Annotated in this window: 45 protein-coding genes (2 of these 45 running past the window's edge); 31 read left to right on the forward strand and 14 right to left on the reverse strand. The window is 64.9% G+C overall.

The window, feature by feature from the left end:
* Positions 1 to 460 carry the 5' portion of a beta-N-acetylhexosaminidase gene (gene nagZ, locus HNQ40_RS11375; protein WP_184677954.1) on the reverse strand. It extends 695 nt beyond the left edge of the window, so only the first 460 of its 1,155 coding nucleotides appear in the window; its start codon is at positions 458 to 460; its stop codon lies beyond the left edge, outside the window.
* 389 nt (positions 461 to 849) lie between these two features.
* Between nagZ and HNQ40_RS11380 the strand changes: the two genes are divergently transcribed.
* From HNQ40_RS11380 to HNQ40_RS11510, 27 genes are all read left to right on the forward strand, one after another.
* Positions 850 to 4,092, forward strand: a complete 3,243-nt coding sequence (locus HNQ40_RS11380) for a right-handed parallel beta-helix repeat-containing protein (RefSeq protein ID WP_221435497.1) — start codon at positions 850 to 852, stop codon at positions 4,090 to 4,092.
* 516 nt (positions 4,093 to 4,608) lie between these two features.
* A complete protein-coding gene (locus HNQ40_RS11385) occupies positions 4,609 to 5,934 on the forward strand; it encodes a glycosyltransferase family 4 protein (RefSeq protein WP_184677955.1) in 1,326 nt (441 codons plus the stop codon).
* Positions 5,927 to 7,315 (forward strand): glycosyltransferase family 4 protein, encoded by a 1,389-nt coding sequence (locus HNQ40_RS11390; RefSeq protein ID WP_184677956.1) that lies wholly within the window; start codon positions 5,927 to 5,929, stop codon positions 7,313 to 7,315. The genes HNQ40_RS11385 and HNQ40_RS11390 overlap by 8 nt, the downstream gene beginning before the upstream one ends.
* On the forward strand, positions 7,312 to 8,844 hold the full coding sequence (locus HNQ40_RS11395) for an oligosaccharide flippase family protein (RefSeq protein ID WP_184677957.1): 1,533 nt from the start codon (positions 7,312 to 7,314) through the stop codon (positions 8,842 to 8,844). Before HNQ40_RS11390 ends, HNQ40_RS11395 begins: the two co-directional genes overlap by 4 nt.
* Positions 8,841 to 9,815, forward strand: a complete 975-nt coding sequence (locus HNQ40_RS11400) for a glycosyltransferase family 2 protein (RefSeq protein WP_184677958.1) — start codon at positions 8,841 to 8,843, stop codon at positions 9,813 to 9,815. Before HNQ40_RS11395 ends, HNQ40_RS11400 begins: the two co-directional genes overlap by 4 nt.
* Entirely contained in the window at positions 9,812 to 11,143 is a 1,332-nt protein-coding gene (locus HNQ40_RS11405) for a glycosyltransferase family 4 protein (protein ID WP_184677959.1), read from the forward strand. The genes HNQ40_RS11400 and HNQ40_RS11405 overlap by 4 nt, the downstream gene beginning before the upstream one ends.
* Complete coding sequence (locus tag HNQ40_RS11410; RefSeq protein WP_221435498.1) at positions 11,143 to 12,267, forward strand: glycosyltransferase family 4 protein; 1,125 nt, start codon at positions 11,143 to 11,145, stop codon at positions 12,265 to 12,267. The genes HNQ40_RS11405 and HNQ40_RS11410 overlap by 1 nt, the downstream gene beginning before the upstream one ends.
* Entirely contained in the window at positions 12,255 to 13,733 is a 1,479-nt protein-coding gene (locus HNQ40_RS11415; RefSeq protein ID WP_184677961.1) for an O-antigen ligase family protein, read from the forward strand. The genes HNQ40_RS11410 and HNQ40_RS11415 overlap by 13 nt, the downstream gene beginning before the upstream one ends.
* Positions 13,730 to 14,788 (forward strand): glycosyltransferase family 2 protein, encoded by a 1,059-nt coding sequence (locus HNQ40_RS11420; RefSeq protein ID WP_221435499.1) that lies wholly within the window; start codon positions 13,730 to 13,732, stop codon positions 14,786 to 14,788. Before HNQ40_RS11415 ends, HNQ40_RS11420 begins: the two co-directional genes overlap by 4 nt.
* Positions 14,789 to 14,821: 33 nt before the next feature.
* The gene (locus HNQ40_RS11425) at positions 14,822 to 15,397 is read left to right on the forward strand and encodes a serine O-acetyltransferase (RefSeq protein ID WP_184677962.1); all 576 of its coding nucleotides are present in this window, start codon (positions 14,822 to 14,824) and stop codon (positions 15,395 to 15,397) included.
* The gene (locus HNQ40_RS11430) at positions 15,394 to 16,524 is read left to right on the forward strand and encodes a glycosyltransferase (RefSeq protein WP_246402838.1); all 1,131 of its coding nucleotides are present in this window, start codon (positions 15,394 to 15,396) and stop codon (positions 16,522 to 16,524) included. Before HNQ40_RS11425 ends, HNQ40_RS11430 begins: the two co-directional genes overlap by 4 nt.
* Positions 16,521 to 17,858: a glycosyltransferase family 4 protein gene (locus HNQ40_RS11435; protein WP_184677963.1), complete on the forward strand. Its 1,338-nt coding sequence runs from the start codon at positions 16,521 to 16,523 to the stop codon at positions 17,856 to 17,858. Before HNQ40_RS11430 ends, HNQ40_RS11435 begins: the two co-directional genes overlap by 4 nt.
* The gene (locus HNQ40_RS11440) at positions 17,851 to 18,885 is read left to right on the forward strand and encodes a glycosyltransferase (protein ID WP_184677964.1); all 1,035 of its coding nucleotides are present in this window, start codon (positions 17,851 to 17,853) and stop codon (positions 18,883 to 18,885) included. The genes HNQ40_RS11435 and HNQ40_RS11440 overlap by 8 nt, the downstream gene beginning before the upstream one ends.
* A complete protein-coding gene (locus tag HNQ40_RS11445) occupies positions 18,878 to 19,975 on the forward strand; it encodes a glycosyltransferase family 2 protein (RefSeq protein ID WP_184677965.1) in 1,098 nt (365 codons plus the stop codon). Before HNQ40_RS11440 ends, HNQ40_RS11445 begins: the two co-directional genes overlap by 8 nt.
* Before the next feature lie 5 nt (positions 19,976 to 19,980).
* A complete protein-coding gene (locus HNQ40_RS11450; RefSeq protein WP_184677966.1) occupies positions 19,981 to 21,792 on the forward strand; it encodes a glycerol-3-phosphate dehydrogenase/oxidase in 1,812 nt (603 codons plus the stop codon).
* Entirely contained in the window at positions 21,789 to 23,078 is a 1,290-nt protein-coding gene (locus HNQ40_RS11455; RefSeq protein WP_184677967.1) for a glycosyltransferase family 4 protein, read from the forward strand. The genes HNQ40_RS11450 and HNQ40_RS11455 overlap by 4 nt, the downstream gene beginning before the upstream one ends.
* 102 nt (positions 23,079 to 23,180) lie before the next feature.
* Positions 23,181 to 23,993, forward strand: coding sequence for a hypothetical protein (locus HNQ40_RS11460; protein WP_184677968.1), 813 nt, complete (start codon positions 23,181 to 23,183; stop codon positions 23,991 to 23,993).
* 112 nt (positions 23,994 to 24,105) lie between these two features.
* Positions 24,106 to 25,332, forward strand: coding sequence for a glycosyltransferase family 4 protein (locus HNQ40_RS11465; protein ID WP_184677969.1), 1,227 nt, complete (start codon positions 24,106 to 24,108; stop codon positions 25,330 to 25,332).
* A gap of 206 nt (positions 25,333 to 25,538) precedes the next feature.
* Positions 25,539 to 26,642 (forward strand): NAD-dependent epimerase/dehydratase family protein, encoded by a 1,104-nt coding sequence (locus tag HNQ40_RS11470; RefSeq protein ID WP_184677970.1) that lies wholly within the window; start codon positions 25,539 to 25,541, stop codon positions 26,640 to 26,642.
* Entirely contained in the window at positions 26,642 to 27,718 is a 1,077-nt protein-coding gene (locus HNQ40_RS11475; RefSeq protein ID WP_184677971.1) for a lysylphosphatidylglycerol synthase transmembrane domain-containing protein, read from the forward strand. The genes HNQ40_RS11470 and HNQ40_RS11475 overlap by 1 nt, the downstream gene beginning before the upstream one ends.
* 99 nt (positions 27,719 to 27,817) lie before the next feature.
* Entirely contained in the window at positions 27,818 to 30,064 is a 2,247-nt protein-coding gene (locus tag HNQ40_RS11480; RefSeq protein ID WP_184677972.1) for an ArnT family glycosyltransferase, read from the forward strand.
* A 22-nt stretch (positions 30,065 to 30,086) separates the two neighbouring features.
* Entirely contained in the window at positions 30,087 to 30,950 is an 864-nt protein-coding gene (locus HNQ40_RS11485; protein ID WP_184677973.1) for a WecB/TagA/CpsF family glycosyltransferase, read from the forward strand.
* A 178-nt stretch (positions 30,951 to 31,128) separates the two neighbouring features.
* Positions 31,129 to 32,106 (forward strand): hypothetical protein, encoded by a 978-nt coding sequence (locus HNQ40_RS11490; RefSeq protein WP_184677974.1) that lies wholly within the window; start codon positions 31,129 to 31,131, stop codon positions 32,104 to 32,106.
* A gap of 212 nt (positions 32,107 to 32,318) precedes the next feature.
* Complete coding sequence (locus HNQ40_RS11495) at positions 32,319 to 33,152, forward strand: exosortase/archaeosortase family protein (protein ID WP_221435500.1); 834 nt, start codon at positions 32,319 to 32,321, stop codon at positions 33,150 to 33,152.
* 512 nt (positions 33,153 to 33,664) lie between these two features.
* Positions 33,665 to 36,073 carry an exopolysaccharide transport family protein gene (locus tag HNQ40_RS11500; protein WP_184677976.1) on the forward strand — a complete coding sequence of 803 codons (2,409 nt, stop codon included), beginning with the start codon at positions 33,665 to 33,667 and terminating at the stop codon, positions 36,071 to 36,073.
* 206 nt (positions 36,074 to 36,279) lie between these two features.
* Entirely contained in the window at positions 36,280 to 37,710 is a 1,431-nt protein-coding gene (locus HNQ40_RS11505) for a sugar transferase (protein ID WP_184677977.1), read from the forward strand.
* 81 nt (positions 37,711 to 37,791) lie between these two features.
* Entirely contained in the window at positions 37,792 to 38,235 is a 444-nt protein-coding gene (locus tag HNQ40_RS11510; protein WP_184677978.1) for a YbaN family protein, read from the forward strand.
* A 24-nt stretch (positions 38,236 to 38,259) separates the two neighbouring features.
* Here the strand turns inward: HNQ40_RS11510 and HNQ40_RS11515 are convergent, their stop codons facing one another.
* The gene (locus tag HNQ40_RS11515; RefSeq protein ID WP_184677979.1) at positions 38,260 to 38,691 is read right to left on the reverse strand and encodes a T6SS immunity protein Tdi1 domain-containing protein; all 432 of its coding nucleotides are present in this window, start codon (positions 38,689 to 38,691) and stop codon (positions 38,260 to 38,262) included.
* Between the two features lie 5 nt (positions 38,692 to 38,696).
* The gene (locus tag HNQ40_RS11520) at positions 38,697 to 39,308 is read right to left on the reverse strand and encodes a hypothetical protein (RefSeq protein WP_184677980.1); all 612 of its coding nucleotides are present in this window, start codon (positions 39,306 to 39,308) and stop codon (positions 38,697 to 38,699) included.
* Between the two features lie 237 nt (positions 39,309 to 39,545).
* On the opposite strand from HNQ40_RS11520, the gene HNQ40_RS11525 reads away from it, so the two are divergent.
* Complete coding sequence (locus tag HNQ40_RS11525; protein WP_184677981.1) at positions 39,546 to 39,725, forward strand: hypothetical protein; 180 nt, start codon at positions 39,546 to 39,548, stop codon at positions 39,723 to 39,725.
* A gap of 16 nt (positions 39,726 to 39,741) precedes the next feature.
* Here HNQ40_RS11525 and HNQ40_RS11530 read toward each other — a convergent pair whose 3' ends face one another.
* Positions 39,742 to 40,689: an alpha/beta hydrolase gene (locus tag HNQ40_RS11530; protein ID WP_184677982.1), complete on the reverse strand. Its 948-nt coding sequence runs from the start codon at positions 40,687 to 40,689 to the stop codon at positions 39,742 to 39,744.
* Positions 40,690 to 41,390: 701 nt separating this feature from the next.
* Here HNQ40_RS11530 and rho point away from each other — a divergent pair.
* Positions 41,391 to 42,611 carry a transcription termination factor Rho gene (gene rho, locus HNQ40_RS11535; protein ID WP_184677983.1) on the forward strand — a complete coding sequence of 407 codons (1,221 nt, stop codon included), beginning with the start codon at positions 41,391 to 41,393 and terminating at the stop codon, positions 42,609 to 42,611.
* A gap of 21 nt (positions 42,612 to 42,632) precedes the next feature.
* Here rho and HNQ40_RS11540 read toward each other — a convergent pair whose 3' ends face one another.
* The 8 genes from HNQ40_RS11540 to scpB all read right to left on the reverse strand — a co-directional run bounded on the left by HNQ40_RS11540 (position 42,633) and on the right by scpB (position 50,956).
* A complete protein-coding gene (locus tag HNQ40_RS11540; RefSeq protein WP_184677984.1) occupies positions 42,633 to 43,115 on the reverse strand; it encodes a TFIIB-type zinc ribbon-containing protein in 483 nt (160 codons plus the stop codon).
* A 161-nt stretch (positions 43,116 to 43,276) separates the two neighbouring features.
* A complete protein-coding gene (gene thiE / locus HNQ40_RS11545) occupies positions 43,277 to 44,314 on the reverse strand; it encodes a thiamine phosphate synthase (protein ID WP_184677985.1) in 1,038 nt (345 codons plus the stop codon).
* A 114-nt stretch (positions 44,315 to 44,428) separates the two neighbouring features.
* Complete coding sequence (locus HNQ40_RS18110) at positions 44,429 to 45,034, reverse strand: lipid-A-disaccharide synthase N-terminal domain-containing protein (RefSeq protein ID WP_221435501.1); 606 nt, start codon at positions 45,032 to 45,034, stop codon at positions 44,429 to 44,431.
* Between the two features lie 19 nt (positions 45,035 to 45,053).
* Complete coding sequence (locus tag HNQ40_RS11555; protein ID WP_184677986.1) at positions 45,054 to 45,836, reverse strand: glycosyltransferase family 2 protein; 783 nt, start codon at positions 45,834 to 45,836, stop codon at positions 45,054 to 45,056.
* 38 nt (positions 45,837 to 45,874) lie between these two features.
* A complete protein-coding gene (locus HNQ40_RS11560; protein WP_184677987.1) occupies positions 45,875 to 48,313 on the reverse strand; it encodes a transglutaminase TgpA family protein in 2,439 nt (812 codons plus the stop codon).
* A complete protein-coding gene (locus HNQ40_RS11565; RefSeq protein ID WP_184677988.1) occupies positions 48,313 to 49,632 on the reverse strand; it encodes a DUF58 domain-containing protein in 1,320 nt (439 codons plus the stop codon). The genes HNQ40_RS11560 and HNQ40_RS11565 overlap by 1 nt, the downstream gene beginning before the upstream one ends.
* A 122-nt stretch (positions 49,633 to 49,754) precedes the next feature.
* On the reverse strand, positions 49,755 to 50,228 hold the full coding sequence (locus HNQ40_RS11570; protein WP_221435502.1) for a hypothetical protein: 474 nt from the start codon (positions 50,226 to 50,228) through the stop codon (positions 49,755 to 49,757).
* A 29-nt stretch (positions 50,229 to 50,257) separates the two neighbouring features.
* Complete coding sequence (scpB, locus tag HNQ40_RS11575; RefSeq protein WP_184677990.1) at positions 50,258 to 50,956, reverse strand: SMC-Scp complex subunit ScpB; 699 nt, start codon at positions 50,954 to 50,956, stop codon at positions 50,258 to 50,260.
* Between the two features lie 102 nt (positions 50,957 to 51,058).
* Here scpB and HNQ40_RS11580 point away from each other — a divergent pair, with 102 nt between their 5' ends.
* A complete protein-coding gene (locus tag HNQ40_RS11580; protein WP_184677991.1) occupies positions 51,059 to 53,167 on the forward strand; it encodes a beta-agarase in 2,109 nt (702 codons plus the stop codon).
* Between the two features lie 667 nt (positions 53,168 to 53,834).
* Positions 53,835 to 55,313: a sulfatase-like hydrolase/transferase gene (locus HNQ40_RS11585; RefSeq protein ID WP_184677992.1), complete on the forward strand. Its 1,479-nt coding sequence runs from the start codon at positions 53,835 to 53,837 to the stop codon at positions 55,311 to 55,313.
* Positions 55,314 to 55,448: 135 nt separating this feature from the next.
* On the opposite strand, the gene HNQ40_RS11590 is transcribed toward HNQ40_RS11585, so the two are convergent.
* Together HNQ40_RS11590 and HNQ40_RS11595 are read right to left on the reverse strand one after the other, a co-directional pair.
* Positions 55,449 to 56,171: a peptidoglycan recognition protein family protein gene (locus tag HNQ40_RS11590; RefSeq protein ID WP_184677993.1), complete on the reverse strand. Its 723-nt coding sequence runs from the start codon at positions 56,169 to 56,171 to the stop codon at positions 55,449 to 55,451.
* 133 nt (positions 56,172 to 56,304) lie between these two features.
* A protein-coding gene (locus HNQ40_RS11595; RefSeq protein WP_184677994.1) for a glycosyltransferase crosses the window boundary here: on the reverse strand, positions 56,305 to 57,671 show its 3' portion. Its footprint extends 130 nt past the window's final position; 1,367 of the gene's 1,497 nt are visible here — the last part of the coding sequence; its start codon lies off the right edge, out of view; its stop codon occupies positions 56,305 to 56,307.

Consider the following 57,671-nt stretch of genomic DNA (forward strand, 5'->3'; position numbering starts at 1 on the left):
CGGCGCTGAACGCGCGGTCACCGATGACGGGGTTGTCGGGGTTGGTGTCGACGTCGAGGACGGGTGCGAAGTTGAGGTGGATGCCCAGCGCCTTGAGTTGCAGCCCGAGGAGTCGGCCCAAGTCGTGGAGCTGTTCGGGGGTGGCGGTGCGGCCGAGGGTCGCCATGGGGGGCGAGACGAAGAACCCGTCGCGGAGTCGGGCGACGCGTCCGCCTTCCTGATCGATGGCGATGAGGGCGTGGGGGCCGTGGGCGTCGTGGATCGCGGAGCAGAGCTCGGCGGTTTGATCCGGGGTCTGGATGTTTTTGGCGAATAGCACGACCCCGCGTAGGCCGGCTTCGAGCATCTGACGCACCTGCGGCGAGAGCGTGTGGCCGTCCCAACCCGCCAGAAACAGCCCGCGCACCACGCGCTCCAGCGACGGCGGGTCGGGTGTATGGGGCGGGGCTGGCGTGTTCATGGAATGGCCGGTTCGGGGTTTGAAGGGATGCAGCGAGCAGAGATTAACACCCGTCCCAAATCATAAGTTGAACACCGGTGTTCCAACGCAAAGGTCCGCAGGGGTTATCAATCAAATCGGTCGAGAACGGACGTAAACCGCTTGGATATAGGGGATTACCGGATATTTATCCCGTGTGCCGAGCTTTGCCCATCCCTTGGAGGGCGTGTAACCCGCATATTTCGAACGGTTTAGCTAATGCACCCGTTTCGCCTCAAACCCGTGGTCTTTCCAGCATTCCCATTAAGCACGACCGTTGCATGCCCGATCCACTTGCATGAGAGAGGGGGCAGTTCAGCCGACCCAGTTGTTATTCCAAGGACCTGCTCATGCATAGTTGCATTAAGAAGTTGCCCCAACGCTCAAGCGGTGCCGTGATGTGCCTGCTTGCCGCCCTGTTGATGGTGTTCGCCACACCGGCGGCCGGTAATGTCACCATCGAAGGCGTGACCAAAGGCCAAGTCGTCACCGGCGAGATCGAGGTCTCCGCCACAAGCTCGGCCAGTCGCCTGGTCGATCTGATCCTGATCCTCACCGGCCCCGAGGGCACGGAGTTGATCAGCCGCAGCACCACCCCCCGAGTCCACCTCGTGGCCGACCCCGCCAACCCCATGAAGGGCATGGCGTGGGACTCGACCCAAGCCGCTTCCGGCAAGTACACCCTGGTGGCCTACAGCACCTCCCGCCAACGCACCGGCCGCAAGGTCGAGTCGACGTTTGTGAACTTCACCGTCGACAACCCCGCGCCGCAGCCCGTGGCGACGCCCGCGGTTGACGAGCCCGTTGTCGAAGAACCCGTCGTTGAGACCCCCGTGGTCGAAGAGCGGCAAGCACCTGTCGCGCAGCTGCCCACGGGTGACGAAGCCGCCGGGAACGGCCAGGCTGATGAACCCGAAGTGACCGAGACCGAAACGCCGGAGCTCGTTGAAGCGGTCAAGCCGGTGGTGCCTCAGGTGCTGCCTTCGCCCACCGTGCCTCAAGACGAGGTCGTGGAAGACGCGACCGTGGCGTTTGCCGCCGACACGCCCGCCGAGCGGGTGATCGGTGATACGGCTTCGGTGAAGATCGAAGTGGCCAACGCCGGCGCTAACGCCGACGTGCTGTTCCTGGTCTGGGACCTGGGCAAGCAAGAAGTGGTCCCCGGGATCTCGGCGACGATGGACGTAGCCAACCCCGTGGTGCCCGCGAGCCTGCTGGACCGTCTGCCGGTTGGCAACATGGAGCTCCAGGCCCACTACCGCGAAGGCGGCAAGATCGTGATGTCCGCCAAGCAGGCGATGCTGAACACCGAGCCGGTGAAAGTGGACATCCCCTCCGGCCCCAGCGCGATGCCGACGGTCCGCTTCTCCGACAACCTGCCTACGACTTACACCCGTGGCTCGGGCCAGGGCCTGAGCTTCGAGGTCGCCAGCGCGATGCCCGCCAAGGGTGACGTGCTGGCCATCGCCTGGTCGATCGACGAGGGCCGTCTGGTCCCCGGCTTCGCCCAGGTGTACACCCAGGGCCCGTGGACGATCACCTCGGACCTGCTCGACCTGCTGCCCGATGGCGTGGTCGAGGTTCAGCTGCGTCCGCGTTACGACGGCAAGATCATCGGCAAGGTGGTCCATTCGATCACCGTGAAGAACACCGTCGTGGCCGAGATCCCCAAGCAAGACGACCCCACCGACAACGGTGGTGAAACCGGCGCAGAAACGCCCGGCGACGAAACCCAGGCCGACACCGGCGAGGAAATCACCGCCGAGGTCCCGGTTATCGATGCGACCCCCGAACCCGAAGCGCCCAGCGTCCCCAGCGACGCCGGCCCGGTGGAAGTGGCCTTCTCGGCCGACACCCCGTCGCGCTACACCCAGGGCTCGGGCGATTCGATCGCACTGGACCTGCAGGGCAGCCTGCCCGCCGGCGGCGACGTGCTCATGCTCATGTGGCACAAAGACCGCAGCGAGATGGTCACCGACTTCGCCCACGAACTGAGCGGCAGCAGCCTCCAGGTCAGCAACTCCAAGCTCGACGCGGCCCCCGCGGGCAACGTGGAACTGCAGGCGCTTCTGCGTGTGCCCGGCGAAGCGCTGGTCATCAGGAAGCGCTCGATCTATCTGGTCGACCCCAACGCCCCCGAAGAGGAGCAGGTGCCCGAAGACACCGGCAACGACTACGGTGACCTCAACCTCACCTCCGCCGGCTTCACCCAGTTCACCAAGAGCGCCGACACCCGCGTGATCTACGTCGCGGCCAACGGCAACGACAACAACGACGGCCTCTCGCCCGCCACCCCGATGCGGACCGGACGCGAGGCGTACAAGAAGCTGCGTCACGGCAAGCCCGACTGGCTGCTGTTCAAGGCCGGCGACACCTTCCGCGGCAACCTCGGCACGATCTCCAAGTCGGGCCGCAGCGCCAACGAACCCATGCTCATCGGTGCCTACGGCGACGGGCCCCGCCCCGTGATGCTCTCGCCCAACGGCACCTGGGCCGAGAAGTTCTTCCAGACCAACGGCGACTACGTCTCGTTCGTCGGCCTGCACATCATCGCGGAGAACCGGGACTACACCCGCTCGGGCTTCAACGCCAGCGCGATGACCCAGCAAATCTGGAACGCTCAGGCGATCACCTTCCTGGGCGACTCCAAGGGTCTTCTGATCGAAGACTGCATCATGGAGTACTTCAAGTTCGCCATCGTCGTGCAGTCCAACAAGGACAACGGCTACGCCCGTGACGCGAAGATCCGCCGCAACGCGATCCTCAACAGCTACGGCCACTGGAACAAGGCCGTTGCCGGTCACAGCTCGGGCATCTTCGGTGCCTACCTCGACGGTTTGCTGATCGAAGAAAACGTGCTGGACCACAACGGCTGGACCACCCGCGTCAGCGGTGCCGGCAAGACCAAGTTCAACCACAACATCTACGTGCAGGACAACTGCACCGGCAACTCGCTGGTCCGCGGCAACATCATCACCAACGGCTCGGCCCACGGCATGCAGCTCCGCTCCGGCGGCGACGTGATCGACAACCTGTTCGTCGGCAACCCGCTGGCGTTCTTCGTCGGCCGCTACGAGTCGGACGTGCTCAGCAACGTCGTGCTCAAGTCCCAGGACCTGGGCCCCGGCGAAGACGTGCGTGGCCACGGCATCGAGATCCTGCCCTGCCTCAACGCACGGGTCCAGGGCAACATCGTCAGCCAGAAGCAGGGCTCGGCCGACTTCGCCTACGCCATCGGCTTCAACTACGAGCCGAAGTACGTGGACTTCCTCAACGGCCGCCCGTTCAAGGCGTCGCTGACCGACAACAAGATCTACAAGTGGCCCCGCAGCCAGGGCCGGGATTCGGCGATCAAGTTCGGCACCCAGCCGCAGATGACCGCCAACGCCCGCAACGCGCTGGACAAGGCCTCGGGTGGCGCAAGCGACCCGCCGTGGATCGACCCCGAGCGTGATGTCGAGTCGTACATGAAGTCGATCGGCAAGAGCGCCTCGCTCGACGCCCTGGTGCAGGCCGCGGCCTTCCGCCCCCGTGGCCAGTGGGCCAAGGAGTTCTCCGCCAACGCCGTGAACACCTACATCCGCCGCGGCTTCGACGTCCAGCCGTTCGACTAAACCAAGTCGGCCGGTCCACCCAGAAGTGAACCTCGTTCCCCGTAAATCAGTATGAACCCCACCGGGCCGGCCTCGTGTCGGCCCGGTTTTTGCTTTGACTGGGGAGAGTCGGCTACGGCGTGTTCTGTAGGTCAGGCATGCCTGCCTGACGCGGGGTGAGCATCTGGGTGTCAGGCAAGCATGCCTGACCTACGCGAAACCCCTCGATCTGGCACGAGATCACCTGACCAAAACGCTGGGTTTTCGTGCGACACCCGCTCGGATTGGCCGATAATAGCCGTGAGCAAAAAAGGGGTTTGATTCGGTCGATACACTAGGAGATTGCGGCTTAATCCCCGCCCGCCGCCACAGGGGCCACTCCCGCCCCGGCTGTGCCCCGACCGTGGGAGGAAAAGACGACATGAAACCGCTCCGCCGGTGCGCACAACTCGATCAGGGAAAAGCCATTACGGTTCTTCATCGCCCGGGTCGCGTCAAGCGGTCGGCGGCCGTGCAGCCGTGTCCAGGAGCCGCGTTTTGACGTCTGATAACGCCCCGAAATCCGCCGATGCGCCCCTGCGTGTGGGCTACATCATCCCCGAGTTCCCGGGGCAGACCCACGTGTGGATGTGGCGCGAGATCGTGCACATGCGCGAGGCCGGGGCCGACCTGCACCTGTTCTCCACCCGCCGCCCCCCCGAGCGGGACAAGGCCCGGCACGACTTCGCCGAGTCCGCCGCCGCCGAGACGACCTACCTCTGGCCGATGTCGGCCGGGTCGATGGTCTCGTCACTGGCCTGGGCGCTGTTCACCAAGCCGCTGGGCCTGCTCAAGGCCGTGCGCTGGGCGATGACCCTGCCGGTGGAGAAGAAGCCCAACCTCAAGACCATCCTGCCGCTGGTGATCCCCGCCTGCGGCCTGGCCCGCGAGATCAAAAAGCGCGGCCTGACGCACTTCCACTCGCACACCTGCTCGAACAGCGCGATCCTGGCCATGCTGGTCAACGCGCTGCAGGGCACGCCGTATTCGTTGACGCTCAACGCCAACATCGAGTGGTGGGGCGGCGCGATGGCCGAGAAGTTCGGCCGGGCCGACTTCACCATCGCGATCACCCAGTGGCTCGAAGCCCAGGTCCGCCGCGACTACCCCGAGCTCCGCGACGACCAGGTCGTGCTCGGTCGCATCGGCGTGGACACCAAAAAATGGACCCCGTCGCCCGAAGCCAAAAACACCGGCGACGCGCTGAAGATCATCACCGTCGGCCGGCTCCACACCAGCAAGGGCTACGACGTCTTGCTCGATGCGCTGGGCAAGCTAAACACCGATGGCGTTGCTTTCGACCTGAAAATGATCGGCGACGGCCCGGATCGGCAAGACCTCGTTGATCAGACCGAGCGTTTGGGTCTCAACGACCGCGTGACCTTCACGGGTTCGCTGGGCGAGGGCGAAATTATCGAGGCGATGCGCACGAGCGATGTGTTCGTGCTCTCGTCGCACGCCGAGCCTTTGGGCGTCGTGTCGATGGAAGCCATGTCGATGGAAGTCGCCACGATCGCGACGGATGCGGGCGGTGTGGGTGAGATCATCACCGATGGTGAAGATGGCAAGCTCGTGCCCCCCGGCAACGCCGAGGCGCTCGCCGCGGCGATCCGTGAACTCGCCGAGAACGATGAGCTGCGTGAACGCCTGGCCAAGGCGGGGCGTGCCTCGATCATCCGCAACTTCGACTCGCGTCGCGGCGCCGCGACGCTGTTCGAGCGTCTGACCGGGAAGCGCCCCGATGCGCTTCTGGCAGTGCTTGACGAGCCCGATCATGCTGCGGCTCAACCCTCATCCACCGCGGAGGCTGTCTCGCATGGCTAAGCCGCGCGTGCTGCTCATCGCCGAGCAGGCCAACCCGGAATTCGTCAGCGTGCCCCTCGAGGGCTGGTCGCACAGCCAGGCCCTGGCCCAGGTGGCGGATACTCACTTGGTGACGCAGGTGCGCAACCGCGAAGCGATCCTCAAGGCCGGCCTGGTCGAGGGCGACGACTTCACCGCGATCGACTCGGAAAAAGTCGCCGCACGCATGCACAAGCTCTCGGGCATCCTGCGCGGCGGCAAGGGCAAGGGCTGGACCACCGTCATGGCGCTCAACGCGGTGAGCTACGCCTACTTCGAAAAGCTCGTCTGGAAGCAGTTTGGCGAGGCGATTAAGAACGGCGAGTACGACATCGTCCACCGCCTCACGCCGCTGAGCCCGACGCTGCCCAGCAAGCTCGCCAAGAAGTGCAAGAAGGCGGGCGTGCCGTTTGTCTGGGGGCCGATCAACGGCGGGGTCGCGTGGCCCAAAGAATTCAACGCCGCCCGGCGGGCCGAGCGCGAATGGCTCAGCTACGTGCGCGACGCCTACAAGCTCCTGCCCGGCTACCGCGCGACCCGCCAAAAAGCCCACACGATCATCGTCGGCTCCACCGCGACCTACGAACAGGTACCAGCGATCTATCACGACAAGTGCGTCTACGTCCCGGAGAACGCGATCGACCCCGGCCGATTCGTGGCGCGTCGGTCGCGCACCGTGCAGCCCGGCGAGCCGATCAAGCTGGCGTTTGTCGGACGCCTCGTGCCGTACAAGGGTGCGGACATGCTGCTCGACGCGGTCGCGCAACTGGTGCGCGAGAAACGCGTCACCGTCACGATCATCGGCGACGGCCCCGAACGCGGGAAACTCGAAGGCATCATCGAACGCGAAAACCTGGCCGAGGGCGTGAACCTCGCGGGCTGGGTCGAACACAGTCAGCTGCAGCACACGCTCGCCGAGCACGATGTGTTTTCGTTCCCCAGCATCCGCGAGTTCGGCGGGGCGGTGGTGCTCGAAGCCATGGCGGTTGGTTTGGTCCCCGTGGTCGTGGAATACGGCGGGCCGGGCGAACTCGTCACCGAGCGCACCGGCTACCGCGTGCCCATCGGCAGCCGTGAGAAGATCGTTGAGGACGTCCGCGCCGCGATCACGCAGATCGCCGACGCTCCCGAACAACTCGAGCCGATGTCGGCCGCGGCGATCCGGCGCGTCGAACAACTATTCACCTGGCCCGCCAAGGCGAGTCAGGTCGCGCAGGTGTACGCCCACGCTGCGGGTCAAACGAATGAACGTCCGGACTTCGGCATGCCCTTGCCGGATGTCGAAGCGCAGCCTTCGAGTTCGTCGTCGGTTGAAGCCGGGTCGCCTTCTGAGCCCGTCGGGGCGTCGGGGGGTGGCGCGTGAGTGCAGGCGCAAACAACCCGTTGGCGAACGCGATGTCGGTCGATACCGGGTCGGGCTTGGCCGAGGTCGAGTTCCCCGATGTGATGGACCCGCCGGTGTCGCCGATCGAGCCGGAGCCCGAGCCCCGGCAAGAGAAGCGCGGGCTCAAGCAGCGCGCGATCAGCGGCGGCCTGTGGACCGGCGTGAGCTTCGGCGGCAGCCAGGCGCTGGCGCTCTTGAGCAACATCATCCTCAGCCGGCTGCTGGTGCCCGAGCACTTCGGCCTCATGACGCTGGTCACCGTGATCGTCACCGGCCTGAACATGTTCTCCGATGTCGGGATCGGCCCGAGCCTCATCCAGAACAAGCGCGAAGACGCGGGGTTCTACAACACCGCGTGGACCATGCAGGTCTTCCGCGGCTTTGTGCTGTGGCTGGTGGCCTGCGGGTTGGCCTGGCCGTTGTCGCTGATCAAAGAAGACTGGGCCCCGCTGGCGTGGCTGCTGCCCGTGGCGGCGATCACGTGCATCTTCAACGGGCTGCGCTCAACGGCGTGGTTCACCGTCAGCCGGCGTTTAGACATCCGTTTGATCGCGGTCGTCGAGCTCACCACCGCGGTGGTCCGCATCGTGACGATGGTGCTCGTGGCGTTCTACATCTCCCGCTCGGCGTGGGCGCTGGTTGCGGGCCTGCTCATCGGCAGCCTGCTCACCTGCGTGCTCAGCCACCGCATGATCCCGGAGATCAAGAACCGCATCCACTTCGAGCGTGACGCGTTCAAAGAACTGATCCACTTCGGCAAGTGGCTGTTCCTCAGCACGCTCATCACGTTCCTCGCGGGGCAGGTCGACAAGTTCCTCATCGGCGGCTTGATCTCGACCTCGATGCTGGGGCTGTATTTCATCGCGTCGCGCTTGGCGGACCTGGGGCCGATGTTCTTCAAGAAGCTCGGGGTGTGGGTCGGCTTCCCGGCGCTCAGCGAGCTGTATCGCAACGAACCGGAACGCTTCGGCTCGCAACTTTTGAAGATGCGGATGGTCATCACGCTGCCGATCAACGCGCTGCTGGTGTGCATGATCCTCACCGGGCCGGCACTGGTCGTGTTGATGTTCAACGACGAATATGTGCAAGCCGGGCTTCTCGTCCAGATCATCGCGATCGGCTCGCTGGCGGGCATGGTGACGACGCCCTACGGCCACGTGTACATGGCCAGCGGGCGAACGAAATACAACATGCTGTCCGTGCTGGCGCAGTTCATCATCATCACCACCGCCACGCTGAGCGGCTACGCCCTGTTCGGCGAGATCGGGTTCTTCTACGGCATCGGCGCGTGCCAATGGCTGAAATACATCGCCGACTCGGTACTCGTCCACCGCTGCGGGCATTGGCAGTGGCGTTTCGACTTCGCGGTGCTGGGCGGCAGCTTGGCGCTGGGCTTGCTCGCGTGGTGGTTGTCGCCCGAGGTGACGGCCTGGGCGCATCAGGTCGATCCCTGGCTGACGGAGCAGTTTGTGTCGTTCAAGCAATGGGTCAAAGGGGGTGAGGGATGAGTGAGCCGAACGCCCCCGAGCTGTCGGTGCTGATGGCGGCCTACAACGCCGAGCGCTACGTCGCCGAGACGCTGCGCAGCGTGTTGTCGCAGACGTACGAAGATTTTGAATTGGTGATCGTTGACGACGGCTCGACCGACGGGACCTCGGAGATCCTCGAAGCCTTCGCCACCAGCGACCCGCGGGTACGCGTGATCACCGGCCCCAATGCGGGCGTGCCCCAGGCGGCGAACGTCGGGCTGGCGGCCTGCCGGGGTGAGTTCGTCGCACGCATCGATGCCGACGACATCGCCAAGCCGCGCCGGTTCGAGGTGCAGCTGCAATACATGAAGGACCACGACCTCGTGGCCTGCGGGACGTGGCACGACTTCATCGATGAGCACGGCCGGCTGCTCAAGATGCTCGAGACGCCCGTCGACGACGCGACGATCCAGGACAAAGCGCTGCGGGGGCACGGCTCGATCTGTAACCCGACCTCGATGTTCCGGCGTCAGGCGCTCGTGGACCTCGGCGGGTACAGCGAAGACATGCCCGTCGCGGAAGACCTGGACTGCTGGCTACGCCTCGGCGAGGTCGGCAAGCTCGGCAACGTCCCCGAATGCCTGGGCCAGTACCGCCTGCACAGCAGCTCGATCAGCGAGGTGCGCTGCGCTTCGCAGCGTGAGCACGCCCGCATCGCCTGCGAGCGTGCGTGGGAACGCCGGGGGATTCAGGGCACGTTCGAAGCGGCGGGCCTCTGGCGGCCCGGTGAAGACCGCGACTCCCGCCACCACTTCGCGATGGAGTACGGCTGGTGGGCGTTCAAGAGCAAGCAGTACCAAACCTCGGCGGCCTACGGCTGGCGCGCGGTGAAACTCAAGCCGTGGCACCCCGGCGGGTACAAGATGATCCTCGCGTCGTTCACCAAGGGCGGGGCGAAGAACGCGCCCACCGACGATTCGTTGCCCGCGGGGCAGGGGGTGCCGGCATGAATGACGCCGTGAACCCACGTCCCAAAGTCTTGTTCATCGGACGCGGTGCGCCATGGTCCGGCGGCGCGGGCTACCTCGTGCGCCAGAAGATGTTCCTCGACGCGTTCACGAGCTTCGCGGACGTAACCGCGGCGATGTTCGAGCTGTGCCCCGACGATGTCGAGGCGGGCGTGTTCGACGGCGGCTGCGAGCGTGTGGTGGCGCTGCCGCGTTGCCCGCTGCGTCGCGAGGGCCGGTGGGAGATGCTGCTCAAAGACTCGATCAGTAAGACGCCGCGCAACATGCGAGGCTTCGACGGCGAGGCCGCGCAGGTCGTCATGCAAACGCTCAAGCCCGATTCGTTCGACGCGGTATTCTGCTACCGCATCGACACCGCGGCGTGGTCGGGTGTGCTGGGCCGATCTGACTTGCTGCTGGACATCGATGACCCCGAACACGCACGCACCGCCCGCCGGGTGGAGCTGTGTGGCGAGACGCCCGATGCGCGGACGCTGCGGGACATGGCCAAGGTCAAACGCTTCGAGCTCGACGCCGCGGCCTCGGCCCGCGTCTCGTTCGTGTGTCAGCCCGTGGACCGCGACCGCTTCAACGATCCCAAACCCGAAGTCGCCCCCAACGCGGTGCAGACACCCGACGAATACCCCGGCTACCAGCCCGACCCCGACACGCTGCTGTTTGTCGGCAACCTCAACGCGGGCATGGAGAACCCCAATGTCCAGGGGCTGATGTGGTTCCTCGATGAGGTTTGGCCGGCGATCAGCGAGAAGCGCCCCGACACGCGGCTGCGCATCGGCGGGAAGACCTCGGCGATGGTCAGCGAACGCTTGGATGAACTGCCCGGGCGGGTGGAGCGTTTGGGTTTCGTACCCGACATGGCCGAGGCGGTGCGGTCGGCGGCGGTGAACCTCGCGCCGATCCAGTTCGGCACGGGCACGCGGATCAAGGTCCTCGATGCGCTGGCCAACGGTGGGGCGGTCGTGGGCACGACGCTGGCCTGCGAGGGCATCGGCGTGGAAGACGGCAAGCACGTGCGGCTGGCGGACACGCCCGAGGCGTTTGCCGACGCGTGCGTCGAACTGTTGAACGACCCCGGGCGGGCGGCGACAATGGGGCGGGAAGGCCACGCGCTGATCCGTGCCGAGTACAGCACCTCGGCCCACGTGCCGCGTTTGGCTCAGCGGTTTGCCGAGCTGATGGGCGTGACGTTGGGGGAGCAGCCGGGCCCGGGAACCCCCGGGAGCGAGACGAAACCAGTGGCGGACGATCAGGACGCGTCGGATCAGGGCGACGCGGTGGAACACGGGGCGGAAGCGATCAGGACGAATTGATGGACGCGATGCGGATCAATTTTGTGTTGCCCGAGGCAACGCGTGCCGGCGGCGTGCGGGTCGTGGCGACGTACGCCCAGCGGCTGGCCGAGCGCGGGCACGAGGTGACCGTGGTGTCGATGCCGCGCCGCCTGCCGTGGAACCTGCGGCTGCGTCGCGGGCTGAAGGGCCAGGGGTTCTCGTCGATCTGGAACCACCCCCAGACCTACTTCGACGACCTGGACAACGTGACCCACCACATCATCGAGCAGCCGCGTCCGATCGTCGATGCCGACCTGCCCGATGCGGACGTGACGATCGCGACATGGTGGAAGACCGCGGACTGGGTCAACGACCTGTCGCCGAGCAAAGGCGCCAAGGTGTACTTCATCCAGCACGATGAGCGTCACGTCCACGGCACGGCCGAGGGTGTGATCCCCACCTGGAAGCTGCCGCTGCACAAGATCCTGGTCGCCCAGTGGCTGGACCCGGTGTTGCGGGCCGAGGGTGTGACGGACGACTTGGAGGTGGTGCCCAACGCGGTGGACGCCGAGAAGTTCCAAGCCCCGTCGCGCGGCAAGCAGGCCAAGCCGACGGTCGGGCTGATGTATTCCGATTCGCATTTCAAGGGCGCCGACGTTTCGCTGGCCGCCTTCGAGAAGGCCCGCCAGCAACTTCCCGGGCTCGAGCTCGTGGCGTTCGGCAAGGACGATCCGTACCGCGACATGCCGCTGCCCCAAGGCGCGCGCTACGAGCAGGACCCGACGCAGGAGACGATCCGCGAGGTCTACGCCAGCTGTGACGCGTGGCTGTTCGCCAGCCGTTGCGAAGGGTTCGGCCTGCCGATCCTCGAAGCGATGGCCTGCCGGACGCCCGTGATCGCGACGCCCGCCGGTGCCGCGCCCGAGCTGGTCGGCCAGGGCGGCGGCGTGATGGTCGGCATGGAAGACGTGGACGCCATGGCGAAGGCCATCCTCGAGGTCGTTCGCCTCGACGACACGGCGTGGCGGGCGATGTCCGACCGGGCCCACGCGACCGCCACGAGTTACACCTGGGACGACGCGACGGACGCGTTTGAGCGGTCGCTGCGCCACGCGGCGGGGCAACCCAACGAGAGCCGAAAGGAGTTGGCATGTACCAGATAGCCCAAGCGGTGCTGTGGGGCTGGGTCCCCTTGGTGCTGGTGATGTTCCTGATCATGCCCGCCCGCCGTGCGGTGGTGGTGGCGTTGATCGGCTCGTGGCTGTTCCTGCCGCAGCTGGCCTACTCCGTGCCGCTGATGCCGGACTTCACGAAGGTCACCGCGACGTCCTACGGCATCATCCTCGGTGCGCTCATCCTCGACCCCAAGAGCCGGGTGCTGAACTTCAAGCCCATGCTCATCGACATCCCGATGGCGGTGTGGGTGATCAGCCCGTTCTTCTCGTCGATCACCAACGACCTGGGCCTCTACGACGGGGCCGCGCAGATCGTGGACAAGTCGATCACGCACGGCCTGCCGTACCTCATCGGCCGGCTGTACTTCCGCACCCCGGACGACGCCAAAGAGTTCGCGATGGGCCTGCTGGTCGGCGGGATGTTGTACGTGCCGCTGTGCCTGTACGAAATCCGCATGAGCCCGCACCTGCACGAGATGATCTACGGCTTCCGCCCGCTCAACGACTGGCAGCAGGTCAAGCGGTGGGGCGGCTGGCGGCCGATGGTCTTCATGAAGCACGGCCTGATGGTCGGCGTGTGGATGACCACCACCGCGGCGATGGCGTTCTGGCTGTGGCGCACCCGGGCGATCAAGGACATCTTCGGCGTGCCCATGGCGATCATCGGCCCGATCATCATCATGACGGCGATCCTCTGTAAGACCACCGGCGCGGTCATGCTCTTCGGCATCGTGCTGGTCGCGATGCTGGCCGTCCGCTACCTGGACATGAAGGCCCTGCTCTACGCGATCATCTGGGGCATCCCGGTCTTCCTGCTCCTGCGCGTCACCGGCCTGTTCACGGGCGAAGGGGTGGCGGAGATGATCGGCTCGGTCTTCCCGCCGCTCGAAGAGCGGGCAAGCTCCTTGCAGTACCGCCTGGACCACGAAAACGCGATCGTCGGCCGAACCTACGAAAAACCGCTGCTCGGCTGGGGCGGCTGGGGCGACGCGTTCCAGGTCTACCTGCCCGAGTACAACTCCCGCGCTGTGCCCGACAGCCTCTGGGTCCGGGCGTTCGGCGAGGGCGGCATCATCGGCCTGACGTCGCTGTTCGCCTACAACCTCATCCCGCCGCTGGTCCTGCTCATGAAGATGAAGCCCAAGGAGTGGTGCAGCCCGCGTTGCGCTCCGATCACCGGCATGGCCATGATCATCCTCATCTACGTGATGGACTGCATGTTCAACACGATGGAAAACCCGGTCTTCATCGTCGCCATCGGCGGCGTCTCGACCATGGCCGCCTGCCTCTCCCGAGACAAGGTCAAGCGCGTTCAGCCCGTCGATGCGGGCCCGCCGCTGGCTTCCTCCGGTACACCCGACGACGGCGGCGACGATGATCTGAGCAGCGACGACCCGCTGATCCTGATTGATCCGCCGATCGATCACGACCGGCCGCTTGGGGGGGCGACGTGATCGAATCCCCGCCGTCCATCCCGACCGAGTCGTCGACGGCGTCGGACGCTGGCAACAGCGAAGCGACCGCGACCAACCCCGCGACCACGGTCCGCATCGTGATCGTCAACTTCCGCACGCCCGGGCTGACCATCGACTGCCTCGCCTCGCTCGAGCCGGAGCTGAAGGCGCTTCCGGGTGCTCACGTGGTCGTCGTCGAAGGCGGCAGCGGTGACGACTCGGCCGAGCAGCTGCAAAAGGCGATCGATCGGCACGGCTGGTCGTCGTGGGTCACGCTGGATGTGCGTGAAGACAACGCCGGTTTCGCCGGGGGCAACAACGCCGCGATCGTGCCCGCCTTGGCCGAGTCGCCCGCGCCCGACTTCATCCTGCTGCTGAATCCCGATACGGTGGTCCGCCCCGGCGCGATCGTCGAGCTGCTGCGGTTCATGGACGAGCACCCCGAGGCGGGCCTGGCGGGCAGCCGACTCGAAGACCCCGACACCACGCCGCAGCAGTCGGCGTTCCGCTTCCCTTCGATCGCCAGCCAACTCGAAAACACGCTGCGCCTCGGCGTGGTGAGCAAGCTGCTCAAGCGCCGCATCGTGGCCATGCCCGTCAGCGACGAACCGCACCGTTGTGATTGGTTGGCCGGCGCGAGCCTGATCGTCCGCCACGCGGTGTTCGAAGCCGTGGGCCCGCTGGACGACGACTATTTCATGTATTTCGAAGAGACCGATTTTTGCCTTGCCGCGCAGCGGGCGGGATTCGAGGCTTGGTATGTCCCCGCCAGCCGGGTGGTTCACCTGGTCGGGCAGGCGTCGGGCGTCACCGCCAAGAACGACACCGCCAAGCCCGCCAAACGCCGCCCCGCGTATTGGTTCGAGTCGCGCAAGCGCTACTTCGTGAAGAACCACGGCAAGCTCGCCGCCACGCTCGCCGACGCCGCGTGGATCCTCGGCTTCTCGCTCTGGCGCACCCGCGTCAAGCTCACCGGCCTGCCCGACCGCGACCCGGAAAAACTCCTGGGCGACTTCGTCCGGCACAGTGTTTTTGTGAGAGGTTTCAAAACCTAAACGCCGCCTGCGGCTCAGCGCTGCATCACTCCCATGAACGATCAGGACCACAACCTCGGCCTTTGGGCCCAGATCCGCGAAGACCACACGGCCCACCGCCGTGACTGGACGCGGCCGGGCTTCCGCGCCGTGGCGGTCCACCGGTTCGGCGTCTGGCGCATGGGGATCAAGAGCAAGCTCCTCCGCGCCCCGTTCAGCGTGCTCTACCGCATGCTCCACCGCCGGGTGCGCAACGTCTACGGCATCGAACTCCCGTACTCCGCAAAGCTCGGGCGGCGCGTCGTCGTCGAGCACCAGTCCGGCATCGTCATCCACGGCAACGCCGTCATCGGCGACGACTGCGTAATCCGCCAGGGCGTCACCCTCGGCATCCGCCGGGAAGACCAACCCGACCAAGCCCCGGTGCTGGGCAAGGGCGTGAGCATCGGCGCGGGTGCGGCCGTGCTCGGCGGGGTTCACCTTGGTGACGGATCGAGTGTGGGTGCTAACGCGGTGGTGTTGAAGGACGTCCCCGCCGGGGCGACGGCCGTGGGCATCCCCGCGAAGATCATTGCCCCACGCGAAGAACCCGTCGAGGAACAAGCGGCCTCCGAGGAGGTGTCGGCATGAGCGACGCCCCGATGCCCCAACCCGAACACTCGGACGACTCGGCGAAAACCACCGCGACCGCGGTGAACCCCATCGGCGTAATCGCGATCGGCCGCAATGAGGGCGAACGCCTACGCCTCTGCCTCGAATCCGTCGTCGGCAAGGTGGCGCAGGTAGTCTACGTCGACTCCGGCTCGACCGACGGCAGTGCCGAGCTCGCCAAGTCGCTGGGCGTCGAAGTCGTGGACCTCGACCTGTCGATCCCCTTTACCGCCGCCCGCGCCCGCAACGAAGGCTTTGCGCGTTTGCAGGAAGTCATGCCGGACGTGAAGTGCGTCCAGATGATCGACGGCGACTGCGAGGTGGTCGACGGTTGGCTCGAAACCGCGGCGGCCTATCTCGACGCCTACCCGAAATTCGCGGTGGCCTGCGGGCGCCGCCGGGAACGCTTCCCCGAGGCGACGATCTACAACCGCCTCACCGACATGGAGTGGGACACGCCTATCGGCATGGCCCGCTCGTGCGGCGGCGATGCGCTGTTCCGTGCCGAGGCGTTGCGAGAAGTCGGCGGGTACAACCCCACGGTCATTGCGGGCGAAGAACCCGAGATGTGCGTGCGTCTGCGCCAGGCGGGCTGGACCATCGAACGTCTGGACGCGGAGATGACCTTGCACGACGCGGCGATGACCAAATTCAGTCAGTGGTGGAAACGCAACGTCCGGGCCGGCCACGCCTACGCCCAGGGCGCCGCGATGCACGGCAAGACCGACGGGCACAATGTGAAACAGGTGCGCAGCATAGTGTTCTGGGGGATGTTGATTCCGCTATTTATTGCGGGTTTGTTTGTGGTTGGTTTCGTGATCGAATTCACAGTGCTTGAAGGCGAGGCGTGGTATCAGTCACCACTGATCTTGGTGGTGGCGATGATTGACTTGCTGCTTCTGGGCTACTTGGTACTAGCGTTCAAGATTTGGCGTTACCGATGTGGCTTGGGAGATCCAGGCAAAACGTCAGCGATCTATGCTTTCTTTACGGTTGTTGGAAAGTTTGCAAACGCCATCGGCGTGGGCACTTTCTGGAAGAACCACAAGCTCGGTAAGCAAGCCAAGATCATCGAATACAAGTCTGCGGAGGGCGCGACGGCATGAGCGTGCCCACCCCGCACATCCTGTACGTCGGCTCGATCCTGCCTAAGCGTAGTGAGACGTTTGTGTACCGCGAGGTGCTGGGGCTGCGCGAGCGCGGCGTTGAGGTGAGCATCGCTTCGGTGAACGCGCCCGAGCGTGACCTGGGGGATGACAAGCTCGACGCCCTCGCCGCCGAGGCGATCCACGTTTACGGCAAAGGGATCGGTGGCAAGGTCGGCGTGATCCGCGACGCGGTCTTGCAACGCGGGGCGTGGTGGCCGCATGGCATCTTCGAGGTGTCGCCGACGTATTGGCCCAAGCACAAGTTGCAGTTCGCGGCCGGCATCGCGCTGGCCCGGCGCGTGAAGGATCGTGGCATCACCCACGTCCACGCCCACATGGCCCACGTGCCGACCACCGTCGCGATGGCGTGTGCCGAGGCGCTGGGCGTTCCCTTCAGCACCACCGGCCACGCGGCGGACCTGTTCCGCGACCGCTCGGCTCTCAAGACCAAGCTCCAACGCGCCGCGTTTGTGTCGTGCATCAGCGAGTGGCACCGCGGGTTTTACCGTGAGATCGTGCCGGGGCTGAGCGATGAGCAGTTGCCTGTGATCCGTTGCGGGGTGGACATGCGGGAGTTCACGGCCGTCACCCCCGGAACCACCGAGGGCGGCATCTCGCTTCTTGGGGTGGGGCGGCTGGTGCCCAAGAAGGGGTTTGATGTCCTGATCCGTGCGATGGCGGCGGCGAGTCCCCCCTTAGCCCCGGGCTCTGCCCGGGGGCAGACCACATACCAAGGCGACGACCCCGGGCAGAGCCCGGGGCTAAGGGTGACGCTCGTTGGTGACGGGCCGGAGATGGTAAATCTCAAAGCATTGGCGGACGAGGTGGGCGTGGCCGACCGGGTCACGTTTGCGGAAGCACAGCCGAATCATGTGGTGCGGGAAATGATGGGCCAGGCGGACGTGTTCGTGTTGCCCTGCCAACAGGCGGCCGACGGCGACCGCGACGGCATCCCGGTGGTGCTCATGGAAGCGATGGCCCGGAACGTGTGCGTGGTCAGCGGGGACCTGGAGACGATCCGCGAACTTGTGGCCGATAATGTCACCGGATTGATGGTGCAGCCCGGGGCGGTCGATGAGTTAGGCGAGGTGTTGGTGCGCTTGTCGCGTGACCCGTCGCTTCGACAACGCTTGGCGGACGCGGGCAGGGCCCGGGTCGCCGAGGAGTTTTCGATGTCGGTGAACCTCGACCGATTGGAAGCCGCGTTTGCGGCGGCGGCGCCGACGCGTGCGTCCGAGAAAAAGACCGATCCTGCTCCCGGAGAAGTGATGGGAGCGACCAACCATGCCTGAACCCAGCCGACGATACTGCCTGATCAGCCCGACGCGTGACGAAGCGGAGTTCGCCCGCCGGACGCTCGAGAGCGTGTGCACTCAGAGTGTGCCGCCCGCGCGGTGGGTCATCGTCGACGACGGCAGCACCGACGACACCCCCGCCATCCTCGCCGAGTACGCCGAAAAGTACGACTTCATCCAGATCGTCACCCGCGAAAACCGCGGCGTCCGCAAGGTCGGCCCCGGCGTGATCGACGCCTTCTACGCGGGATACGACACCATCAACCCCGACGAGTTCGACTACGTCTGCAAGATCGACCTCGACCTCGACCTTCCGCAACGCTACTTCGAGATCCTGATGCAGGGCATGGAGCTCGACGCGCGCCTGGGCACCTGCTCGGGCAAGGCCTACTTCCCCGGCCCGTCCAACACCGACAAGACCTTCGACGGCGAATTGATCTCCGAGGCCTGCGGCGACGAGATGTCCGTGGGCATGATCAAGTTCTACCGCACCGACTGCTTCAAAGACGTCGGCGGGTTTGTGCGTCAGGTGATGTGGGACGGCATCGACTGCCACCGCTGCCGGATGAACGGCTGGGTCGCCTGCTCCTGGGACGACCCGGAGCTGCGCTTCCTGCACCTGCGTCCGATGGGGTCGAGCCACAAGGGCATCTTCACCGGCCGGATGCGCCACGGCTTCGGCCAGTGGTTCATGGGCACGGGTCTGGCGTACATGACCGCCAGCGCGGTGTTCCGCATGAGCCGGCCGCCGGTAATCGTGGGCGGGCTCGCGATGTGGTGGGGCTACGTGAAAGCGATGCTCACCCGCCAGCCGCGCTACGACGACCTGGAATTCCGCAAATACCTTCGGGCGTACCAGTGGGCCTGCCTGCTCAAGGGCAAACACGCCGCTACGGCCGACATCGACGAAGCCAACCGCCAACGATTTAACGACGGGCCCCCCGCCCCGGAACAACCTTCAGAACTTCAATCACCACCGGCCGAACGTGACGGCCCATTGCCTTTGGGGGCAGACCATGGATGAGATGAACCGACGGACGGAAGAACCCCAGTACGACTTCGACGTGTCGATCTGCGTGCCGGTGTTCAACGAAGAAGACAGCGTGCAGAAACTGTACGAAGAGATCGCCGCGGTGATGGACGCCGGCGCCTACCGCTACGAAGTCATCTTCGTCAGCGACGGCTCGTGGGACGAGTCCGTGCCGCGTCTGCTCGAAGCCACCAAGGACGACCCCCGTGCGACGGTGATCGAGCTCATGCGCAACTTCGGCCAGACCGCGGCGATGGCGGCGGGTTTTGACGCGGCCCGCGGCGAGGTCATCGTGCCCATGGACGGCGACCTGCAGAACGACCCGGCCGACATCCCCAAGCTCGTCGCCAAGCTCGACGAGAACGGCGAGGCCCCCGGCAAGTGGGACATCGTCAGCGGCTGGCGCAAGGACCGCAAAGACGGCGCGCTGCTCCGCAAGTTCCCCAGCAAGATCGCCAACCGCATCATCAAGCACCTGACCTGGACCACCGAGATCAACGACTTCGGCTGTTCGCTCAAGGCCTACCGCGCCCAGGTGCTCAAGGACGTGACCCTCTACGGCGAGATGCACCGCTTCCTCCCGGCCATCTGCAAGTGGCGCGGCGCCCGTGTCACCGACCAGGTCGTCAACCACCGCGCCCGCGAGTTCGGCAGCAGCAAGTACGGCCTGAAGCGGACCTTCAAGGTCTTGCTCGACCTGCTCACCGTGAAGTTCCTGGGCGACTACGGCACCAAGCCGATCTACTTCTTCGGCAAGCTCGCGGCGATCACGGTCGCCGTGTCGTTCACCGCGTTTGTCGTGGCCGTGCTGCAGAAGTTCGGCGTGATGTGGACCGAAAACGGCAAGCCGCTGAGCCTGAACCGCAACATCTTTCTGCTGTTTTCGATGATGACCTTCCTCATCAGCGTGATTATCCTGATGATGGGGGTGTTGTCCGAGCTGATGGTGCGGATCTACTACGAAAGCCAATCGCTGCGGCCGTACAAGGTCCGTCGCAAGTTCTTCGGCGGCGAACAACCGGATGACCGTCCCACGCCTCGGCTCCAGGTGCCGGGCGGCGACGAGGTTTCGCAAGCGGGGTGATCGGCATGACACAGGACGCGATCGACAACCCGACGCCCGACCCGGCCACCGCGATGTCGCGTGACCTGTCGCGTCTGGACGGCCAGACGTTCGACGTGCTGGTCGTCGGCGCGGGGGTGTACGGCGCGTGGGTCGCGCTCGATGCGGCCCAACGCGGGCTGACCGTCGCGCTCGTGGACCGGGCCGACTTTGGCGCCGCGACCAGCGCCAACAGCCAACGCATCCTGCACGGCGGCTTCCGCTACCTGCAACACGCCGACTTCAAACGCATGCGTGAATCGATCCGCGAACGCAGCATCGTGATGCGACTGATGCCGCACCTGGTCGAATCGCAGTCTTTCCTTGTGCCCACGACGCCCGGCGGCGTGCAGCGCAAGTCGCTGATGCGCGTTGCGCTGAAGATGAACGACATCGTCAGCTGCGACCGCAACAAGGGCCTGCCTGAGTCGAAGCACCTGGGCCACGGCCAGATCATCTCCAAAGAGGAATGCCTCGCCCAAGCCCCCGGGCTCGATCCCGACGACGTCACCGGCGGCGCGATCTTCCACGACGGCCAGATCGTCAACAGCGAACGCCTGACCCTGGCGGTCGTCCAGACCGCGGCCGCCGAAGGCGCGGTCGTGGCGAACCATGTTGAAGTGAACAAGTTCCTGCGCGACGACTCCACGCGTGTGCTGGGCGTCGAGGCCACCGACAAGCTCACCGGGCAGACCGTGAAGATCCACGCGGACCTGACTATCTCGTGCACCGGCCCCTGGACCGCCAACACGCTCGACGCGGCGGGGATGCGCATCGCGGGCGAGACCTGCGACAAGCCGGTTAAGAAGCCCTACGACATCTTCCGCGCGGTGGTGCTGGTGACCCGCAACGTGCTCAACGGCTCGGCCGTCGCGGTCAAGGGCCGCGCCGCGTATCAGGACAAGCACGAAGTCGTCGGCAAGGGATACCGCAACTTCTTCGTGACGCCCTGGCACGACCTGTCGCTGATCGGGACGTACTACGAGCCGTACAGCGGCGACCCGGCCGACGTGTCGATCTCCGAAGACGAAGTCCGCAAGTACGTCGACGAGTTCAACGCGACCTACCCGACCGCGAAGCTGGGCTACGACGAGGTGAAGTGGTCGTATGTCGGTTGTTTGCCGCTGGCCGAAGGCGCTCCGCCCGACGACCCGCAGTACCAGAAGCACTACTCGATCCTCGAACACGAAAGTCAGAACGGTACGCCGGGGCTGCTGAGTATTCTGGGGGTGAAGTGGACCACGGCACGCGACGTCGCGGAGAAGACCGTGGACCGCGCGGTGGATGTGCTCGCACGTTCGGTGGCGAAAGGCAAGACCGCGGACGCGCCGCTGGCCGGAGGGGCCTACGAAGACTACGACGGCTTCATGGCCGAGGCTTCGGCGTCCCGCCCCGACAACGTGCCGGAAGAAACACTTAAGCATTTTCTTAAACATTACGGCGACGCCTACGCCCAGCTTCTCGCGCTGATCGCAGAGGAGCCCGGGTTGGTCGAACCGCTCGGCCCGACCTCGCCGGTGACCGGAGCCGAGATCGTTTACGCCGCGCAATCGGAGATGGCGGTCACGCTGGCCGACGCGGTGTTCGGCCGCACGACGCTGGGCTTCTTCGGCTGGCCGGGCGACGCGGTGCTGCGTCGCGCTGCAGAGCTGATGGCTCGCTCGACCGGCTGGGACGACGCCCGGCAGAACGAACAGATCGAATCGGTCCGCGCGGTCTACGCGATGCGGGGAGTGGCCTACGACGCCCGACCCGTACAGGCCGAGCCCGCCCCGACCAGTCATGAGGTTCCGGCATGAGTGATACGCAGGACACACCATCGATTGAAAAAGGCTCGGCCGGTCACGTGCTGGTCGTCGCCCCGACGCCGTTCTTTTCCGACCGCGGCTGCCACGTGCGGATCATCGAAGAGATCCGCGCCGCCGAGCGCGAGGGCTACCGCGCGACCGTGATCACCTATCACGTCGGCAAAGATGTCGAAGGCCTGCCGATCTACCGTTCGCTGAACGTGCCCTGGTACAAGAAGCTCGCGGCCGGCCCGAGCATCCACCAGTTCTATCTCGATGCGCTGCTGCTGTGCACCGGCATCCGCGCGTGCTTCCGCGACAAGCCCACCGTGATCCACGGCCACCTGCACGAAGGCGTCGGCATCGGCAAGGTGCTGAGCCTGTTGTTCCGTGTGCCGCTGGTCGGCGACCTGCAGGGCTCGCTCGTCGGCGAACTCGTGCAGCACAACTTCATCCCGAAGCAGGGCTTCGTGCACAACCTCTTCCGTGCCGCCGAGCGTTGGCTGATCCGCTGGCCGAACCACCTGGTGCTCAGCAGCGACCGCGCCACCGAGGGCGTGGCGGAGATCGACGAACTCACCGTGCCCGCGACCGTGCTGGACGACGGCGTCGACGAAAACGCCTTCCTCCCCGAAGCGCCCGGCGAAAACCTGCGTGAAAAACTCGGCCTGCCCACGGATAAAAAGCTCGTCGGCTTCCTCGGCGTGCTCAACGAGTACCAGGGCGTGAGCGTGATGCTCCACGCCGCGAAGCGCGTCGTCGAGAAGCACCCCGATGTGGTGTTTGTCGTGATGGGCTACCCGAACGTCGAGCACTACCAGGGCGTAGCCGACGAGCTCGGCATCAGCGACTCGGTGATGTTCCCGGGCCGGATCCCGTACGACCAGGCGCGCGACTACCTCGCGGCCTGCGACATCGGGTTCAGCGCGAAGGCGGACGTGACCGAGGCCAACGGCAAGCTGCTGAACTACATGGCGGTGGGCCTGCCGATCGTGGCGACCGAGACGCGGGTGAACCGTTCGCTCCTGGACGACACGGCGTTGTACGGCCAGGTCGACGACGGCGAATCGCTCGCCGACGCGGTCTGCCGATACCTCGACGATCCAGCGTTGGCCGAAGAGAAAGCCCAGGCCGGGCGTCGCCGCGTGATCGACAAGCTTTCGTGGGCCGCGGGCGGGCGGAAGCTCGTGGAGGTGTACGCGTCGGTCACGAAGAAAAAGAACAAACCGACCAAACCCCAAGGCACGCCGACGGAGCGGGCCGGGGCCTCCGCACTTCACAGCGAGAAGGTGGCATGACCACAGGGCAAGTCGCCGGCGAACCGTGCTTCGCCGCCCGACGAATGGGTGTCACCGCCTGACGATGGAGAATCTTTGACCGCGACCCCGCAAAATATCGCCGTGCCCGTTCAGCAAGGGGAAACCCTTGCGCCGACCGAGGCTGCGGAGACGGTGCGCCTGTGGATCGACACGCACGTCCACCTGCACGAGCAGCACGACGCCGAGGTGTTCCTCGATACCGCGGCCGCGCATTTCGCCGCGGCGGGTTCGGGGATCGGTGTCTTGTGCCTGACCGACGTGCAAGGCGTTGACGGTTTAGCTCGGCTGGCCGATGCGGGCAGTGTCGGCGGATGGACAATCGAACGCGTGGGCGAATTCGCCTTGCGAGCGCTGCACCACGACGGCATGACCATCGGGTTGATCGCGGGGCGACAGATCAAATGCGACAACGGCCTCGAAGTCGTTTCGATGGGTCGGCCGGTCGATATCGCCGACGGCCGATTGCTGGACGAAGCGGTGGACGCCGCGCGGGCCAGCGGGGGATTGGCCGTGATGGTGTACGGCGTTGGCAAGTGGAGCGGCGCCCGGGGTGGCCTGATCCGCCAGCTCATCGAAGACGGGCCGAGTGATTTGGCCTTCGGTGACAACAGCGGGCGTGTTGGCGTGGGCGAGCAGAAGTTTCTGAAGCTTGCGAGCGAACGGGGGCGGACCGTGTTGGTGGGCTCGGACCCGTTGCGGACCCCGATGGGGCTGAAGCGAGTGGGTTGTTGGGGGGTGGTGCTGGATGTGGTCGGCGGCGACACGTTCGATACGGCCTGGGCCGACCGGGTGGTGGACGCGTTGCGCAAAGCCGGCCCGACGCCGAATACGTTTGGGTCAAGGGTTGGTTTGATGACGGGGATCGCTCAACAGATTGGGGTGCGGTTGTCATGAGAGAACTAGACCGGACGAAGCATACGAATCTTCACCTCGCCGATCTCACGGTCGGCAGACGCGATGGGTGTGGGCCGGAACGACGGATCGCGCAAGCAACAGGATCACGGATATGAAGATTCAATACATGGCCCCCCAAGCGTTTTTCGTCGAGCGCGGCACGCCGATCTCGATCGACTACATGATGCGGTCGCTGAGCGATCTGCGTCACGAGGTCGATCTGTGTGTGTACCGCGAGGGCGAACCGCGCAGCTACGAACGCGTGTCCATCCACCGGGCCAACTACCCGGATTGGCTGGGCACCATCGGTCCGGGCTTCTCGCTGAAGAAGCTGATTGCCGACCTGTGGCTGATCAAGAAGGTTTGGAGCGTCCACCGCAAGGCCAAGCCGGACGTGATCCATGCGGGCGAAGAGATGGTCTTCGTCGCGATGCTGTTCAAGCTTTTCTACGGCACGCCGTATATCTACGACATGGACTCTTCGCTGGCCCAGCAGCTGGTCGAGAAGAAGGGTTTCCTGCGTCCGCTATCGGGCTTCTTTAATTGGTGTGAAGGCCTGGCGATACGCGGCGCGGCGGCGTGTGCCCCGGTCTGTAACGCGTTGGGCGAACTCGCCGAGGAGGCGGGGGCCAAGCGGGTGGTGGTGCTGCACGACATCTCCCAGCTCGCCGACCCCGATCGAGAAGCGACCGGCAGCCTGCGTGAAGAGCTCGATATCCCCGAGGGTCGGCCGATCCTGATGTACGTTGGGAACCTCGAGTTTTACCAAGGGGTCGATTTGCTGCTCCGTGGTTATGCCAAAGCCGTCGAGCAAGGGGTGGAGGTCGATCTGGTGATCGCCGGCGGTGTCGATGCGGACATCGACGACTACCGCGCCCGGGTCGAGACGCGGGGGCTGCGTGGGCGTGCCCACGTGATCGGGCGCTGGCCGGCGGATCGGCTCGATGAACTGCTCGCCGAGGCCGACATCCTGGCGGCGCCGCGGATCGAGGGGATCAATACCCCGCAGAAGATTTTCCCGTACATGCATTCGGGTCGGCCGGTACTAATGACCGATCTGACGACGCACAACCAGGTGGTGGATTCGAGCGTCTGCATGCTCGCCGACCCAACCCCCGAGGCGTTTGCCGAGGCGATCGGCGAGCTGGCCGCCTCCCCGGACCTGCGGGCCAAGCTCGGTGCCGCGGGGCGAGCTTTTGTCGAGGCCGATTTCACCTACAACGCCCACTGCCGTCGGATGGAGGAGCTCTACAACAACCTGGGGCCCAGCAACACCCCCCCGGAATCGGAGCCGGCCATGGACTCGTTTAAAGGGACCGCGTCGACGGATAGCGCCTGAATGGCCCGTTTGATGGAGCGGATTGACGGGTTTTTAACCCGCCGCTCGCGTGACCCGAAGGAAAGTGGTGTGGGGTGTAATTTCTCCGCGGGGGCTGCGTATCGACGGCATAAACCACCGATACAGAGATAGATCAATATGAACCTCACTGGGCAGCGGGCCGTGAAGGTCCGAATAACCCGTGAATCGGAATTGGAGCAGATACGTTGAGTGCGGAATCATCTGGATATGAAATTGACGCCCTGGTCTTTGGGGCCACGGGTTTTGCAGGCGGCGCGTTGGCCGAGGCCTTGGCCAAGTCCGGCAAGCGGGTGCGGATCCTGGCCCGGCCGACGTCGGACACGAAGGCCGCCGAGTCGTGGGGTGTCGAAATCGTGCGCGGCGACCTGAAGTCGGCCGAGGACGTCGACGCGGCGATCCGCGGCGCGAAGGTGGTCTACAACCTCGCCTCGCCGTTCCGTGATGCGAATGCCGGCCTGAAGGGCAACCGCGACGTCCACGTCAACGGCACGAACTACATGCTCGACGCCAGCCGCAAGTACGACGTCGAACGCGTCGTGCACTGCACCACCGCGGGCGTCCACGGCCACAACCTCGAGATCCCCTGCAACGAAGACTCGCCGTTCAACCCCGGCGACGAGTACCAGGTCACCAAGCTCGAAGGCGAAGAGATCTTCCGCGACGCGATGAAGAAGGGCTTCCCCGGCGTCGTCGTGCGGCCCGCGTCGATGTACGGCATCGGTGACCTGCGCATGCTCAAGATGTACAAGCTGATCCAGACCGGCAAGTGGCGGATGGTCGGCAGCGGCAAGGTGTGGAACCACCCGGTTTACGCCGACGACCTGACCCAGGGCTTCCGCCTCTGCGGCGAACACCCCAACGCGGTCGGCGGGACGTACATCATCGGCGGCCCGGACCCGATCTATCTGAATGACTACGCGGACATCGTCGCGGATGCCGTGGGCGTGCCGCGTCCGACCAAGCGTGTGCCGCTGTGGCCCGTGCTGGCGGCGAGCCATCTGTGCCTGGGCATCTGCAAACCGCTGGGCATCGACCCGCCGCTGCACCCGCGCCGCGTGCACTTCTTCACGCACGACCGCAACTTCGACAACGGCCGGGCCGCCCGCGACATCGGCTACAACCCGCAGGTCACCGTGGCCCAGGGCGTGTTTGCCACCGCCGACTGGTACTTCGAGCAGGGCCACCTCGCCGGTGAAAAGCCCGAGCGCACGCCCGAACAGTTGGCGATGCTCGAGCACGTCAAGAAGTCGCATGAAGCGATGATGGCCCCCGATATCGTGCCCGCATAATGAGCGAAGACACCCAACCCATCCAGGAAGCCGCTGAGGAAGCCTCGGCCCCCAAGGCGAAACCGCTGAAGAAGTGGTTGAAGGTGGGGTTGAAGTTCATTGTCACCTCGGTGCTGGTGGGCTGGATCGTCACGCAGGTGGAGTGGGACGGGTTCGTCGAGAACCTGGACCGATACACCTGGGGGGCGATCGCTGTCGTGGTGCTGTTGTGGTGGGCGATGCTGTTTCCCAGCGTGTGGAAGTGGCAGATGTTGCTCCGGGTCCACGGCCTGAAGTACCGCTTCTGGCTGCTGCACAAGTGGTACGTGATCGCGGCGTTCTTCAATCAGTTCCTGCCGTCGATGATCGGCGGCGACGGCTACCGCATCTACCAAACGCTGGGCAACGGCAAGCACCGTGCGTGCGCGGTGTTGCCGGTGTTCGTCGAGCGGGCGACCGGGCTTTCGGCGTTGCTCATCATGGGCACGATCGGCGCGGGCCTGGACTACGCGGCCAGCGGTAACGAGCTTTCGTTCTGGAGCCTGATCGCCGGCGTGTGTTGGGCCGCGGGCATGGCGGTCGCCGGCGTCTGCTGGTTCGCGGGCTGGTTCGGCAAGGTCGCCGAGATGAAATACTGCCCGAGCCCGGTGCGGAGCCTGGTGCTTTACGCCGACGACTACAACCGCCAGTTCTGGACCGTGATCTGGGCGATGTTGCTGTCGTTCTGGTTCCACGCCATGCGGATCATGATCTTCTGGCTGCTGGTGCGGGGCTTGGGTTATGACGTGACGTTCAGCCAGATCGCGGTGGTCGCGGCGGCGACGATGGTGATCGGGATGCTGCCGATCAGCCTCGGCGGCTGGGGGCTGGTCGACGGGGCGTTCATCGTGCTCATGGAGATGTACGACGTGCCGAAGGAAGCGGGTCTGACCGCGCAGCTCATGTCGCGGGTCACCGTGGCGTGGGTCGCGATCTGGGGCGGCGTCTGGCTGGCGGTGGATCGTGGCCAGCCCGAACGCGGCGCGGTGGTCGAACCGTCGGCGGAGGGAGACGACGCCGAGACGCCTTCGGTGGCGAGTCCCGCGACCACTCGATAAAACAAGGCGCTTCAACTAACAACGCGGTACGGCTTGGGTGCGGACGGGGGCCGTGCGAAACAGGCCGTGCGGATGACAAAGGGATCAAGGGGTAACACGATGGCCAGCGACGTACCACCGAGTAAACAGCAGACCGAGCAAACAGCTTCGGCCGAGATGTTGGACCCATCGCGTGGCCTGCCCGGTTGGGTCGCGCCTGTGGCGATGCTGTTGCTGGTTGTGGTGGGGGCGCTGCTGCGCTTTGTGAACCTCGGCGAACTCACGTTCCAGGTCGACGAGGGCTACCAACTGCTCGGGGTGAAAGGCATCCTCGAGCACGGCGTACCCAAGCTCGAGTCCGGCCACGCCTACACGCGTGCGCCGCTGTTTCTCTACCTCGAAGCGGCGTGTGCGCAGATCCTGGGATTGACCCCGTTTTCGATGCGGTTGCCCGCCGCGGTGTTTGGGGTGTTGTGCATCCCGATCGCTTTTTGGTTTGGCCGAACGCTGGTGAACCCGGCGATGAGCTGGGCGCTGGCGGTGCTCATCACGTTCTCGCAGTGGCACGTTGAGTTGTCACGCTACGCCCGTTTCTACACGCTGCTGGTCGGCGTGTTCATGTTGGCGATGATCGCGTTTTATCACGGCTACATGCTGCGGAAGCACTGGCCGAAGGTGGCGTTCTGGGTGCTGGCGCTCGTCGCGATCACCATCCACGACACCGCGGTTTCGATCGGGCTGGTGTTCCTGGTGTTGCTGCCGTACCGCGATCAGACGTGGACGCGTCGGGCGTTGCTGGTGGTGCAGTCGGGCGTACTCGGGGCGTGGTGGGTGTTCTATCGCAAGGCGCTGGGGGCGTGGACCAAGTCGTTGTCGGACGCGAGTCTGAATATCGTGCACACGACCAACACCGAGGCGCAGGACGCCGCGGCGGAGGCGAGCAAGAAGCCGCTGAGTTTCCTGCCGGACGTGAAGCTGCCCTCGATGGAGAACACGGTTGAGGCCTGGCAGTTGAGTCCGTTGTATGTCGCGGTGCCGATCGGTATCGCGGCGGTGGGTTTCCTGGTGATGTTGCTGTCGGCCCGCAAGCTGCCCAAGCCCGATGCGATCGGGCAGTTGCTCGTGGGCGCGGCGATGCTGCTGTTTGCGGGCATCCACCAGGGCGCGATCGTCGTCATGCTTGCGGTAACCGCAGCGGCGTGGTGGGTGCGGACACGACGCGACCTCTGGTCGCCGCTCGGCCTGGCGATGCTCGGCTCGGCGGCGATGCTCGCGGTGCACGCCGCGGTGAACGTGAAGTTTCTTTCCTATGGCTACGCACGCGGCGTGGTTTGGCTGTTCCGTTATCCCGATTGGAGCCGGTACTCGCTGGAGCACCTCTGGCGGGGTTGGTACGGGGTGTTTGGCTTGCTGCCGGTTTTGGCGTTATTGCCCGTGGGTTTGTTGTTACTGGCCAGGCAGTCACGCGACGAAGAAGGACGGCCGGCTGGGCCGTGGCTGATCATCGGCCTGCTGCTGCTGGGCCTGTGCCTGGGCGGCTTGGCGGAGGGGCAGTTCAACGAGACGCGTTACTTCTTCCACCTCTCGCCGATGATCTACGCGGCCTATGCGGCGGTGTTTGTCGGCTTCGGCTTGTGGATTGCGGGGCTGTGGAAGCTCAAGAGCTGGGGCCGAGTGATCGCGGTGGCGCTTCCGATAGCGGTTGGGGTGGGCGCGGTTGAAGACTTCCGGCCCAACACGGCCTGGGGCGTGACCCAACGCGACTACACCGATGTCCGCAACCACGTGCGCGGCGTGTTCAACTGGCGCGCCTTTGCCGACTTCCACGAAGACGTCGAGAGCGTCAGCGTGTACGTCCGCGACAACATGGGGCCCAACGACAAGGTGCTCAGCGTTGGCCCGCCGCACCGCGGGACGCTGGTGCATCACTTCATCGGGCAGATCGATTACATCGTGGCCCGGCCGATGGTGTTCACGCTCAAGCTCGAGGACGAAGAGGGCCGCTGGTACGAGCCGAACAACGGCGCCCAGATCGTGGCGACGCCTGAGCGATTGCTCGAGGTGATTGCCGAGGTGAACGCTCAGGGCGGCAAGCTCTGGGTCGTGAGCAACGACCGGATGACGACGGAGCTGGCGAATCTGGTGGACCTGGACTACGCCGAGGTGCTGGAGTTGATCACGCCGCGGGATGCGCACGCGGTGCGTGGCCGAGACGAGAGTTCGTTCGCCGCGGTGGCGGTGTTGCCCGTGATTGAAAAAACGGGTGAGGATGAAGCCGTCTTGGCCGATGATGCCTTGGAAGACACCGAAGCGCCCGCCGAGCCGGTGGAAGAGGCTCCGAGTCCTTCGCCGCAGCCCGCCCCGTAAGACGACCACGACCACGACCACGATGACGCAATCCGATTCTCAGACCGATTCTCCGTCCCCCGCCAGTTCCGAGCCCCCGCCGCGTCCTGCGGGTATCGACCTGCGTGGCGTGTGGTTCGACCGGGTGACCCAAGCCCAGGCGGTGGACCACATCATGGTCCACCTCGATGCGGGGCAGGGCGGTTGGGTGATTACCTCGAACCTGGACCACCTGCTCCGGTCCGGCCGGGACCCCGAGTTCCGGGCGATGCTGGATGAGTGTGACCTGGTGGTGGCGGACGGGGCCCCGCTGGTCTGGGCGAGCAAGATCCAGGGGACACCCCTGCCCGAGCGTGTGGCGGGCTCGGAGATGGTTTGGTCCATTGCTGAAGCCGCAGCCAATCGGGATAAAAGTGTCTTTTTGTTGGGCGGCGACCCCGGCACCGCAGACGCGTCGGGTGAGGTTTTGGTTAGGAAATACCCTAATCTTCGGATCGCCGGGACGTTCTGTCCGCCGATGGGTTTTGAAAAAGACCCCGAGCAGATGGAAGCGATGACCCGGGCGTTGCGTGAATCGGGGGCCGACCTGGTGTATGTGGCCCTGGGTTCGCCGAAGCAGGAGCGTTTAATCCGTGAAATCCGCGAGGTTTTGCCCGGCGCGTGGTGGCTGGGGGTCGGGATCAGCCTCAGTTTTATCGCTGGCGAGGTGAAGCAGGCTCCGGTCCTGATACGGAAATTCGGCATGGAATGGATGCACCGGATGCTCCAGGAACCCAAGCGATTGGCCCGGCGATACCTGATTGATGGTATCCCGTTTGCATTTGTTCTGATATCCTCAAGTGTCCTGCGACGCGTGGTCAAAAACCGTGCGGAGCTGGAAACACCCGCGGGCAGGAGGTCCGCATGAGAGGGAGACCCCAAACGAACCACCGAAAGGACGCGGTACCCGGCGTTGCCGGGCGATGATCAAGCATGCCACAGCCCGAAGTTGAGTTGAATTAATCCGCGTCAAACGCCGATTTAACTCGCATAGGGCAGGGTCTCATGGGATGCTGATTGTCGCGGAAGAGTAGGGAATCGACGTAATGCTGTTCAGGATTACCGATCAGAGCACGATTCAGACCGGACGCCACCCCGGATTGGGGCGGCTGGGCCACCAATTATCGGACCTCCGGGCCGTGGTGCTGCTCGCCGGTTCCGTGCGCGCCAACCAGCTCCGCAAAGCGACCGGCCGCAGTGCGCTGGAGATGCCCGTGGGCAGCAACCGCTCGGTGCTGGACTGCTGGCGTGAGCAACTGGTCACCATGGCCGAGCAGCTCGGGATCGCCAACCTGCCCGTCCGCGTGATGGTCGACCAGGCCAGCGGCATGACGCCCGGCGTGACTCAGCATGGCCCGGTGCAACTCTCCATCGAAATCGACCCCGGCGAGTTCCGCGGCACCGGCGGGCTGCTGTCGGACATCGCCCGGGAGTACCGCGACGACGACCTGATCCTGGTCACCCACGCTTCGCAGCTGCTGTTCGAGCCGTTGGCTGAGCTGTCGGGCGCGATGGCGGAAGTCCACGCCGACGTGAGCATGATCTGCAGCGCCAACGGCACGCCCAGCGGGCTGATGCTGATGCGTTGCGGGTGCCTGCGTGACATCAACCCGGTAGGGTTTGTCGACCTCAACGAGCAAGCGCTGCCTTCGATCGCTGAGTCCCACGATGTCCGCGTCGTGCGCTACGACCAGCCGACCTCGCGGTCGCTGCGGACGTTGCCGGCGTACCTCGAAACGCTTCGTGAATACCACCGCCGACAGGCCGGCCCCAACGACAACTCGCCTCACCGCGAAGACTGGGAGAAAACCTTCGGCATCGTCGAGCCCGGTGCCCGCGTCCACGAGACCGCGATCATCCACGATTCGGTGATTCTCTCGGGCGCCCGTGTCGAGGCCCACGCCGTCCTGGTCCGCAGCGTCGTCTGCCCGGGCGTGTTGGTCGCTCGCGACCAGTCCGAAGTCGATTGCGTGGTCGGGGCCCGCGTCAACGGCAACCACTTCGTATTGCCCGCCCAATCCTGAACGAGCGGGGCGGTTTCACAGCCAAAGTTCCCGGGGGTGCTGGGGACTTGTGGTAAACTGTGCCAAGTCGCAGACACAAGGATGTTCGGACGACACAGGGATGTTTTGGTTAGGCCGAGTCAAGGCGGCTTTACCCGGTGCACTGGCGCCACGGTGTGTAACCCATGATCTCGCGGCGACTGACAAAAAACGGCTGGACGGTCTGGCACCTCATGTCGGCGATCACGATCGTGATCGCGGCGATGGCGGTGACATGGCGCGGCTGGGCGCAGATCATCGAGTTGGGTGTGACCCGTCCGGTGGCGGGCCACGTGTTCCTGGTGCCGGTGGTGGCGGTGTGGCTGGCGTGGGTGCGTCGCAAGCGGATGCTGCTGTGCCGCCCGTCGGGCTCGTTCCCGGGGATCGTGATCGCGGCGGTGGGCGCGGCGGCGTACGTGTACGGCGACAAGCGGGTGTACCCTTGGCTGTTCCACCTCGGGGCGGTCCTGCTGCCGGCGGGGTGTCTGGCAGCGATCATGGGCCGGCAAGTTCTCAAGTCCTACCTCCCGGCGTTTGTGGTGCTGCTGGGGCTGATCCCACCGCCGATCGCCTGGGCCGAGCAACTCGCCCAGCCGCTGCAGGTGGCCACGGGCAGCCTGACCTGCTGGATGTACTCGCTTTTGGGGTCCACCGCCTCGCTCAACGGCCAACACATCCGTATTGGCGACGCGTCGATGCGGCTCAACGATGTGTGCAGCGGCCTGCCGATGGCGATGTCGCTGTTCCTGGTCAGCTACGGCTTCGTGTTCGGGGTGCCGCTGCGGATGTCGGTCCGGCTGGTGGTGCTGCTGCTGAGCCCGATCTCGGCGATCGTGTGCAGCGCCTTGGCCCTGCTCGGCACTTTCTGGCTGTACGGCGGGATGTCGCAGGAGATGGCGGGGGTGTGGCTGCAGGTCGGGGAGTGGATCATGCTGCTGGTGGCGTTCCTGCTGCTGGTGGGGGCGATCCGCGGGCTGACCTGGGCCTCGGTGCCCATCCGGCGCTACACCCTGTCCTACGACCAATAACGCAATGGCCCCAGGGCCTGCCCGGAAAGGCGTCCGGAGAATCGGGGAGCTGGAAGAAATCGATGAAAAAAGACCCGCCGAATATCATGGCCCACCGCGATCCCGGGCCGATAAATACCGTAGTATCTGTGCCCGGGGTGGGTTTGCAGTGCTTCCGAGGAGTGCGAAGGGTTTTGGATCAAAGCCCAAGCCAGTGGCGGGTATAGTGTTGGCCGGGAAGCCGTAAATCGGTCGCTCGATATGGACGAAATGAACCGTATGAGGTGAGCCGCTTGTCGCGGCATCGATGGATTGAGCGCCGAGGCCGATGCCTCGGCACGCAGCGCTGAAACGGGCCCAGGGCCCGAATCCAAGAACCCCGGGCGTCTGAAGGACGCCCACGATCAGGGACCCACGGGATGATTGCTCGGTACGACGGCCAATCACCCCCTCCGCGTCCCGCGTCGGGAGGTTCGAACAGCCCCCTTTACGATACGGCCGGCCCCCCGGCCTCAGGACGCGGAAAAAGTGCGATGAGTGACGAACTGAACTTCAACGCCCCCAGCGGCACCCCCGTGATGCAAACCACCGGCGACGACGACTCGTCGCAGCGTCGCGAAAAGCTCATGTCTCTTCTGCGCGGCCGGCTCCACTGGGCCGTCCTCCTCTCGCTCATCCTCGGCGGCGGCCTGGGCTACCTCGGCTACTCCAGCGTCGTCCCCATGTACCGCAGCACCGGCCAAGTTGTGGTCGAGAGCGAAGAACTGATCTTCGATGGCATCGACGATTCCACGAGCAAGAAACGCTGGTACAGCTTCGTCGCCCGTCAGCAGCAGATGCTGCGCAGCCAGGAAGTCGCCGAGCGCGCGATGGCGTCGGACACCTGGAAGAGCCGCGGCGATGAGGCCGTGGAATGGACCCCGCAGCAATTCTCCAAGGCCATCGACACCGAGATCGATGAGCGTAACAACGACAAGAACATCTTCACCATCTCCTTCGACGCACCGGACGCGATCACCGCGGGTGTCGGCAACCGTGCGTTGCTCGACGCCTACAGCGAAGAGTTCGACTACCGGGCCGAGACGCGTTTCATGAACCGCGTCACGCAGCTGCAGTCGCAGGTGCAGAAGTCGGAGATCAAGATCAAGCAGTACCTGGCTCAACGCCGGACCGTGCTGACCGACTACGAGTTCAATCAGATGGAAGCCGACATCCGGGCGCTGACCAACCAGCGGATCGAGCTCCAGGAAAACCTCGACACCGTCCGCGCCGAGCTCAACTCGCGCAACCCCATCCAGGAAGGCATGTCCACGAACCCCGCGGACCTGATCTCCAACGATCCCGTTCTGAATCAGATGCAGATCCAGATCGACGAGATCGAAGACAGGATCAAGGTGTTGGAGTTTGGCGGTAAAGGCCCCGGCCACCGTGAAGTCAAAGGCCTTAGCGCCGAACGTGACGTGCTCAACGCCAAGATGGAAGTGCGTATCGAGCAGCTGCTCAGCGAAGACATCGACGCCCTGATCGGCGACCCCGAGTACGACCGTCTGCGTCAGCTCGAACAGCTCTGGCACCGCCAACTCGCCGATGTGCAGAGCCGCCTCGAAAAGCTCAACGCCAAGCAGGCCGAGGTCGCCGACCTCCAGGAGCTGATCGACGACGAGCAGCGGATCATCGACAAGTCGCGTGACAGCATCAACGAGATCAACGTCGAGATGGACTCGCTCAAGGGCACCATCGACATCTTCGCTCCCGGGGCGACCCCCAGCTCGCCGGACAACGGCGGCAAGGCCAAGCAGGTCGCCGTGCTCGGCGGCATGGCCGGCACGGGCATCGGCTTCGGTTTCGTGATGCTGCTGGGTCTGCTCGACAGCCGCCTGCGTCACGCCGGCGACGCCCGCATGGGCCTCCGCGACACCCGCATGCTCGGCATCCTGCCGACGCTGCCGGAAAACTTCGCCGACCCCGAGCAGTCCGAACGGGCCGCTCACGCCGTGCACCACATCCGCACGCTCCTGCAGATTTCCAACCGCGGCACCGCCCGCGTGTTCAGCGTCACCAGCCCCGCCGCGGGCTCGGGCAAGAGCTCGCTTTCGGTCGCGATGGGCCTGTCCTTTGCCGCCAGTGAATCCAAGACGCTGGTCATCGACTGCGACCTCGTGGGTGCGGGCCTGACCCGCCGCGTGGGTGCGGTGGTGAACCGCTCGGTCGAAGCGATCCTCCGCGAGGACACCGTGCTGACCGACGACCAGATCGCCAACGCCATGAGCCACGCCCGTGAGAAGGGCACCAACCTGAAAGACGCCCTCGTCGAACTGGGCATGCTCACCAAGAAAGACCTGCAGCGTCTGAACCGTCGCCAGGCCGACTCGGCGCTGGGCATCCTCGACGCCTGCCAGGGCCGCCCGTTCAGCGAGTGCGTGGCCAACACCGGCATCGAGAACTTCAACGTCCTGCCCATCGGCGCCGCCAAGCCGCAAGATGCCGGCCTGCTGTCGCCCAAGGCTATCCGCAATCTGATCGCCCGTGCCCGGGAAGAGTACGACATCGTCCTGCTCGACACCGGCCCGTGCCTGGGCTCACTCGAAGCGTCGATGTGTGCCGCCGAGGCCGACGCCACCGTGCTCATCGTGTCGCGTGGCGACTCCAAGTCGATGGCCACCAAGGCCCGCGACCACCTGATCTCGGTCGGCGCCAACGTCGTGGGCTGCGTGTTCAACCACGCCCTCGAGGCCGACATGAACAGCGCGTCCTTCGCGTCGATCGTCAGCCAGGAACGCCGCACCGACCCCGCCCAGAGCCTGCTCTCGGCCGACCCCGCCATCGCGGCCCGCTTCGGCCCGCTCGGCTCGGCGGTCGCCGCCTTCGGCACGCCCAGCAAGTCGCCCAACGGCAAGCCCCGCCGCCAATCCGTCGCCAACGGAAGCAGCAACGGGCATTGAGTGACCGAGGCGCTAGGCGCTCGTGGTTAGGCGCTAGGAGAGCGCTGGGTTGCCTGAGGTGACCCGAAGGAGAGAGAAACTTTGTGCACATTATCCGAATGCCTTAAACGGATTCTCATGCCCACGCCCTACAATGCGGGCGTGGGAATTTCGCAATGCCCCAAACCCAAGCCTAGCGCCTAACGCCTAATCCCTAGCGCCTACCCATGATCACCCCGTCCGAACTGACTACGCAATACGACGACCCCTCGGTGCCCCACACCGTGTGGGGGCTCGACGCGGTGCAGCTGCACGACCGCTTCTGGGCGGCCCGCGGGGTGCAGGTCGTTCGCCTGGGCGAGCCGTCGGACCTGGTGGAAGACGCCGAGCTGTTCCTGCTCACCGACCCGCACTCGCTGTCGATCTTCCGGCTGGGGCAGCTCGTCGACACGCTGAGCTGGCTCAAGCCCAAGGTGCTGTTCGTGCGTCTGCACAACACCCAGGAGCAGGGCTACTCCGAACGCGTGATCACCGACGAGAACGACCGCTTCACCCGCTTCGAGCGCGTGTACAGCTCGCCCGACTGGCGGCTGGGGCGGGTCGCGCTGACGCCGTCGCGTGAACTGGCCCAACTCTGGCAACAAGCCTCGGACGCCCGCACCGCTTGGCGTCTGCTGCGTCGCACGATCCCGCCGAACCAGCGGACGACCCTATCGGTCGGCGGCTGCGTCTACGACCGCGCCGAGGAATCGCAGGTGACCGAATTCATCCGCGAGTTGGTCACCGTCTGGAAGCGTCCGGACGCCACCATCCAGCGGGCCTCGCGTCTGGACCAGCAGGCCTGGGGCGATGTCACCGGCTCACGCCCCGACCACACCCGCTTCATCGGCCCGGTCTGGGTCGGCGCCGGCCGCGAACTCAGCCACGCCGGCTCCATCGTCGGCCCCGCCGTGCTGTGGGACGTCCCCGAGCAGCGCCCCGAAGTCGAAGAGCTGCAGTGGAAGCAGATCGAACTCACCGACGTGCTCACCGGGCCGATCAAGGTCCGCACGATCTCGAACGTACAACGCGGGCTCAAGCGTTTGTTCGACCTCGGCTTCGCGCTGATTGCTTTGCTGCTGACCCTGCCGATCTATCCGCTGGTTATGCTGGCGATCCTGATCGAAGACGGCCGGCCGTTCTTCTTCGCCCACACCCGCGAGTCGCGTGGCGGCGTGAACTTCCCCTGCCTCAAGTTCCGCACCATGCGGAAGGACGCTGAGGACATCAAGAAGAAGCTGATGGAGCAGAACCAGGCCGACGGCCCGCAGTTCTTCATCGACGACGACCCCCGCATCTCGCGCGTCGGCAAGTTCCTCCGCGCGACCAACATCGACGAGCTGCCGCAGTTCCTCAACGTCATCGCAGGGCACATGGCCATCGTCGGCCCGCGCCCTAGCCCGTACAAAGAAAACCAGTACTGCCCGCCGTGGCGCGAAGCCCGCCTCTCGGTCCGCCCCGGCGTCACCGGCCTGTGGCAGGTCAAGCGCTCCCGCGACGCCGGCCGCGACTTCCAGGAATGGATCCGCTACGACATCGAGTACGTCGAGAACTGGTCCTGGCGGATGGACCTCTACATCATCCTCAAGACCATGGCCGCGTTCGTCGGCATGAAGTGATCGGCTACGCTCGGTCGGGTCAAAACACTGTATCCATGGACGGGGTTTCTCAGGGCCGAGCCCGACTTCTATACTTCGGTGATGCCCGAGCCGAACAGCCCAACCCCGGTGACGGTGCCCCTTGAGGACCGTCCGCGACTGGTGCGGTGGATGTATGCCGCCGCGGGCGGGGTGTTGTTGACGCTCGGGGGCATCGGCGTGGTGGTCCCGGGCTGGCCGACGACGATCTTCTGGTTGATCGCGGCCTGGTGCTTCAGCAGGAGCTGCCCGGTATTGCAACGCTGGATTTACTCACGCCCCCGCGTCGGCCCGGTGATTTCAGACCTGCTCGAACACCGCCGACTGACCACCGCGAACAAACGGCGAGCGATCCTGGGTATCTGGTTGGGGATTAGCCTCTCGGTTGCCGTGCTGTTGTGGCTCGGCTATTCACCGATCTATGCGTTGGCTCTGCCCGCGATCGCCGCAGGCGTCTCGGCGTGGCTGCACTTTGGATTCAGTGCAGAGGGGCGCAACGAGAAGTAGCGATCGGCGTTTACGCGAAAAGCTTTACTCTGCCCAATCTAACTTGATTGTTGCGCCGTCGGGAATATCACGAATCTGAAGTGCGAGATTACCTGCGAAGGCAATTAATTCCTTGCGGCTGATGGTTCCCATATTATCGATCTCGTATTTTCCACCCAAGAAGCAAGGGATCTTCAGGCAATAACATCGTTCTGCTTCGTTCTTGCCTAAATGTTGTTTCGCCGACTCTACCAAGCCGGGCATTATCCAATCGAGAAGAAAATCATTATCCGCGCCGAGTTTCTCATACTCTGAATCAGTGCGTGCAATGATTTCGCAGGAGGGCTCGTCCGTACGAATAAGCCAACGTGATCCATCTGCGTCTAAGAAGATCACACAGCCAAATTCATTCTCGGCTTCGATAGCAACGGGGTTGATATTCAACCAACCCCATGCGTCGCGGATAGTGGCAAGCATGTTGATCAGAACACCCAGCTAAGCACCACCAACTCCAGCGCAATGAAGCCCGCGATGATGCCTGCGATGAGCAGGGTGCGTTGCGGGGTCATCCACTTGACCTTCTGCGGCGGGGGGACCATCCGCAGTTGGGGTTCGCCGGCGGTGGGGCAGTAGGCCGGGGCGTAGCCGCGGCGGGCCTGGTCCTGGACGATGGCGATGATGAGGTTGGCGTCGAAGGCGGTGAGGCCGAACATCTTGCCGATCTTCACCAGGCGGTCGCGCTTCTCCGGGGGCAGGACCGAGCCTTGCAATTGTTCAGATACACGCACGGCCAAGACCCAGCGCGGGTCGTTGGTGCCGGCGATCGCGGTGCCTTCGGTGGGGGTGAGGTCGGGCTTGACGATGGCGCCGGCCCCGACGAGGCGGAGGCGCGGTTGGCCGTCGGCGTGAGACCGGCTAAGTTGTCCGTCGCCGGTGTCGGGCAGTTGGCCCTCGCCAGCGAGACGCGGCTTGGGTCCGGTGAAGGTCGAGGAGGCTCGGGGCGCACCGGCTTTATGGCCGCGTGGCTGCGGCTTGGGTCCGGTCTGGCCGGGGTTCAAGTTGTCTTCCGGCCAAGCCGGGGGAACCATGGACATGGTGCAATCTGTCCCGAAAAACTTGAATTTTTCCAAATAAGCATAGCACGCCCTAGGGCCAAACCCAGTAAAAACTCCATTTGTGTCCGATAAACGACAGGGGCACTTGCGCAGAATTTGCGCGATTTTATGTGGCTCCGGGGCCAGGCTCCTATAAAATAAAGTTTGTTCAGGCGGTGGGACATGCCTGAACGGGGGACGGGCCGAGGCCCGTCAAGGGATTGAGAGGGTATCCACATGAAAACGACGGTTTTGATTTTGGTTGCGCTGATCGCGGGTGTCGCCTGGATGACGCACGAGCCGGTCCGTGAGGAGCTGTCCGGGCCGATCGAAGCTTTGGCGGGTGTGGGGGTGTTGGTGGCCGAGGCGTCGGCCGCGGCGGAGGCCTCGGCCGAACGCAAGGCCGAAGACGAATAGGACCGGCGACGGGGGCTTAAGAAATGGGATTGGTCGGAGACTCGTCGTCCGTGCGGGCGTGGCTTTCCTCGTAGACCGCGCGGATGCCGCCCTCGGTCCCGAGGTGGCGGTGCAGGAAGTCGGCGACCCGGTCCTGGATGGCGGGGTTGTCCATCATGCGGCGGCTGTTGTGGCCCCCGCCCCGGACGAGCGTGAACTTGGAGGTGACACCGAGCTCGAGCAGGGCGGCGTGGAACTTGCGGGTCTGGTCCAGGGGCGTGACCTCGTTGCGGTCGCCGTGGATGTGCATGAACGGCGGGGCGTCCGCGTGGAGGTGATGCATCGGGCTGGCGAGCATGGCCCGCTCGCGGTCTTCGTGGACCGCGTGGCCGAGCAGCCGGGCTTCGGGCGAACGCTCGGCCCGGGTGCCACGACGCGACGCCCAGGTCTGGATCGCGATGAAATCTACGAGCCCGCTGTAGTTGATCACGGCGTTCACATGGGTGGATTGTTCGGAGTAGTTCTCACGCTTGTTGGGCAGCCCGGGGTGGGCCATTTTTTCGATGTCGGGTTCGAAGCGCTGGTCGAGGATGGGGTGGCCGGCGGTGAGGCCGAGCATGCAGGCGAGGTACGCCCCCGAAGACAGGCCCGACGCGACGAACTGCTCGGGGTGCAGCCCGAACTCCTCGGCGTTGCCACGCAGGAAACGCACCGCGGCCTTGGCGTCCTCGATCTGCGAAGGGAACCCGTAGCGGGGCAGCAGGCGGTAGCTGACGCTGGCGACCGCGAAGCCGTAGCGGGTCAGCCAGCGGACGCGGCAGTCGTCCTTGTTGCCCGAGCGCCAACCCCCGCTGTGGAAATACAGCACCACCGGGACCTGGCGATCGGTCACCGGCCGATACAGGTCCAGCAGCAGCTGCTGGGCGGGCAGTTCCTCGAAAACGAGGTTGCGGCGGGCTTCTATATTTTCGGCGGGGCTGTTCATCGGCGGATGCTTGACGGGGCCAAATCCGGCTGAAAAGCGGGTTTTGCGACCGTTTTAGATTGAATCACCCCAAATATACCCCATCAGCCCGGGTTGGCCAGCGGATCGGGGCGGCGTTCTGGGGCGGTGCGTGGGGCGGGGGGGGCGGAGTTTTCCCCGGTAAACGCGGAGCGGGGTTGATCATGTGGGGAAAAGCCGTTACAACAAGGGTGTCAGAGAGCGGATTTGCCCGGCCCCGGCCAGGCAGGACCGCCCACCCGAGAATTGAAAATGGGGTGGTTTGGCTTTGACGGTCCAGCACACGGGTTCTGAGGAACCGACCCTATCGGGTCTGTCGGGCTGTACGAAAGGTTGTTCTCTGACACCGACCGGATTCAGCAAGATTCAAGGATCGGCCGCCACGGCCAACTCGGGCGCTCTGTCCGGGATTGGTTGGCCAAGCTGGAGAGGTTGTTTGGGATCGGTGTAGACGATTGGGCAGGAGGCCCGGCCGCCGCTCCGACCCTGGGATGAAACATGACACAGCTCATGTCGGCCCTCTGCCGACACCGCGACCGGGCCCACCCGGACGCATCGGGGTACGTCTCCCGCGATCGAGTCGTCTCGACGCCCGAACCTGCCCCGCGACAATCAAAAACGGCCGTGGTGTGCCCCGCATCCCCGGCCCATGAGTGTTAAGGACACGGGGCAAGAAGAATCCGATGAGCAACGAACCTCAGACCGCGCGCGGCATCCTCGAGATGTCCAACAAGTCCGACGGGCGACTCCGCCAACTCACCGACACCTACGTCTCTGAGCCCACCGACCCCGTGGTCGCGGCGCACCTCATCCAGAAGTACAACCTCCGACCGGGGCTCGAACTCGAAGTCACCCTCGGCAAACCCGTCGGCGGCTCCAACCCCAAGAACAACGGCCAGTCCGGCGGCGGCAAGGGCAAGAAGAAAAAACGCCCCAAGGCCAACGCCATCGACCCGAAAGCCTGCCGGGCCAAGGACATCATCTCCGTCGACGGCGTGCCCGTCGAAGAGATGGGCGAGTACAAAACCTACGAAGACCTCACCACCGTCATGCCCTCGCCCCGGCTGACGCTGGAGTACCCCGGCTGCCCGCCGTCATGCCGATTGATCGACCTGTTCTGCCCCATCGGCTACGGCACCCGCGGCATGATCGTCTCCCCGCCCAAGGCCGGTAAGACCACGCTGCTCCAACAGATCGCCACCGCCATCAGCCGCAACCACCCCGACACCGAGGTGTACGCGCTCTTGATCGACGAACGGCCCGAAGAGGTCACCGACTTCCGCCGCAACGTGCCCTGCACCGTCTGGGCCTCGTCCAACGACCACCCCATCGAGCGCCACGTCGGCCTGGCGATGCTGGCGCTGGAGCGCTGCAAGCGTCACGCCGAGATGGGCCGTGACGTCGTGGTGCTGCTCGACTCGCTGACCCGCATCGGCCGGGCGTTCAACACCGCCCCCAACCTCGCCGGCACGGGCCGGACCCTCTCCGGCGGCCTCGACGCCGGCGCGCTGTCCATCCCCAAGCAGCTCTTCGGCGGCGCCCGCAAGTTCGAAGAGGGCGGCTCGCTCACCATCATCGCTACGGCGCTCGTCGACACCGGCAGCCGCGGCGACCAGGTGATCTTCGAAGAGTTCAAGGGCACCGGCAACATGGAGCTCATCCTCGACCGCAAGATCGCCGAGCAGCGCACCTTCCCCGCGATGGACCTCGCCGCGTCCGGCACGCGGAACGAGAACCTCCTGATGTCTGACGCCGAGCTCAACACCGTGACGCAGCTCCGCCGCCGCCTGCAGCAGATGCAGCCGGTCACGCAGATCGATCAGCTGCTGCGGGCCCTCGAACGCTTCGAGACCAATGGTGCGCTCGTGGGTGACACCGAGAGCAAGACCAAGGCCCCGGCGTAAAACACTGATGTGTTGTCTGGGTTAAGGCAACAACTCCCCGATCCCGCCGATCCCATCCAGCAAAAAGCCCAGCAGAGCCGGCAGCGTTTCATTCTCTTTGTGAGAATCGATCCAACGCTTGGTTTCGACCGCTTTCTTGTAATCCGAGTTACCCAAACGACGGACCAAAAGGTCTTCCTCGGCCTTGGTTCGTCTTTGCCGACGGACTTCCGCTTGCCACGATGAAGTGAAGATCAGATGCAGGTCGTCGTGCATCTGGCGTCGCTGCAGTTCTTCCCATTCACCTGCGTCGAGCCAAACGCCGCCGCACCGGCCGCAGCGGTCGATGTGAAAGTCGATGCCGTGCCCGACCTTGTGGCGGATGAGGAAAGCGCCGTCGAACGGGCAGCGTTTACCCGCTTCGGAATCGATGAGCTCGACATCGTTGCCGCCTTGCTCGGCATCGAGGTTGGGCAGCGGCGCTTCGAGGGTTTTGCGCCACGACCAATACGCGGCCATGGGCATCCAGATGCCCCCGCACTTCGGGCACTTCTTAACCGTGATTCCGGGTTCTATAACGTGGTGTTCGAGGGCCGTGTTCGGGTGGATGGGGCAGCGCATCGTTCTTTCCTTTCACGCATAGTGTGCAACACGCGCAACCCCCAAAGGAAATGATTGGCGTTGGCTTAGTCCCATTCTTGCAACAGACGCAAAGCGACCTTGCCGGGTTGCTCAGCCGCGCAGATCACCGAACTGACCGCGATGCCTTGGACACCAGCGTCCATGAGCTTGGGCAGGTTGTCGGGCGTGATGCCGCCGATGGCGAGGTGGGGCATGCGTTGGACTCGCTCGTCGGCAAGATACTCGCGGAGGTAGGCGGGGCCGGCGAGGACGGGCTTGTGCTTGGTGGTGGTGGGGAACATCGGGCCGACGCCGACGTAGTCGGCACCCGCAGCTTTGGCAGCGCGGGCCTGGTCGAGGTTTGAGGTACTGACGCCGACGAGCAGTTGGTGGCCGACGAGTTTCCGCACCGCGGCGACCGGCAGGTCGGTCTGGCCCAGGTGTACGCCATCCGCTCCGCTGGCGAAGGCGATGTCGGGGCGGTCGTTGATGATCGCGGTGGAGTTGGCCTGGTGGCAACGCTCGACAACCGTGGCGGCGCGGTCGAGCAGTTCGCTGGCCTCGAGGTCTTTTTCTCGCAGCTGTACACAGTCGACGCCGGCGTCGAGCGCTTGGTCCAGCACATCCAGCCAAGGCAGCTTGCAGAGCGACTCGGTCAGCAGCAGGCATACCCGCCACTGCTTGGCGCGTGTGGAAGACAACGCCGCGTTGAGTTGTTGCTCGATCTCGTAGCCGCGGTAACGCAATTGCTCAACCGCGGATGCCACACCCGCCTGATCGGTCGGGAGTGTCTTGGCGAACTCTTCGATCGAACGCAGCGCCTCGCTCAGCCGTTTGCCCGCGGCGAGCGCGACGTCTGCGACCCCGGCCCGCGATTGCTCGGCGGGTGTGGTGATTGTGGTCCCGACATCCCCGGGCGTGTCGCGGTGGGCCTGCAGATTGGGAATCCCCGCCAACGCCTGGGCGAGATCATGCCGCAGCTGCTTGATCGGCTCGGCCAACCCCGCGTCATCCAGCAGGAAACGCACCGCATCCTCCATCACCCGCAAGGCTTCACGGGCACGGTTGGCGTTGGCGTCGAGGATGCGTAACACAGCGGGCATGGCTTGGAAGTGTAAAACAATCGGGTAACCGCTTCGACTTTAGCCCCGGGTCAATGACCCGGGGGCGTGTCATTGAACATTCGCCTCAAGTATCGCAACCCGCGGCACCCCGGGTCATTGACCCGGGGCTAAAGTGTGGTCATCCGTCTCATCCGAGGCGGCCGCCGAACGCGTCACCGTGACCCGGGTCTTGCGCAGCAACGCCACGTTCCGTGCGTAGATGAACCAACCCGTCGACTGGCCCAACACGCCGACGATGTCTTTCCGCCAGATGAAGTAGATCATGAGCATCGTCGCCCCCGCCAGACTCATGTACCAGAAGATCGGCGGAACGATCGATCGCTTTTCTTTCTCGCTGACGATCCACTGCACGACCATCCGCCCGGTGAACAGCACCTGTCCGAGCAGGCCGATGGCGACCCACAGGATTCCGAACGCGGTGGTGATGTTGAACAGCTTGAACAACGGCCCGCCCGCGTCGCGACGCTGCTGCTGCATCTCGATCATCGCCAGGTATTCGTCCGCACTGAGGGTGTGGCCGTTGTGCTGGACGCGCAGCTCGTCGCCCTCACGCACCAATTCCAGGTCGCCGATCCGGCCCTGCAAGTTCAGGGTCTTCACGTCTTCGCTGTCGGCATCGATCGTGGCGGGGGCCTGACCCGACGCGGGCACGATCATCAGCGACAGCGCGAGCAGCAGGGGGGCGAGGAGGTGAGGCATATGGTGGATCGGGGTTGAGTCAGGGCGTGGCGGCGGTTGAAGCCGAGGCGGGGTTGCGCTTGGCTTCACGGATCATGCCGCGGACGGCGAAGCAGTCGCGCAGGCCGGGGATGCCGCGCTTGAGCAGCCCGGTGCCGTACTTGGTCTTGCCCTCGTGGCGGGGGCGGTGGTTGACGGCGGTCTCGACGACCTTGCCGCCGAAGCCCGCGGCGCAGGCGGGGATGAAGCGGTGCATGCCTGGGCGGTGGAGCGGCAGGCGGCGGGCCATCTCGGCCTTGAGGGCGCGGGTGCCGCAGCCGGTGTCGCGGGCGCCGTCGCCGACGATGAGCTTGCGGGCGTATCGGCCGACGATGGAGGCGATCTTGCGGAAGGCGTGGTCCTGGCGGTTGGCCGAGCGGTCGCCCTGCACGAGGTCGGCGTCCTCGGCGATCAGCAGCTCGACCATCCGCGGCAGGTCGGCGGGGTCGTTCTGCAGGTCGGCATCGAGCGTGCAGATAATCGGGGCGCTCGCGGCATGGATCGCGGCCCGCATCGAGGCGGACTGGCCCTGGGGCGTGTCGTGCCGAACGGTGGTGAGCATGGGGAACTCGGTCTTGAGCGACGCGAGCTCGTCGGGCGTGGTATCGGTCGAGCCGTCGTCTACGATGACGATCTGGAACTTCTTGCCGGTGGCGCTGAAGGCCTGGGCGATCTGCTGGACCAGGGGCGTGAGGTTGCCCGCTTCATTGAGCGCGGGTGCGACCACCGCGAGGTCGTACTCGGGTGTATCGGGTGCTGGCGAAGAAGGTTGGGCGTCAGCCATGCGGAGAGTGTAAACCCAGCCGGTGTGCTGTGCTGAGGTCAGACAGAGTTATCCGCGATCGAGTGTTCGAGGTGCTTGAGGTGGGCACGGATCCGGCGTTTGCGGTCGGCGTCAAGCGGGCGGTGGCCGAAGCGGATTTCGTAGAACAGATCGGTGAGGGCGACGACGGGGTCGAACCGCATCGGGTTGGCTTCGGCGAGCTCCTGGGCGAAGCTCGCGGGGGACTGCCAGTCGGGCCGGTGGAAGCCGTGCCGTTCGAGGATGTCGAGCATGATGAGGTAGAAGCGCAGGCGTCGGCTGAGGCCTCGTCGTTGCGGGGCGGGCAGGGTGGTGAGTTGCAGCCGCAGAATCCGTCGCCGCCGTGAGAGGAACAGACGCAACATGATGCCCGAAGCGATCAGCAGGCCGACGATGCACAGCCCGGCGGCGAACAGCTCGAGGTAACCCAGTTGCATCTCACCGGGCAGGTTTTTCATTCGTTGAATGAACTGTTTGAAGCCGGCCAGTCCGTCTCGGCTCGTGGTGCGGACGGTGTCGGTGACCTGGTGGATGACGTCTTCCTGGGTCTGGCGGTCGAACGCGACGACGCTGCGGATCCACGCGAACTCGATGTGCTCGTAGAACTCGCGGACCGAGGCGAAGAAGCCCTCGGGGGCGGAGTGCTCGGCTTCGACCCGGTCCGGCGGGGTGGCGTCGAAGGTGCGCCAGCCGATGCCGGGGCCGCCGTCGACTTCGGTCCAGGCGTGGGCGTTGGATTGGCGGACGACGTAGTACCCGCCGAGGGCGTTGAATTCGCTGGCGCGGAAGCCGGTGATGACCCGGGCGGGGATACCGATAGATCGACACAGCGCCGCCAAGCCCGAGGCGAACAACTCGCAGTGGCCCCGCCGGGTTTCGAAGAGGAACGAGATGAGTGGGTCCTCACCCTTGCGAGCCGGGGGGTTGGCCAGGTCGTAGGCGTACCGGGCACGGAGGTACTCGGCCAGAACCATGGTGATGTTCAGGTCGTCCGGCGTGTGGCGGGCTTCGGGGTCACGGTCGAGACCGGCCTCGCGGATAATCCGCAAAGCCATGTTCCTCACTTTTTCGGTTTCGACTTCCCATAGACGAGAGTAGTTGTCTTTGTTGATCTCCGGCGTGCTGGGGTTGCTTGCGTCTTCACCGCCGTACAGCGAATAACTACGGTGGTCTATCATCTGGTCCAGAGGACGTGGGAGCAGATCCTCGGACAAGTCATCGATGCTGGGAGGCACACCCGGTTCCAATGGTGCTGTTGACTCGCCGTCGAGGGCGGGCAACCGCATGGGGGATGGCCAACTCAGACGATAGGTTGCAGCCCCAACGATCGATTCGGTAGCCCGTAGCTGATGGTCGATCGCGCTGAATGCGACATCGATCAGGCTATCGGAATCGAAGTGGGTGAGGAAGAATCCCTGAGATCCGCGGCGGATCGGAACGGGGACCACGCTGAAAATCGTGCGTTGGCGCGAGTCGCGTAGGGCGATCTCTGCGGTGTATACGCCGGTTTGATTGAGTTCCTTTGCGATTTGCTCGACTTGTTTGTTGAGCGTGGTGATTTTGGTGATGCGGTCACTGGCGATGGCGAATTGCGAGCGGTACCACGTGTGGGTCTCGGTGTTGTAGGCATCCAGGGCCGCGCCGCGTACGAGCCATGGATCATCTTCCCAGCCGATCGACTGGCCGTGCGTTTTGAGCTTGAGGTTGAGCATCGGTTCACGCGAGCCCGTACCGATCGGCCCGCCGCCTAGGCGGACGGTGTTACTGAAGCCGGTCTGTTTGGGGGCATTCAGGCTTTGTGAAGAGCCGATATCGATCGGCGACTTACCGGTACGCGGCATGGTGACAAACACCGCTGACGCGACCAGCCCGCACACCAATCCGATCACCAAACCGAAGTAGCGAAGCTGCCTCCGTGCTCCCGGACCCGCCCAGGTGTTCGGGCGGGGCGGCGCTTGGCCGTCGGGGGCGGCGGCTAGGTTCGCTTGGTGAACACGGTCGGCTGTCGAGGTCAGGTGGAACATCAACACCGTTGCCAGCGCCAACGTGCAGTAAATCGCCAGGAAGATGCCGTAGATCATCGAGACCGACAACACGCTGGCCCCGATCATCTGCAGCAGGCTCAGCACGAGGAGCTGCGAATACTCGCGGTCGTTTTTGTGGGCGTACAACATCAACAGCTGCAGCGCCATGGTGAAGTGGCCCATCGCCGCTACGACGTAGCTTCGCTGCGTCATCAGTTCGACAACCAGCCAGCCCACCGCGACCAGGGCACCGGCGTTGACCAGCCAACGCGGGATCGTCTTGCCCCGCGGCCCCTCGGTGATGTACCAGGACATCGCCCCGATCGCCCCGGTGATCAGCAGCAGCCCGGGGTTGCGCTCGGCCATACACGACGCGACGATGCCCAGAAGCACCTGAGCAAACACCAGCCGACGAAACAACAACGCGGTATTCATCACTCACCCCCCCGGGCAGTGGCCACGGCAGCGGTCGCGAGGGAACCACTCAGCTCCGATCGTTTGGCGGCAAGAGTGTTCCGCGAGGTGGCTTGGTCCAGCGCGGCCAGGTCTGTGGCGTTGGTGACGTAGCGATCGAAATCCGCCGCTCCCAAAACGGTCGGGCCGCCGCCGTTGCCACCGCGTCCGCCGACGGAGGGCGTCGAGCCCCGCCCGGGCCAGATCACCACCGCCGTTCTTTGAAGGGTGTCGGCCCCGGACAGGTTTTGGTCCTTTTGCGCAAGGTCCATCTCCGTTAACGCTTCGAGCAGCTGCGTGCGGTGCAGCAGGCTGTGGCGGGCGCGGAAGGTCGGACACTCCGGGCCCAAGACACGCAGCCCCACCCTGAACCCTCGCAGATACGCGTCGCAGATCAGCGACGCGGCCAGGCTGACCGCGCGTTCTTCGAGCTGCCGCCCGCTCACCGCGTCCTCGACCAGGCCCTGCTTGGTTTGCCGTTTGCCGCCGACACTCATCGGCGGCGTCTCACGCAGGTCCAGCACCAGCGAAAGGCTCGGCGGGCGCGGTGTAGTCAGTTCCCGGGCAACGAGTTCACCCGTTTTGGCGGTACGCTTCCAGTCGATCATCCGGGGGCTGTCCCCGGGTCGGTACTCACGCAGGCCGAAGAATTCTTCGGTACCCCCGGGGCGCTCCTCCACGTGCTTGCCTTCCCCCTCGGTGGTTGCCAGCTGGGTCAGTAGCTGACGCCGGACGCGGTAGAGGTATGGAAACACCAGCACCTCGTCGGTCTGTTCGAAGGTCACCGACTTCCGCAGCACGCTGAACGGGAACGATGTCGAAGCTTCGATGCGTTCAAACGTCAGCTTCCCGCGCCGCCGTGGTCGGCAGGGGGCTTGCGTCTGGGTGACCTGGCCCGCGCCGACGTGTAGCACCCAGGCCTGCGGCGGCCCGCCGAGCATCTGATCGATCCCTGCGCCCGACGCGGGGCCCTCCGACTTCCATCCCGCCAAGCCCGAGCCCCAGCCTTCCTGCAACACGACCGAGAACATCGGCAGCCACGACCGGTTATGCAGTTCGTAACCTAACGGCAGCGCCTCGCCCGCCGCGCAATGCGACGACACCACGCGCGTGACTTCCAATCCCCTCAACGAGATCGCCGCGATGCAGACCGAGATGATCATCCCGCCGACCATCAGCCCGAAGCCCCAGAACAACAGGTTGGCTTGGGTGTAGATCGCCGACGCCAGGATCACGCCCGACACCAGCAGGTACAACACCCCGCCCGAGCCCAGTCGTATGCGTGTCCGCGATGACGCCATGCGAACATTATCCACGTTGCGGGCGTGGGCGAAAGGTTCGGTGTCACAAAAAATGGGGCAGATGGCGTGGGGCTGTTATTCAATTCGAGCCGGTAAGCATTGATCGAAGCACCATCCCGCAACTAGTCTCGCAGGAAAGGCTCCGCTTCCCGCAGCGTGTCCCGCAGGATGTCGTCCGACTCGAACTTCTGGGGGTCATCGCCGCGTAGCACGGTGATAATGACCCGCTGGTTCCCGCCGGGCAGTTGCATCCGTTCTGAGACCGAAAGGTAGCCCGGCCGGCTCGCACGCAACTCGATGTCCAACATCAAAGCGCCCGCGCCGAACGTATCGATCGGCAAAGCGAACCTGCCATCGGCATCGGTGTGGCCCTCGCCGACCCGCTTCGGCGAAAGACGCTCGGGGTCAAGCAGCACCACCAGCGACGCACCCGCCACGCCGCCCCCCGTCCCCGCCAAGCGCGGGTCGTTTTGGTTCACGACCTCAACCCCCGGCATCTCGCCCGCCACGACCACCCCCTGCAACCGATACGGCGAGCACCCCACCAACACGACCAACAACCCCGCCACGAAAAGCATCGCCGCCTTACGGCCCAAATCCGAAATCCCAAATCCCAAATCCACCATCACGCTCCCCCTTGCCGCAGCTCTTCCACCTTCGGTAAATCCTTCAGCGACGCGAGCCCGAAGATCTCCAGGAACTGCTTCGTCGTGCCGTACAGCATCGGCCGGCCGATCTCTTCCGCACGCCCGACGATCTTCACCAGGTGGCGCTCCATCAGCGAACGCAGCGTCTCGCCGCACGCCACGCCGCGGATCGCTTCGAGGTCGACCCGCAGCACCGGCTGCTTGTACGCCACGATCGCCAGCGTCTCCATCGCCGCCGGGCTCAGCTTCGACTGCGCCTTGGTCTTGTGCAGCGCCGCCAACACATCCGCGTACTCGGGCAGCGTCATGACCTGCCACCCGCCCGCGACCTGCTCGATGCGGAACGCCCGGCCGGTCTCTTCGTACTCGCCGTTGAGCCGAGCGATCGCCTCGTTCACGGGCTTGGTCCCGCCGGGGAAGTTCAATCCCAACGCCTCGGCGATCTTGCCCGACGTCATCGCCCGCTCGCTGGTCAGCAGCGCCGCTTCGACCTTCGGCGTGATCTCATCCATGTCCACGTCGATCGGCTCGGCCTGCTCCGCCGCCTCGGCCTCGACCTCCTCCGCAGATTCCTCTGCCGATCCATCCTCACTCGGCGTAGAGGCTTCGGTTTCGACGGCCTCTTCAGACTCCGGCGTAGACGACTCTTCCGTGGTGGCTTGCTCATTTTCTGGCATAGCGGGATTGTACTTCAATCGCCAAGCATGGGCGGATGCGGCGATAGTCCACTTCTCCGCCCCATCGTGCGACGGGGCCATGTTTTCTGCTACGTTTCGGACATGGCCACCCCTGATTCCATGCCGCTCTTTCGGTTCACCTCCGACTTCGACCTGGCCCGTGTCACGACACACGACGCCGCGGTTCAGTTAGCCGACGGCGACGGCCTGCAGATCGACACCGCCAACACCTCCCCCAGCCCGGGCATCACGCTCCATGCCCCAGACGGCCAACCCTGGGACCTCGACCCTTACCAGTGCGTCAAGCTCCACGTCGCCAACCTCGGCGAACACCCCGCAGAACTCATCTTCAAGGTCGGCGATCCCGCCGACGCGATGCAGGCCTGGCAGATGGAGCACCGCGTCCACCTCCCGCCGGGTGAATCCCGGACCATCGCCAAAGACCTCGTGCCCACCCCCTGGCGTTTCACCACGCCCGTCGAGTTCCTCGCGATGCGGGCCGGCCCCGGCCAACCGCGGGCCGACCTCTCGTCCATCCCGCAGCTCCGGCTGACGCTCAACCACCCCGCGCACCCACACAAGCTGGCCATCTCTCACATCCGTGCGACCAACCCGGTGCAGCACCGATCGGCCGAGGGCTTCTTCCCGTTCATCGATCGCTTCGGGCAATACAAACACGACCACTGGCCGGGCAAAACGTTGTCGGTTGATGACCTCCAACAAGCCGCCCGTGAAGAACGGAAGCAACTTGAACAACACCCCGGGCCCGCACATTTCGATGCCTACGGCGGATGGGCCGAGGGACCTCAACTCCAAGCCACCGGACGCTTCCGCGCCGAGAAACGCAACGACGCCTGGTGGCTGGTCGACCCCGAGGGCCGGCTGTTCTGGTCGCACGGTGCCTGCTGTGTCCACGCCGCCACCGCCAACACCGGCATCACCGATCGCGAAGACTACTTCGAGTGGCTCCCGCCCGAAGACTCCGACTTCGCCGAGTTCTACGGCAACGCCGGCCGCGCTTCTCACGGCCATTACCAAACCCTCGACCGCTACCGCACCTACAACTTCACCGGCTCCAACCTCTACCAAAAGCACGGCCCCGGCTGGCGCGAAACTTTCTACGCCACCACCCACGCCCGCATGCGTTCGTGGGGCATGAACACCCTCGCGATCGCTTCGGACCCCGAGCTCTGCCGACAAGGCAAAACCCCCTACACCGAAACCGTCTGGGTCCGAGACACCCGCAAGCTCGAGGCCTCCAAGGGCTACTGGGGCAAGTTCCACGATGTCTTCGACCCCGGCTTCCGCAGCGCTCTCCGTGACGCGCTGGCCAGACACACCCACGCCGCAGCCGATCCGTGGTGCATCGGCTTCTTCATCGAGAACGAGCTCTCCTGGGGCGCGGATGCCTCGCTGGCTCTGGCCACCCTCGCCGGGCCCGCCGACCAACCCGCCAAGCACGTCTTCATTGAAGATCTCTATGCGAAGTACACCACCATCGATGCGCTCAACGCGCAATGGGATACGAATCACGCCTCGTGGGACGCGTTGCGGCAATGCACGCAGCCGCCCGACAGCACCATGGCTTGGGACGACCTCATCGACTTCTACACCAAGACTGTCGAGACGTATTTTGCAACGGTGTACGAAGAGATGAAGGCGGTTGCGCCCGACACGATGTACCTGGGCTGCCGGTTGGCCTGGGCGATCAGCGACATCGTCACGCGCACCGCGGCGCGTTACGCCGATGTGTTGAGTTTCAACAAGTATCAGCCCGATGTCGCCGAGGTTGGTTTGCCCGAAGGCGTGGACAAGCCGATGGTCATCAGCGAGTTCCACTTCGGGGCTCTGGACCGCGGGAGTCTCCACGTCGGCATCCTGGCCGCTGTCTCGCAATCCGAGCGGGCCGAAAAATACAAGACCTACCTCCACTCGGCCCTGCACAACCCGTTCATCGTCGGCACCCACTGGTTCCAGTACGCCGACCAGCCCCCGACGGGCCGCGGCGACGGCGAGAACTACAACGTGGGCCTCATCGACCTCGCCGACAAGCCCTTCCCCGAACTGACCCAGGCCGTGACCGAGGTTGGCCACGCGCTCTATCCGACCCGGCACAGCGCGGCCGTGAAAGACCAATTGCACCAGCCCCCGCCCACGCCCAAGCTCGATCACCAGACGCACGACCACGAGATGTACCAGCGCTCGAACTAGAGCGGCCGATCGTTTTGCGATTCATCGGAGCGACGTCTGCGTGCGCACGGCCGGTCGTGCGGGAGCCGGACGATTTAAAAAAATTTCACCCGTCTATCGCCAGTCGCTGCGGCGAGTTAGCGATTCGCGTGTCGCTGCGGTGCGCACAACCGTGACACGCTGCCCCCTATAGGAGGGAGATGTTTTCGGCACCCCGCGGCGGCGGGACGGTTAAAGGCAAGGACCGTCTCGTGAGATGCGTGGGGAGGGCCGGGCTCGCGTTTTGAAGCGTGGGGGTTTCGGCGTTCGTCGGTGAGTCACCTTGCCGACAACAGACACGATGGACCGTGGCGTAATCGCGCGGCCACCCCCCGCACGCGGGTCGAGGACGTTGGCTTGAAGTGAACCGCGCGACACGGGCCGATGCGTGTGGCGGGGTTGAGCCGGGCGTTCGCTCTTTGGAAATTAGGGGCTTGGGTGTTGGGGGCTTAGGGGCTTGGGTTGCGCAATAGCCGCGTGGCTACGCCACGCTGGTCGTCGTCTTGTAGGTCAGGTCTTCGACCTGACGCCGTCGGGGTTGGTACGGGTTGTGGGTGTCAGGTCGAAGACCTGACCTACTTCGAATGGCGGATTAAGGCTAAAATCTCAGGCCGTTTCGCTGATTCCTTTCCCTATCAGGTCTGTCATCATGAATGCTCTGTCTCGTCTCGCGTGTGTTTTCCGGTTTCGTGGGCTGGCCGCCATGTTCTTGGTGGGGCTGATGGTGACGGCGGCTTCGGCCGCTCCCGAGAAGCGACCCAACATCATCCTGTTCATGCTCGACGACGCGAGCCCCGGCGAGTTTTCGCCTTACGGCACGGCCGAGCGTCCCGCGGCGTTCGACACGCCGAGCGTGCAACGCCTCGCGGACCACGGCATGACGTTTACCACGGGCTGGGCGACCCCGCTTTGCGCCCCCACGCGGGCGCTGCTGATGACCGGCAAGTACGGCATCAACACCGGGCAACTGAGCAACAGCCTGAAGCTGCCAGACGATGACTTCTTCGTGAAGCACCCGTCGATGGCCCAGACGTTGGCGGACAGCGGCTACCGGACCGCGCTCGCGGGCAAGTGGATGCTGCCGGGTTTGCCGGACGAGCCCGGCGCGGGGTTCGACGAACACCTCGGCTACGCGGGTTACTTCGGGCGGACCTACTTCGATGTCTGGACCGGGCCGTGGTTCGGCTGGAAGGATCCCGACAAGCTGTTCCCGTCACGCGAAGAAGTGACCACGGGCGGGTACATCTCGCCGTCGATCTACTGGTACCCCGCGTTGGTGAAAGATGGCAAGATCCAACCCAGCGATGAGAAAACCTTCGGGCCGGACGAGGTGCACGACTACGCCCTCGAGTTCATCACCCGGGACCACGGCGATCAGCCGTTCTTCCTGTACTACGCCGAGTTCCTCCCGCACCGGCCGTGGGTTGGCGTGCCGACGTCGCCGGGATCGGGGCAAGCGACCGAGCCGGGTATCGCGAATCAGATCCACCACATCGATCTGTATGTCGGCAACATGCTGAAAGCTCTGGAAGACGCGGGCATCGCCGACAACACGATCTTCATCTTCACCTCGGATAACCCCACGCAGGGCTACGGCAAGAACGTTGCCTCCGAACTCGGCGCACGCGTACCGTTGATCGTGGCCGGCCCGGGCGTTGAAGCGGGACAGGTCACCCAGGCCTTGGTCGACTTCTCCGACCTGTATCCGACCGTCATGGACCTCGCGGGGCTGGACCCGGCCGACGTCGAAGGACTCGACGGCCAGAGTTTCGTGCCGGTGCTGAGTGGCGAGAGTGACTCGGTCCGCGAGTGGATCTACAGCTACGTCGACGCGTGGCGATTCGTTCGCGATCGCGATTGGTTCCTCGCCGCGGACGGCGTGATGTGGCGGACCGCTGAGTCGGGCGACATGCTCGACTACCAGCGCATCGACACGCCCACGCCCGAGAGCGAAGCGGCGAAGCAGCGTTTGTTGCAACACATCGCCCACCTGCCCGAGCCGACCTTTGAGGAATACGGCGAGAACCTGAACAAGGCGAAACAGAAAACCTGGGTGTTCACCTCAGGCGATCACATGCTCAACATGGGCGACAAGTGGAAAGACGACCCCGAACGCAGTGAGCCGTGAGATGTAGGTCAGGCATGCTTGCCTGACGCGAGGTTTCTGTGGCTTGATGTCAGGCAGGCATGCCTGACCTACAGACTGACGTTTCCCGGAATCGAAAACTCACGTGTCAGGTCGAAGACCTGACCTACCGAGCGATCACGCGATCACGCCGGTGCGGCGGAGGTGGTTGATGTGGGCCTGGAGGGTGCGGCCGGGGCACTGCGTGGGGTTGATTTCGCGGTGGGTGCGGACGGCGTGGGCGGGGACGCCGTGGGTCGCCATCATCTGCTTGGTGAACTCACCGAGCTTCTTGACCTGGGCGTTGCTGGGCTTCTGCTTTTCGAAGTTGCCCAGGACCAGGATGCCGAGGTTGTTTTCGTTGTTGTTGCTGACGTGGGCGCCCTGGTATTTGATGGGGCGGCCTTCGATGACACGGCCAGCGCGGTCGATGATGTAGTGGTAGCCGATGTCGGCCCAGCCGCGGTCGCGGGTGTGGATCTGGCGGATGTTCTCGATGCGGTCGTAGGCGGCGGTCGCGGAGGTGAAGGTCACCGGGGTCCAGCCTTCGTGGTGGATGGTGATCTTCTTGACGCCGTTCATGGCATTGACGTTGCGGCCGGTGCCGTGGCGGGTCCACTGCTTGCGGGCGATGACGCCGGGCACGGCTTGGGTGGCCGACTCCTTGGCGGGGACGGGCGTCGGGCGGGCGGCGGTGTAGTTCGGGTGGGTCTGCGAGACGCGGGTCGGGGACTTGACGCCTTCGGGCCAAATCGGTCCCACACGCTCGGCGGAGCGGCTGCTGGTCGAAGACGTGGTCGCACAGCCGGTGGCCGCGAGGCTGAGGCCGGCGATCAGGATTTCACGTCGGGAAAGATTCATAACAGGTCGCTCAAGAGATTCCCGGGGCAGCCAGGCGTGATCAAGCAAAAAACGCCAACGGTTCATGCTATCGGCGGGCGGGGTCCGCGGGGTCGAGAATCGAACAGATTGACATTATATCGGACCTTGCGCTCTAGGCCGCGACGGGTTTTGCGGTTTGGAATACCGCGGAATCGGCCGCGGCGAGGACCACCGTGGGCTGATCCGGGTTCGTGGTGGCCTGCGGACGGGGCACCGACCAGGAATGGATCGCCCGGACCTGCATCGCCAGCTCGTGGGGCAGGTAGGTGTCGGTCGGGGCGACCACCGCAAACACCGCGTCGTCCCGCATGACCCGCGGGGCCTGGGCGATCACCCGCGTGGGGTTGGGGTGGCGGTCGATGCCCAGCGGCCAGAACACCAGGTCCATCGAATCGTCTTCCCAGGGTAGCACGCCCGGGTCGGTCTGGTGCGTAAACGTGGGCGACTGCCCGGGATAGGTCTTGCCCGCGAGGAATTGTTGCCCGAGCGCCACATGATCTGCGCTCAACTCCACGGCCTGGACCGTCATGCCGAGCTGCGCGAGCAGGTGGGCGAGCAGGCCGTCGTTGGCACCGATGAGGCCGACGCTCAGGGGCTGAGCACGGGTGCCGGCCACCTGCCGAGCGATGGTGACGCGGAAGTCGAGCTGCTGGCGGAACGCGGCGTCTTCGCCGTAGCGTTTCCAGTGCGAGGTCTCGATGGTCGGGCGGGGGCCGGTGGCGAGGGCGTAGGCGTCCTCGCCGGGCAGGCCGAACACCTCGGGGTTCCAGAGCAGGGGGGTGCCGGCGTAACGCTGCCGCACGTAATCGAGGTCGGCCGAGAGGCGGTCGAACCCCCACTTGTCGATGAAGGACTGCCGGGCCGAGTCGATCCCGCCGTCGGTGTCGGCGTGGTTGTTACGCAGGTCGCGAAGCGAGTGGCGGTGGATGAACTCGATGTGCGGGACGGCAAAGCAGCGATAGCCTTCGAGGCGGGCACGCATGCCAAATTCGACGGTTTGTCCACGGAGGATGTTCTCGTCGTAGCCGCCGAGCTTGTCGTGGACTTCACGCTTGCAGCAGTAGAAACAGCCCATCACGTGATCGACCTCGGCGGGTCGCAGCACCTGGCTGCGCTCGGCCCCTTGGTACAGGTGGTGATAGCCCTTGGGGTGGAGCACGAAGTCGCCGAAGCTGTGGACCCACTTGCCGCCGTCGGTGAGTTGCTTGGGGCCGACAACGCCGAGTTCGGCGGGGCCCTGGTCGAACACGGCGCAGAGCTTGGTGACCCAATTCGGCGTGAGCACGGTGATGTCGCCGTCGAGGCGGACGAGGATGTCGCCACGCGAAGCTTCGACGAGCTTGTTCGCCGTCTTGGCCAGCACGCCACAGTGCTCGGCCTCGATGAGTTTCAGGAAGCCGTCATCGCGCCACTGGCGCAGCGTTGCGAGGCTGTCGTCGGTCGAGCCGTCGTCGTAGGCGATGACCTCGAAGCGCGTGG

Source organism: Algisphaera agarilytica (genome assembly GCF_014207595.1).
In the GTDB taxonomy this organism is placed as follows: domain Bacteria; phylum Planctomycetota; class Phycisphaerae; order Phycisphaerales; family Phycisphaeraceae; genus Algisphaera; species Algisphaera agarilytica.

Bases quoted from the DNA above. Each gene is read 5' to 3' on its own strand.
- HNQ40_RS11440 (WP_184677964.1), top strand. From the start codon at position 17,851: ATGCCTGAACCCAGCCGACGATACTGCCTGATCAGCCCGACGCGTGAC.
- HNQ40_RS11465 (WP_184677969.1), top strand. From the start codon at position 24,106: ATGAAGATTCAATACATGGCCCCCCAAGCGTTTTTCGTCGAGCGCGGC.
- HNQ40_RS11555 (WP_184677986.1), bottom strand. From the start codon at position 45,836: ATGGCTGACGCCCAACCTTCTTCGCCAGCACCCGATACACCCGAGTAC.
- HNQ40_RS11390 (WP_184677956.1), top strand. From the start codon at position 5,927: ATGGCTAAGCCGCGCGTGCTGCTCATCGCCGAGCAGGCCAACCCGGAA.
- HNQ40_RS11560 (WP_184677987.1), bottom strand. From the start codon at position 48,313: ATGAATACCGCGTTGTTGTTTCGTCGGCTGGTGTTTGCTCAGGTGCTT.
- HNQ40_RS11435 (WP_184677963.1), top strand. From the start codon at position 16,521: ATGAGCGTGCCCACCCCGCACATCCTGTACGTCGGCTCGATCCTGCCT.
- HNQ40_RS11585 (WP_184677992.1), top strand. From the start codon at position 53,835: ATGAATGCTCTGTCTCGTCTCGCGTGTGTTTTCCGGTTTCGTGGGCTG.
- HNQ40_RS11540 (WP_184677984.1), bottom strand. From the start codon at position 43,115: ATGCCCATGGCCGCGTATTGGTCGTGGCGCAAAACCCTCGAAGCGCCG.
- HNQ40_RS11410 (WP_221435498.1), top strand. From the start codon at position 11,143: ATGGACGCGATGCGGATCAATTTTGTGTTGCCCGAGGCAACGCGTGCC.
- HNQ40_RS11405 (WP_184677959.1), top strand. From the start codon at position 9,812: ATGAATGACGCCGTGAACCCACGTCCCAAAGTCTTGTTCATCGGACGC.
- HNQ40_RS11415 (WP_184677961.1), top strand. From the start codon at position 12,255: ATGTACCAGATAGCCCAAGCGGTGCTGTGGGGCTGGGTCCCCTTGGTG.
- HNQ40_RS11565 (WP_184677988.1), bottom strand. From the start codon at position 49,632: ATGGCGTCATCGCGGACACGCATACGACTGGGCTCGGGCGGGGTGTTG.
- HNQ40_RS11480 (WP_184677972.1), top strand. From the start codon at position 27,818: ATGGCCAGCGACGTACCACCGAGTAAACAGCAGACCGAGCAAACAGCT.
- HNQ40_RS11580 (WP_184677991.1), top strand. From the start codon at position 51,059: ATGGCCACCCCTGATTCCATGCCGCTCTTTCGGTTCACCTCCGACTTC.
- HNQ40_RS11500 (WP_184677976.1), top strand. From the start codon at position 33,665: ATGAGTGACGAACTGAACTTCAACGCCCCCAGCGGCACCCCCGTGATG.
- HNQ40_RS11455 (WP_184677967.1), top strand. From the start codon at position 21,789: ATGAGTGATACGCAGGACACACCATCGATTGAAAAAGGCTCGGCCGGT.
- thiE (WP_184677985.1), bottom strand. From the start codon at position 44,314: ATGCCCGCTGTGTTACGCATCCTCGACGCCAACGCCAACCGTGCCCGT.
- HNQ40_RS11590 (WP_184677993.1), bottom strand. From the start codon at position 56,171: ATGAATCTTTCCCGACGTGAAATCCTGATCGCCGGCCTCAGCCTCGCG.
- HNQ40_RS11490 (WP_184677974.1), top strand. From the start codon at position 31,129: ATGCTGTTCAGGATTACCGATCAGAGCACGATTCAGACCGGACGCCAC.
- HNQ40_RS11510 (WP_184677978.1), top strand. From the start codon at position 37,792: ATGCCCGAGCCGAACAGCCCAACCCCGGTGACGGTGCCCCTTGAGGAC.
- HNQ40_RS11425 (WP_184677962.1), top strand. From the start codon at position 14,822: ATGAACGATCAGGACCACAACCTCGGCCTTTGGGCCCAGATCCGCGAA.
- HNQ40_RS11445 (WP_184677965.1), top strand. From the start codon at position 18,878: ATGGATGAGATGAACCGACGGACGGAAGAACCCCAGTACGACTTCGAC.
- HNQ40_RS11495 (WP_221435500.1), top strand. From the start codon at position 32,319: ATGTCGGCGATCACGATCGTGATCGCGGCGATGGCGGTGACATGGCGC.
- rho (WP_184677983.1), top strand. From the start codon at position 41,391: ATGAGCAACGAACCTCAGACCGCGCGCGGCATCCTCGAGATGTCCAAC.
- HNQ40_RS11505 (WP_184677977.1), top strand. From the start codon at position 36,280: ATGATCACCCCGTCCGAACTGACTACGCAATACGACGACCCCTCGGTG.
- HNQ40_RS11525 (WP_184677981.1), top strand. From the start codon at position 39,546: ATGAAAACGACGGTTTTGATTTTGGTTGCGCTGATCGCGGGTGTCGCC.
- scpB (WP_184677990.1), bottom strand. From the start codon at position 50,956: ATGCCAGAAAATGAGCAAGCCACCACGGAAGAGTCGTCTACGCCGGAG.
- HNQ40_RS11485 (WP_184677973.1), top strand. From the start codon at position 30,087: ATGACGCAATCCGATTCTCAGACCGATTCTCCGTCCCCCGCCAGTTCC.
- HNQ40_RS11400 (WP_184677958.1), top strand. From the start codon at position 8,841: ATGAGTGAGCCGAACGCCCCCGAGCTGTCGGTGCTGATGGCGGCCTAC.
- HNQ40_RS11515 (WP_184677979.1), bottom strand. From the start codon at position 38,691: ATGCTTGCCACTATCCGCGACGCATGGGGTTGGTTGAATATCAACCCC.
- HNQ40_RS11475 (WP_184677971.1), top strand. From the start codon at position 26,642: ATGAGCGAAGACACCCAACCCATCCAGGAAGCCGCTGAGGAAGCCTCG.
- HNQ40_RS11520 (WP_184677980.1), bottom strand. From the start codon at position 39,308: ATGTCCATGGTTCCCCCGGCTTGGCCGGAAGACAACTTGAACCCCGGC.
- HNQ40_RS11430 (WP_246402838.1), top strand. From the start codon at position 15,394: ATGAGCGACGCCCCGATGCCCCAACCCGAACACTCGGACGACTCGGCG.
- HNQ40_RS18110 (WP_221435501.1), bottom strand. From the start codon at position 45,034: ATGCCTCACCTCCTCGCCCCCCTGCTGCTCGCGCTGTCGCTGATGATC.
- HNQ40_RS11530 (WP_184677982.1), bottom strand. From the start codon at position 40,689: ATGAACAGCCCCGCCGAAAATATAGAAGCCCGCCGCAACCTCGTTTTC.
- HNQ40_RS11450 (WP_184677966.1), top strand. From the start codon at position 19,981: ATGACACAGGACGCGATCGACAACCCGACGCCCGACCCGGCCACCGCG.